The organism is Ruegeria sp. AK11, from assembly GCF_056541095.1.
Window position 1 is genome coordinate 340,551 of sequence record NZ_JBQFXU010000002.1, and the last position, 56,379, is coordinate 396,929.

51 protein-coding genes and 1 pseudogene (2 of these 52 running past the window's edge) are annotated in these 56,379 nt (G+C 59.5%); 26 read left to right on the plus strand and 26 right to left on the minus strand.

The window, feature by feature from the left end; genetic code table 11:
* Positions 1-698, minus strand: the 5' portion of a protein-coding gene (locus tag ACR0D9_RS09215; protein ID WP_480487819.1) for a LysR substrate-binding domain-containing protein. The gene continues 175 nt to the left of window position 1, outside the view; 698 of the gene's 873 nt are visible here — the first part of the coding sequence; it begins with the start codon at positions 696-698; its stop codon lies off the left edge, out of view.
* A 134-nt stretch (positions 699-832) separates the two neighbouring features.
* Between ACR0D9_RS09215 and ACR0D9_RS09220 the strand changes: the two genes are divergently transcribed.
* The 3 genes from ACR0D9_RS09220 (at position 833) to ACR0D9_RS09230 (ending at position 4,473) form a co-directional block, all read left to right on the plus strand.
* Positions 833-2,368 carry a trimethylamine methyltransferase family protein gene (locus ACR0D9_RS09220; protein WP_480482789.1) on the plus strand — a complete coding sequence of 512 codons (1,536 nt, stop codon included), beginning with the start codon at positions 833-835 and terminating at the stop codon, positions 2,366-2,368.
* 12 nt (positions 2,369-2,380) lie between these two features.
* Positions 2,381-3,472 carry an aminomethyl transferase family protein gene (locus tag ACR0D9_RS09225; RefSeq protein ID WP_480487815.1) on the plus strand — a complete coding sequence of 364 codons (1,092 nt, stop codon included), beginning with the start codon at positions 2,381-2,383 and terminating at the stop codon, positions 3,470-3,472.
* A 452-nt stretch (positions 3,473-3,924) separates the two neighbouring features.
* On the plus strand, positions 3,925-4,473 hold the full coding sequence (locus tag ACR0D9_RS09230; RefSeq protein WP_480482793.1) for a GTP-binding protein: 549 nt from the start codon (positions 3,925-3,927) through the stop codon (positions 4,471-4,473).
* Positions 4,474-5,515: 1,042 nt separating this feature from the next.
* Here ACR0D9_RS09230 and ACR0D9_RS09235 read toward each other — a convergent pair.
* A complete protein-coding gene (locus tag ACR0D9_RS09235) occupies positions 5,516-7,102 on the minus strand; it encodes an ABC transporter substrate-binding protein (protein ID WP_480487811.1) in 1,587 nt (528 codons plus the stop codon).
* A 38-nt stretch (positions 7,103-7,140) separates the two neighbouring features.
* A complete protein-coding gene (locus ACR0D9_RS09240; RefSeq protein ID WP_480482797.1) occupies positions 7,141-8,667 on the minus strand; it encodes a sulfatase family protein in 1,527 nt (508 codons plus the stop codon).
* Between the two features lie 97 nt (positions 8,668-8,764).
* Between ACR0D9_RS09240 and ACR0D9_RS09245 the strand changes: the two genes are divergently transcribed.
* Positions 8,765-9,670, plus strand: a complete 906-nt coding sequence (locus ACR0D9_RS09245) for a LysR family transcriptional regulator (protein ID WP_480538504.1) — start codon at positions 8,765-8,767, stop codon at positions 9,668-9,670.
* Between the two features lie 82 nt (positions 9,671-9,752).
* On the opposite strand, the pseudogene ACR0D9_RS09250 reads toward ACR0D9_RS09245, so the two are convergent.
* The 3 genes and pseudogenes from ACR0D9_RS09250 to nth form a co-directional block, all read right to left on the minus strand.
* Positions 9,753-9,851: pseudogene (locus ACR0D9_RS09250) on the minus strand (IS6 family transposase); the annotation flags it as partial.
* A 264-nt stretch (positions 9,852-10,115) separates the two neighbouring features.
* On the minus strand, positions 10,116-11,105 hold the full coding sequence (locus tag ACR0D9_RS09255) for an adenosine kinase (protein WP_480482801.1): 990 nt from the start codon (positions 11,103-11,105) through the stop codon (positions 10,116-10,118).
* Positions 11,102-11,746 (minus strand): endonuclease III, encoded by a 645-nt coding sequence (nth, locus tag ACR0D9_RS09260; protein WP_209505105.1) that lies wholly within the window; start codon positions 11,744-11,746, stop codon positions 11,102-11,104. The genes ACR0D9_RS09255 and nth overlap by 4 nt, the downstream gene beginning before the upstream one ends.
* Positions 11,747-11,863: 117 nt before the next feature.
* Between nth and ACR0D9_RS09265 the strand changes: the two genes are divergently transcribed.
* Together ACR0D9_RS09265 and ACR0D9_RS09270 are read left to right on the plus strand one after the other, a co-directional pair.
* Positions 11,864-12,715 carry a bifunctional helix-turn-helix domain-containing protein/methylated-DNA--[protein]-cysteine S-methyltransferase gene (locus ACR0D9_RS09265; RefSeq protein WP_480538506.1) on the plus strand — a complete coding sequence of 284 codons (852 nt, stop codon included), beginning with the start codon at positions 11,864-11,866 and terminating at the stop codon, positions 12,713-12,715.
* 177 nt (positions 12,716-12,892) lie between these two features.
* Complete coding sequence (locus ACR0D9_RS09270) at positions 12,893-13,327, plus strand: glyoxalase superfamily protein (RefSeq protein ID WP_480506517.1); 435 nt, start codon at positions 12,893-12,895, stop codon at positions 13,325-13,327.
* Between the two features lie 61 nt (positions 13,328-13,388).
* On the opposite strand, the gene ACR0D9_RS09275 is transcribed toward ACR0D9_RS09270, so the two are convergent.
* Positions 13,389-14,828 (minus strand): aldehyde dehydrogenase family protein, encoded by a 1,440-nt coding sequence (locus tag ACR0D9_RS09275; RefSeq protein WP_480538508.1) that lies wholly within the window; start codon positions 14,826-14,828, stop codon positions 13,389-13,391.
* A gap of 214 nt (positions 14,829-15,042) precedes the next feature.
* Here ACR0D9_RS09275 and ACR0D9_RS09280 point away from each other — a divergent pair, with 214 nt between their 5' ends.
* Positions 15,043-15,693: a peroxiredoxin gene (locus tag ACR0D9_RS09280; protein WP_480517988.1), complete on the plus strand. Its 651-nt coding sequence runs from the start codon at positions 15,043-15,045 to the stop codon at positions 15,691-15,693.
* A gap of 130 nt (positions 15,694-15,823) precedes the next feature.
* Here ACR0D9_RS09280 and ACR0D9_RS09285 read toward each other — a convergent pair whose 3' ends face one another.
* Complete coding sequence (locus ACR0D9_RS09285; RefSeq protein ID WP_480538510.1) at positions 15,824-16,513, minus strand: outer membrane protein; 690 nt, start codon at positions 16,511-16,513, stop codon at positions 15,824-15,826.
* A gap of 267 nt (positions 16,514-16,780) precedes the next feature.
* Here ACR0D9_RS09285 and ACR0D9_RS09290 point away from each other — a divergent pair, with 267 nt between their 5' ends.
* Complete coding sequence (locus ACR0D9_RS09290; protein ID WP_480482813.1) at positions 16,781-17,416, plus strand: DUF1326 domain-containing protein; 636 nt, start codon at positions 16,781-16,783, stop codon at positions 17,414-17,416.
* 12 nt (positions 17,417-17,428) lie between these two features.
* On the opposite strand, the gene ACR0D9_RS09295 is transcribed toward ACR0D9_RS09290, so the two are convergent.
* From ACR0D9_RS09295 to pnp, 3 genes are all read right to left on the minus strand, one after another.
* Positions 17,429-18,433, minus strand: coding sequence for a Hint domain-containing protein (locus ACR0D9_RS09295; RefSeq protein ID WP_480538511.1), 1,005 nt, complete (start codon positions 18,431-18,433; stop codon positions 17,429-17,431).
* Between the two features lie 421 nt (positions 18,434-18,854).
* Positions 18,855-20,078 (minus strand): AAA family ATPase, encoded by a 1,224-nt coding sequence (locus ACR0D9_RS09300; RefSeq protein ID WP_480538513.1) that lies wholly within the window; start codon positions 20,076-20,078, stop codon positions 18,855-18,857.
* A gap of 85 nt (positions 20,079-20,163) precedes the next feature.
* The gene (gene pnp, locus ACR0D9_RS09305) at positions 20,164-22,314 is read right to left on the minus strand and encodes a polyribonucleotide nucleotidyltransferase (protein ID WP_480538515.1); all 2,151 of its coding nucleotides are present in this window, start codon (positions 22,312-22,314) and stop codon (positions 20,164-20,166) included.
* A gap of 330 nt (positions 22,315-22,644) precedes the next feature.
* Here pnp and ACR0D9_RS09310 point away from each other — a divergent pair, with 330 nt between their 5' ends.
* Together ACR0D9_RS09310 and ACR0D9_RS09315 are read left to right on the plus strand one after the other, a co-directional pair.
* Positions 22,645-24,357, plus strand: coding sequence for an adenylate/guanylate cyclase domain-containing protein (locus tag ACR0D9_RS09310; RefSeq protein WP_480538517.1), 1,713 nt, complete (start codon positions 22,645-22,647; stop codon positions 24,355-24,357).
* Positions 24,358-24,518: 161 nt separating this feature from the next.
* Positions 24,519-25,418 (plus strand): hypothetical protein, encoded by a 900-nt coding sequence (locus ACR0D9_RS09315; RefSeq protein WP_480538518.1) that lies wholly within the window; start codon positions 24,519-24,521, stop codon positions 25,416-25,418.
* 88 nt (positions 25,419-25,506) lie between these two features.
* Here the strand turns inward: ACR0D9_RS09315 and rpsO are convergent, their stop codons facing one another.
* The 6 genes from rpsO to rbfA form a co-directional block, all read right to left on the minus strand.
* A complete protein-coding gene (gene rpsO / locus ACR0D9_RS09320) occupies positions 25,507-25,776 on the minus strand; it encodes a 30S ribosomal protein S15 (protein ID WP_170329634.1) in 270 nt (89 codons plus the stop codon).
* 144 nt (positions 25,777-25,920) lie between these two features.
* The gene (locus ACR0D9_RS09325; protein WP_480538520.1) at positions 25,921-26,955 is read right to left on the minus strand and encodes a calcium-binding protein; all 1,035 of its coding nucleotides are present in this window, start codon (positions 26,953-26,955) and stop codon (positions 25,921-25,923) included.
* A gap of 95 nt (positions 26,956-27,050) precedes the next feature.
* The gene (locus tag ACR0D9_RS09330; protein ID WP_480538522.1) at positions 27,051-27,554 is read right to left on the minus strand and encodes a DUF1643 domain-containing protein; all 504 of its coding nucleotides are present in this window, start codon (positions 27,552-27,554) and stop codon (positions 27,051-27,053) included.
* A 21-nt stretch (positions 27,555-27,575) separates the two neighbouring features.
* Positions 27,576-28,481, minus strand: a complete 906-nt coding sequence (gene truB, locus ACR0D9_RS09335; RefSeq protein ID WP_480538570.1) for a tRNA pseudouridine(55) synthase TruB — start codon at positions 28,479-28,481, stop codon at positions 27,576-27,578.
* Positions 28,482-28,535: 54 nt separating this feature from the next.
* Positions 28,536-29,279 carry a phosphodiester glycosidase family protein gene (locus ACR0D9_RS09340; protein ID WP_480482831.1) on the minus strand — a complete coding sequence of 248 codons (744 nt, stop codon included), beginning with the start codon at positions 29,277-29,279 and terminating at the stop codon, positions 28,536-28,538.
* The gene (rbfA, locus tag ACR0D9_RS09345) at positions 29,276-29,671 is read right to left on the minus strand and encodes a 30S ribosome-binding factor RbfA (RefSeq protein ID WP_209505090.1); all 396 of its coding nucleotides are present in this window, start codon (positions 29,669-29,671) and stop codon (positions 29,276-29,278) included. The genes ACR0D9_RS09340 and rbfA overlap by 4 nt, the downstream gene beginning before the upstream one ends.
* Before the next feature lie 92 nt (positions 29,672-29,763).
* Between rbfA and dapB the strand changes: the two genes are divergently transcribed.
* Positions 29,764-30,573, plus strand: coding sequence for a 4-hydroxy-tetrahydrodipicolinate reductase (gene dapB / locus ACR0D9_RS09350; RefSeq protein WP_480538523.1), 810 nt, complete (start codon positions 29,764-29,766; stop codon positions 30,571-30,573).
* A gap of 39 nt (positions 30,574-30,612) precedes the next feature.
* Complete coding sequence (locus tag ACR0D9_RS09355) at positions 30,613-31,296, plus strand: DUF2306 domain-containing protein (protein ID WP_480538525.1); 684 nt, start codon at positions 30,613-30,615, stop codon at positions 31,294-31,296.
* Here the strand turns inward: ACR0D9_RS09355 and ACR0D9_RS09360 are convergent.
* Genes ACR0D9_RS09360 through tmpA form a run of 3 tightly spaced genes read right to left on the minus strand, consistent with a single transcriptional unit; the run spans position 31,283 to position 33,671 of the window.
* A complete protein-coding gene (locus ACR0D9_RS09360) occupies positions 31,283-31,951 on the minus strand; it encodes an ureidoglycolate lyase (protein WP_267363508.1) in 669 nt (222 codons plus the stop codon). The two genes, ACR0D9_RS09355 and ACR0D9_RS09360, sit on opposite strands and share 14 nt — an antisense overlap.
* A complete protein-coding gene (gene tmpB / locus ACR0D9_RS09365) occupies positions 31,948-32,538 on the minus strand; it encodes a (R)-1-hydroxy-2-trimethylaminoethylphosphonate oxygenase (RefSeq protein ID WP_480538527.1) in 591 nt (196 codons plus the stop codon). Before tmpB ends, ACR0D9_RS09360 begins: the two co-directional genes overlap by 4 nt.
* A complete protein-coding gene (gene tmpA / locus ACR0D9_RS09370) occupies positions 32,535-33,671 on the minus strand; it encodes a 2-trimethylaminoethylphosphonate dioxygenase (RefSeq protein ID WP_480538528.1) in 1,137 nt (378 codons plus the stop codon). The genes tmpB and tmpA overlap by 4 nt, the downstream gene beginning before the upstream one ends.
* A 99-nt stretch (positions 33,672-33,770) precedes the next feature.
* Between tmpA and ACR0D9_RS09375 the strand changes: the two genes are divergently transcribed.
* The gene (locus ACR0D9_RS09375) at positions 33,771-34,625 is read left to right on the plus strand and encodes a LysR family transcriptional regulator (protein WP_480474239.1); all 855 of its coding nucleotides are present in this window, start codon (positions 33,771-33,773) and stop codon (positions 34,623-34,625) included.
* A 4-nt stretch (positions 34,626-34,629) separates the two neighbouring features.
* On the opposite strand, the gene ACR0D9_RS09380 is transcribed toward ACR0D9_RS09375, so the two are convergent.
* Positions 34,630-34,812: a DUF1674 domain-containing protein gene (locus tag ACR0D9_RS09380; protein WP_480538530.1), complete on the minus strand. Its 183-nt coding sequence runs from the start codon at positions 34,810-34,812 to the stop codon at positions 34,630-34,632.
* A gap of 88 nt (positions 34,813-34,900) precedes the next feature.
* Here ACR0D9_RS09380 and ACR0D9_RS09385 point away from each other — a divergent pair, with 88 nt between their 5' ends.
* The 7 genes from ACR0D9_RS09385 to ACR0D9_RS09415 all read left to right on the plus strand — a co-directional run bounded on the left by ACR0D9_RS09385 (position 34,901) and on the right by ACR0D9_RS09415 (position 43,373).
* Positions 34,901-36,160 carry an RsmB/NOP family class I SAM-dependent RNA methyltransferase gene (locus ACR0D9_RS09385; protein ID WP_480538532.1) on the plus strand — a complete coding sequence of 420 codons (1,260 nt, stop codon included), beginning with the start codon at positions 34,901-34,903 and terminating at the stop codon, positions 36,158-36,160.
* An 89-nt stretch (positions 36,161-36,249) separates the two neighbouring features.
* Entirely contained in the window at positions 36,250-37,989 is a 1,740-nt protein-coding gene (locus tag ACR0D9_RS09390; RefSeq protein ID WP_480538534.1) for a heparinase II/III family protein, read from the plus strand.
* A 22-nt stretch (positions 37,990-38,011) separates the two neighbouring features.
* A complete protein-coding gene (gene purH, locus ACR0D9_RS09395) occupies positions 38,012-39,601 on the plus strand; it encodes a bifunctional phosphoribosylaminoimidazolecarboxamide formyltransferase/IMP cyclohydrolase (protein ID WP_480538536.1) in 1,590 nt (529 codons plus the stop codon).
* The gene (lspA, locus tag ACR0D9_RS09400; RefSeq protein ID WP_267363500.1) at positions 39,601-40,077 is read left to right on the plus strand and encodes a signal peptidase II; all 477 of its coding nucleotides are present in this window, start codon (positions 39,601-39,603) and stop codon (positions 40,075-40,077) included. Before purH ends, lspA begins: the two co-directional genes overlap by 1 nt.
* 50 nt (positions 40,078-40,127) lie before the next feature.
* Positions 40,128-40,643: a DUF3035 domain-containing protein gene (locus tag ACR0D9_RS09405; RefSeq protein WP_480482853.1), complete on the plus strand. Its 516-nt coding sequence runs from the start codon at positions 40,128-40,130 to the stop codon at positions 40,641-40,643.
* 82 nt (positions 40,644-40,725) lie between these two features.
* The gene (locus ACR0D9_RS09410) at positions 40,726-42,066 is read left to right on the plus strand and encodes a M16 family metallopeptidase (protein ID WP_480487775.1); all 1,341 of its coding nucleotides are present in this window, start codon (positions 40,726-40,728) and stop codon (positions 42,064-42,066) included.
* On the plus strand, positions 42,063-43,373 hold the full coding sequence (locus tag ACR0D9_RS09415) for a M16 family metallopeptidase (protein ID WP_480538538.1): 1,311 nt from the start codon (positions 42,063-42,065) through the stop codon (positions 43,371-43,373). Before ACR0D9_RS09410 ends, ACR0D9_RS09415 begins: the two co-directional genes overlap by 4 nt.
* Before the next feature lie 22 nt (positions 43,374-43,395).
* Here ACR0D9_RS09415 and ACR0D9_RS09420 read toward each other — a convergent pair whose 3' ends face one another.
* From ACR0D9_RS09420 to deoC, 3 genes are all read right to left on the minus strand, one after another.
* On the minus strand, positions 43,396-44,205 hold the full coding sequence (locus tag ACR0D9_RS09420; protein ID WP_480538540.1) for an SDR family oxidoreductase: 810 nt from the start codon (positions 44,203-44,205) through the stop codon (positions 43,396-43,398).
* A gap of 224 nt (positions 44,206-44,429) precedes the next feature.
* Positions 44,430-46,763: an aldehyde dehydrogenase family protein gene (locus tag ACR0D9_RS09425; RefSeq protein WP_480538542.1), complete on the minus strand. Its 2,334-nt coding sequence runs from the start codon at positions 46,761-46,763 to the stop codon at positions 44,430-44,432.
* Positions 46,764-46,810: 47 nt separating this feature from the next.
* Positions 46,811-47,809: a deoxyribose-phosphate aldolase gene (gene deoC / locus ACR0D9_RS09430; RefSeq protein WP_480474226.1), complete on the minus strand. Its 999-nt coding sequence runs from the start codon at positions 47,807-47,809 to the stop codon at positions 46,811-46,813.
* A gap of 198 nt (positions 47,810-48,007) precedes the next feature.
* Here deoC and ACR0D9_RS09435 point away from each other — a divergent pair, with 198 nt between their 5' ends.
* From ACR0D9_RS09435 to ACR0D9_RS09460, 6 genes are all read left to right on the plus strand, one after another.
* The gene (locus ACR0D9_RS09435) at positions 48,008-48,961 is read left to right on the plus strand and encodes a metal ABC transporter solute-binding protein, Zn/Mn family (RefSeq protein WP_480538544.1); all 954 of its coding nucleotides are present in this window, start codon (positions 48,008-48,010) and stop codon (positions 48,959-48,961) included.
* 3 nt (positions 48,962-48,964) lie between these two features.
* On the plus strand, positions 48,965-49,768 hold the full coding sequence (locus ACR0D9_RS09440) for a metal ABC transporter ATP-binding protein (protein WP_480538545.1): 804 nt from the start codon (positions 48,965-48,967) through the stop codon (positions 49,766-49,768).
* A gap of 3 nt (positions 49,769-49,771) precedes the next feature.
* Positions 49,772-50,977, plus strand: a complete 1,206-nt coding sequence (locus ACR0D9_RS09445; protein WP_209505071.1) for a metal ABC transporter permease — start codon at positions 49,772-49,774, stop codon at positions 50,975-50,977.
* A complete protein-coding gene (locus tag ACR0D9_RS09450; protein ID WP_480538547.1) occupies positions 50,974-51,903 on the plus strand; it encodes a metal ABC transporter permease in 930 nt (309 codons plus the stop codon). Before ACR0D9_RS09445 ends, ACR0D9_RS09450 begins: the two co-directional genes overlap by 4 nt.
* Before the next feature lie 261 nt (positions 51,904-52,164).
* On the plus strand, positions 52,165-54,027 hold the full coding sequence (gene mutL / locus ACR0D9_RS09455; protein WP_480538549.1) for a DNA mismatch repair endonuclease MutL: 1,863 nt from the start codon (positions 52,165-52,167) through the stop codon (positions 54,025-54,027).
* A gap of 57 nt (positions 54,028-54,084) precedes the next feature.
* Entirely contained in the window at positions 54,085-55,314 is a 1,230-nt protein-coding gene (locus tag ACR0D9_RS09460) for a DNA recombination protein RmuC (protein ID WP_267363487.1), read from the plus strand.
* 63 nt (positions 55,315-55,377) lie between these two features.
* On the opposite strand, the gene ACR0D9_RS09465 is transcribed toward ACR0D9_RS09460, so the two are convergent.
* Positions 55,378-56,028, minus strand: coding sequence for a ChrR family anti-sigma-E factor (locus tag ACR0D9_RS09465; RefSeq protein ID WP_480538551.1), 651 nt, complete (start codon positions 56,026-56,028; stop codon positions 55,378-55,380).
* 10 nt (positions 56,029-56,038) lie between these two features.
* Positions 56,039-56,379, minus strand: partial view of a sigma-70 family RNA polymerase sigma factor gene (locus ACR0D9_RS09470; RefSeq protein WP_480538572.1) — the 3' portion only. The gene runs 316 nt beyond the window's last position; only the last 341 of its 657 coding nucleotides appear in the window; its start codon lies beyond the right edge, outside the window; the stop codon is at positions 56,039-56,041.

The window sequence follows — 56,379 nt, forward strand, 5'->3', positions numbered from 1 at the left end:
CCGTCGATGACGGCCTGAACTCGGACATTCGGGTCCGGCACGATCAACACATCCCGCCGTGATTGCGTGGGCAGATCTGCGGCGTTCAGCCAATCGGACCAGGCGGTGCTGTCATCGCGATCTCTAAGCAGGGTCAGATGCGGTATCGCGGCTTGCATGCCCAGCCTGTTGACCAGGTCTGCGACGGCCCGATTGCCCACTGGAAAGGGCGGCATGGACATGAACGGTGTCACGATGCCGTCTTTCCAGTTCCCGTTGCCCCATCGGATTGTCAGACCCACTCCCTGCAATTCATGTGCCGAGAATTCGATCATCGGCTGAATGCGAAGCTGCACATCAGGGTGGCTTTGCATGAAGGTCATCAGACGTGGCGACAGCCAGCGCGCCGCGAAATAGGTCGAAACACCAACTGTCAGAGAGAGGGTCGAGACCCCCTTCAAGACCTGAATTTCGGTTTCGATCTCTTCGTATCGGCTCTGGCAGATCGCCAATAGCTTCAACCCTTCTCCGGTCAGAGTGACGCCGCGCGGAGTGCGCTGGAACAGGCTCATCCCCAGATCGGCCTCAAGCGTTTTGATCTGATAGCTGATCGCGCCTTTCGTCATATTAAGTGCCACAGCCGCCATCGAAAAGCTGGAATGACGTGCGATCTCGGCAAAAAGCCTCAGCAGATCATGGTGATGAAAGCGGGCAGTCATAAAGATGAGTATAAATTATTTGTACGTAGCGGACAGAAAATTTCGATTTTCAAACATATTTTTAAACCCAAAAACTTCAATCAGTCTTACAAAGCGAAGAGATCGCGTTGGAACCTTTAAACGCAACATCAGGCATGTCAGCACCTCAGGGTCGCCGCAGCAGCGCGCGCAGGGGTCGTCTGTCCCGTCACAACGCGCCATGCGAGAGCCCGCCGTTCACTGGCCGCAAGATACCTGCATACGAATTGCTAGATGAAACGGCATTGGCCCGCATCGAAGATCAGGCCGACTGGATATTGGACAAGATCGGTGTCGAGTTCCGTGGGGACCAAACGGCGCTGGATCTCTTCGCAAAAGCGGGCGCGCGGGTCGAATTTGAACGTGTAAGGTTTGAGCCGGGCCATGTTCGCGCGCTGTGTGCCACGGCTCCGGCTGAGTTTCAGCTACATGCCCGCGATCCGGCCAAGACCGTGACACTTGGCGGCGACAAAGTTGTGCTGATGCCCGGATATGGCTCGCCGTTTGTCAGCGACCTGGCAAAGGGTCGGCGCTATGCGACGCTGGAGGATTTCCGCAATTTCGTGAAACTGGCCTATCTTGCGCCCACCATGCACCATTCGGGGGGCACGGTTGTCGAGCCGACAGATGTTCCGGTGAACAAGCGGCATCTGGACATGATGCTGGCGCATCTGACGCTGTCGACCAAGCCCTTCATGGGCTCTGTCACTGCACCTGAGCGCGCGCGCGACAGTATCGAAATGGCCCGCCTCGTCTTCGGCCGCGACGCCATGGAACACCACGCAGTGATGCAGGCCAATATCAACGCCAACTCGCCGCTGATCTATGATGACACCATGTCTTCGGCCCTGCGCATCTATGCAGAAGCCGGCCAATGCGTTTGTGTGTCGCCCGCGATTTTTGCCGGTGCCATGGGGCCACTTTCCCCGGCTGCGGTGGCGGCACAGACGCTGGCCGAAGCCATGGTTGGCATCGCTCTTGCGCAACTTGTGCGCCCCGGTTGTCCTGTGGTCTTCGGTTCGTTCCACTCGACAATGAATCTGCGCACCGGCGCGCTGACATTTGGCTCGCCCGAGGCGAACATGACCACCATGGCGCTTTCGCAACTGGGTCGAAGGCTGGGCGTGCCGGTGCGCTCTGGCGGGGGGCAGATCACCGCGTCCAACGCACCCGACGGGCAGGCGATGCAGGACAGCACCGGCGCGATGTGGTCCACGCTGCTCTCTGGTGCGCATCAGGTCTGGCATGCAGCGGGCTGGCTCGAGGGCGGGCTTGTGATGTCTTATGAGAAATTCATCATGGACCTCGATCATTGCGGTGCGATGCTGAAGCTCTTGCAAGGTTTCGATACCGATAACGAGGCCTTTGGCCGGGATGCCTACTATGAGACGGATCTGGGCGAGAACTTTCTGTCGACCAGTCACACCCTGCGCCACTACACGACGGCGAATTTTGAGCCACAGATATCTGACGCCGGCCCATTCGAGACCTGGTCTGAAAATGGCGCGCTGACCGCTGATCAACGCGCCACCTCGCGATGGCAAAAGATGTTGGACGACTATCAACAACCCGAAATGAAACCCGACATCCGAGTCGCGCTTGAGGACTTCGTATCCGAGCGCAAGGCACAGATGCCGGACGAATGGTACTAGAAAGGAACACCCATGACCGAAGAACTCAGCCGCACATCCGCCCTTGCTTCCCGCCACACGGCACTCGGCTCGGGGCTGGAGGATTGGAATGGGATGGGCACCGCCTGGACCTACAACACCGATCCGGGCGACGAACACGATGCGGTCCGCGAGCGCGCGGGCATGTTTGATATGTCACCCTTGAAAAAGGTCTTCGTGCGTGGTCCTCACGCTCAGGCGGTACTCGATCACCTGACTTCACGCGATCTGTCAAAGGTCAAACCGGGAAAGGCGGCCTATCTATGCGTTCTGACTGATCAGGGCGGGATCGCCGACGACGCGATCGTGTCAAACAACGGCGGCGACGAATGGATGATCGTGCATGGTTCGGGCGACACGATGGCGCTCTTGCAGGCTTCGGCGGAAGGGCGCGATGTTGAGGTGCAGTTCACCGATGATCTGCATGATCTGTCGGTTCAGGGACCTGCGTCGCTGGATATTCTAAACGCGCATACGGATATCGACCTGAGCACTCTGTCCTATTTCGAGCACGCGCCAGCAACGCTCTTCGGCCATTCTTGCCGCATCTCACGCACCGGATACTCTGGTGAACGCGGTTACGAGATTTTCGCGGGTGGCTCGGTGATCACCGACATCTGGGACAAACTGGTCGAGGCAGGTGTAATGCCCTGTTCCTTCACTGCGCTCGACAAGGTGCGCATCGAAGCGGGCCTGCTGTTCTACGGCTACGACATGACCGAGGACAACACCCCGTGGGAGGTTGGTCTGGGCTTCACGGTGAGCAGCACCAAGGGTGATTTCCGCGGCAAATCGGCGGTCATGGCGGCGAAAGGCGCTGAGAAGGTCAACAACGTTTGCCTCGACATCGACCACCCGGACATGGTCGAAGGCGGTGAAGCCCTGATGCTAGACGGTCGACGCGTCGGCACCATCAACAGCCCCTGCTATTCGCACCGGATGGGCAAATCTCTTGCCGTCGCCCATGTTCAGCCCGGACTTTCAATCGGGACCACGCTGAGCGTCTCGGCAAATGGTCTCAACACTAGCGCCGCAATTGTGTCCAAACCTATTTATGACCCCAACAAAACGCACACTCACGAATAGAATGGCATCGGCACCGGCCCAATCCTGCCGTTCGACCTTAGTTCTGAATTCTGCGGTTGCAGCCCGCTTTCCGGACATTCGCCGCAAGCGCGAACTCCGGGCCTCGTCGAACTCACAGATTGCGGACTTTGCTGCCATTGGCCGTTTTCAGTTGAAAGGCTGGTTTCGGATGTTCCGCTGGTCTTCTGTCGAAACTAAGAAGTCCGCCAGCGATCAGTAGCTTTGGGTTTGGCAGACCACAATGCGTGTGTGTGCAGTGAAAAAATCTTGTTCGAACGGGATTTCAACACCAAGCGTTTCCAGTGAGTTTTCTTGGCACACACGCAACATGTCCCGATCCATGTCTATTGTTCCATTGAAGATGGGATCACCTCGTGTCTCTGGTCTTGCAATTTCCCAGACGACGATTCCGTTCACAGCAATTCGGAATCCGGTTTGTTCACAAAGACCGCATGCTCCTCGCATTCTCGGACATGGTGATCCTGAACAAGGTTGACCTTGTGGAGCGCGAGACGGTCCAGAAAGTCCATGACTGGCTGGGATCGCGCTTCCGTCGCTACAGGCTGGTGGAAGCAGTCAACGCGGAGGTGCCACTCGATATCCTGCTCTCGGTCGGACGCTTTGCCGCCGAACAACTGGATGCGGAACCGTCAGAACACGCCCATGGCCCAGGCTGCGGTTGCCCCGAACATGAGCATCACCATAACCACGCGTCGAAGTTCTCGACCACGATGCTACGCTCGGATCTTCCCGTTAATCTCTCCGGCCTGCGAGACGCAATCAAGGGACTGCCCGGTGAGGTCTACCGGGTGAAAGGGTTTGTCTATAGCGAGGAAGACCCGGAGCACCGTATTGTCGTGCAAGTCGTCGGCAAGCGTATCGACATTGCCCGGGACGAGAAGTGGGGAACGCGCAAGCCGGAAACTCGTCTGGTCGCGATCGGTGCGCCCGGAGCCGTTTCGGAAGACACCTTGGGAAGAGTGTTCCTCGAAGTGGCATAAAGGAGACTACTCTTTCCGCGTTTACCTTGCCAAATACCGTCGAAAAGAGCGAACCGGACCTTCGTTGAGATCGCAGCGAATTCACACTTCCCGCCCCTTAACTGTAAACTCAAAGCAAAGCTTTTTAGTGAAGCGCAAAACATAGGGCCACCACCGAGATGGACCTGTCACGTTTTCGTGCCGCTCCAAGTGCTCGTTTAAGCCACTTTCCGTTCGAAGGCGACCGGGCTTTTCCAGCTCAGTGCTGAGTGCTTTCGACGCGGATTGTAGAACACATTGTTCAGCGTTTGTACCGGGAACTACGCCCCAACGCGACGAGTTCATCAGCGTCCACCATCAAATACACGGGGCCGAATGATGCGCGATGAAATGCATATCGAACACGATTGTCTGAAGTCAGCGCCAATGGGACAATTTAGGTCGTTTTGATAAGAGAGGGTTTCTGGCACATCGTTGCCACCAAGGAGTGGAGATGAGACAGAAACCCCGAGCCAAGCGGAGCCACGGCGAGAAAGATGCCAAAGACATCCGTTGGCAGTGGAGAAATATGAGCGGCGCAGCAGTGCCAAACCAACCGAGCAGGAGTTGGCCTGACTTCGTGATAAACAGTTGTCGCGGTGAGTATCTTCTCGCGCTTTTCGCGTATCGTTTTATTGACGCAACGTCGATTCAGTTGTTGTGGCCATTAAGAAGTTTACGCAAACTTAAGAAGCGATTTGATTTTTCGACTAGTCGCTCAAAAAGTGACGTCAGACGGCGTTTTCTTCCCCCTTTTGTGTCAGTTTGCAACTCTTACATGCGCTCAGTCGCTGCGGGTTGGCACTCACAGTAAGTGATCCTTGAGCCCTCCTTACCAGCGCGGATCGGATCAGACCCGCAGCGGCTCTATTCAAGTCGTAGTTCCTCTCGCCAGGGCATGGGATGCCAATCAATGCCCGACACGTGCCATTTCTTTTGAAACGCTGGTTCGAGTCGCAATTGAACAGGCGCAGTTCGGGATAAGAACTGCGCCTGTTCATGGTCAAACTCGAAAACCGCGCGTTTAAGCGGCGACCCACATCTTCAACGGTGCGCGGAAATCCATCAGGTCAAAGCCCTTGTGATCGTCAACCCAACCGCTGATCCGATCTGAAGTCGCACCGACAAAGTCGTTGAACATCGGACAGATCAGACCACCATCATCACGGATCAACGCTGAGGCTTCTGCGTACATTTCCTTGCGCTTCGCATCATCGAGTTCGGCGCGCGCTGCGATGACGATTTGATCGAAACGCTCGTTGAAGAACCGGGTGTCATTCCAATCCGCTGTGGACAAATATGCTGTGGACAGCATTTGGTCCTGAACCGGACGGCCACCCCAGTAACTGGTGCAGAAAGGTTGCTTGTTCCAAACTTCAGACCAGTAGCCGTCATTGGGCTCGCGCTTCACATCCAGCGTTATGCCCGCGGCAGCTGCGGACTGCTGGAACAACGCGGCCGCATCCAATGCGCCGGGGAACGAGTTCTCGGACGACCGAAGCGTGACCGGCCCGCTATGACCCGATTTCTTGAAGTGGAACGCCGCCTTGTCCGGGTCGTATTCGCGCTGTTCGAACCCAGTTGCGAGGGGATAAGAGCTGTTGATGGGTGTGTCATTGCCCACAGAGCCGTAGCCGAAGAGGATCTTGTCCACCATTTCCTGACGATTGATGGCGTATTTCAAGGCCATACGCAGATCATGGTTGTCGAACGGCGCGGTATTGACGTGCATGATAAACACGTAATGACCTGCGCCAGACGTAGAGCGCACCGTGATACCGGGCGCGCGGTCAACAAGACGTGCAGTACGGGGCGGCACACGGTCAATCATGTCGACCTGACCAGATTGCAGCGCCGCGACTCGTGCGGTGTTGTCGTTGATGACAATCACTTCGATCGTGCCGGCATGACCAATCGTGTCATCCCAATGGTTGGGGTTGTGTTCAGCCACGAAACGCACACCCATATCGGCGGCTTTCAAAACATAAGGACCGGTGCCAATTGCAGCAGCTGGGTCCTCTTTACCGCCGCCAGGCTGAATGACGAGGTGATAATCCGAAAGCAGATATGGAAGGTCCGCATTGGGCGCTTCCAGCTCGACAATGAACAGGTCGCCATCTGTTCGCATATTTGCGATACCGCGCAACAAGCCCAACGCCCCGGATTTGGTCTCTTCGTTCGAGTGTCGGTCGATGGTCTGTAGAACATCCTCGGCAGTGACGGGCTGACCGTTTGAGAAGGTGATGCCGTCTCGTATCTTGAACGTCCACGTTTTTGCGTCGGCAGAAGCCTCAAAGCTTTCTGCGACCTTTGGCTCAAGGCCGCCATCAGGTGCAAGCGTCAAGAGCGTCTCACCCCAAAGGCGGGCGACCATATTAGCGGTTGAGTTTGCGGCGGTCGCAGGATCAAGGCTGTCAGTTGTGCCGCCGCCCTGGATGCCAACGCGAATGGTGCCACCTTTTTGTGGACCAGCGGCTTTGACCGCTGACGACATCGCCAGATTGGCTGTTGCAGCAGCCAGCCCCAAGGCGGACGCCTTCCCAAGAAATTCACGGCGGGGCATTTTGCCAAGCGCTGCCTGTTTTGCCAGATATTTGATATGTTCGTTCATGGTGACTTCCCCGTTGTCGTTTGAGAGCTCAGATTTGATTAGTAGGTTGCAAGTGACACTCCGCCTGCATCCGCAGCTGGCGGAAAGTGTCGTGACAATTTTTCAATGATCTCGTCACGCGTGCTGCGGTATTCTTCTTTGAAGAAGAGATTGACGTGTTCACCCGGATCGTTGCGAAGATCGAACATCTCTCCCCAGTCTGCGTTTTGAGGATAGATTGTGACACGCCATTCGTCTGTCATTACCGTCTGGTTGTAAGTGTCCATGCGCGTGCGTGGGTGATATTCGGCAAAAAGCTCGCGACGCCCCGGGCCATCTGCCTGCGTCATCAGGTGAGCGAAAGAGACCCCTTCGGTCGGCTGATGCTCCAGCTCCAAAAAATCCTGCAGGGTCGCGCGCAGATCCAGATGACTTGTTGTCCCGTGACGTTCGCCAGGCTCGATCCCCGGACCTGCAGCGATCAGCGGTACGTGCAAAAGCGATCTGTAGGGGCTGGGGCCTTTTCGGATAAGCCCGTGATCACCCAACAACTCGCCATGATCCGAGGTGAAAATGACAACGGTGTCTTCAAGGAGACCCTGATGCTCCGCCTGTGCCATGATCCGCCCGACGCAAGCGTCAATCATCGAAATCATTCCATTGGTATATGCGATCGCACGGCGAATTGAATCGTCCGAGAAGTTCGATGTTGTCTGTAAAAAACCCTGTTCTCGCGGTGGCCCCGGATCGCGCAGGAAGTCCACATAGCTTTTACCTTTTTCCTCTTCATCGCCTTCGCGCAGGAAAGACGGCATCGCTGACAGCTCATCAGGCACATATGAGGGCATTGGCATGTCCGCCGGATCGTACATGTCGCACCATGGCGCAGGGGGGGAAAAAGGATGGTGCGGATCGGGAAAGGAAACAAACAGAAAGAACGGGTCTGACCCGTCATTTTCAGTCAGGAACTCGCAGGCCCGATCTGTGATCCAAGAGTTGTAATGCAAGTCGAAAGGGATGGCCGATTTCCAAACTTCGTCAATATCCCCACATTGCGGTTCAAGCGCGTTTTCCGGGAGATAGAGCTCGGCCGCTCCCGGCGCGACAGATTCCAGCCAACGGGCATAATGCCCACCCTTTGTGGCACTAACGGATTCTCCAATCAGAATGTCGACCGCGTCGAACCCGTAAAAGGGGCCGCACCATCCCTCACTTTCCGGTAAGTCCCAAAAGGCGTTTGAATCCGGCATAAGATGCTCTGGCCCGGCCAGAATAGGTTGGAAGTGGAATTTCCCAACCCCATGGGTCTTGTACCCCATGGCCTGAAAGTCATGGGTGATCAGTTTCAGATCCTCAGGCAGGGCAACCCCGTTGCGCGTCAGGCCGTGCGACCTTGCATACTGACCGCTGAACAAAGTGGACCGGCTTGGAGAGCAGATCTGGTGCGGTGTGAAATGCTTGGTAAAGACGGCGCCCCGCTGGGCCAGTGCGTCTATATTCGGTGTCCTGACATGCTTGTTTCCGGTGCAGCCCAGACTGTTCGCGCGTTGCTGGTCCGTCATAATCAAAATGACATTTTTCTTCATTCTTGGCGCTGCCCTCCGAAACAACGGGACAGTACCACAGCGCTTACATTTGAAATAATACTATCTGTTTCGACTGATATTTGTTAATCGAATACCTATGTTCACCCATAACCAACTCAACGTCTTCTCTGCGATCATGCAAACCGGGTCGGTTTCCGCTGCTGGTCGCAGGTTGAATCTGTCACAACCCAGCGTCAGCCGGCTTTTGTCGGATCTGGAGCGGGAGTTTGGCGTTCCTTTGTTTCGTCGCCGAAGTAAGGGTGTGACACCGCTCCCCGAAGCGGAAGAATTCTATCAAGAGGTTAAACGCAATTTTTCGGCCCTTGCGAACTTGAACGAGATCGCCTCTCAGATCGCTCGGAAGGATCGCGGGTCCTTGTCAATTGCCACAATAACCGCCGCCTCATTAGACCTCGTGCCTCAGGCCCTGAGACGGCTGAACATAACGGAAAAGAACATCCGGATCGATTGGCGGGTACGATCTTCAAACTGGATACTGGACTATGCCCGTTTCGGCGCGATGAGAACAGGCTTCGCCTATGTTTCGCGCTCTCTGAAGCAAATGAACGTCCTGTTTGAGGGAAGCTTACCACATATTTGTTTTGTTCCCGAAGGTCACCCTTTAGCCGCAGGTCAGGGGGCGCTGATACTGGAACAGATGGCGCCCTGTCAGATCATCGGGCTGCGCAACGAAGTTGAGAGTGCTTTGTCGCTAAGTGACTTGCTAGAGGGTGAGCGCCCACCGGTGACTGTCGAAACATCTTTAGCTGCACTTACTCTTAGCAAATCCTGCGGTGGGTTGCCTCTCGTGGATGCTTTTACGGTTTTTCATTGGTTGCAAGGGAACAAAGGACGGCCGCGGATCGTAGAGGGCCTTCCTCTCTATCGGTTTGCGGTCGTTGAACCAATTGGCATCAACGCTTCACAGATAGACAGGGATTTTCAGGATTGCCTGATCCAAGAGATCGAACGCGTTGTTTTGTGGACCAAACAACTCGGCTAAAAAACAAAGCGTTCATTGACGTTCAGACTTCTACGGATACACCGGCATTGCGGGACTGTTGCATGCGTTGATGGGTCCCGCTTTTGCCACCGACCAGGATATGCCTCTCGTCCACGCGCCAATCGACACTGGCACGCCGCACGTGTTTCTGGGTCCGCGTTGTGTGCTCCGGCGCAAACTTGGGGCAACGAAGACCAAAATCCAAGGCACTTGCGCGTAGACAGAGGTTAAAACAAGCAAACACCCTTAAGGGTGAGAATGATTGGACGCTCAAAAAGGCAGCACGCTTCTATGAGTGGCCAACCATAGTCCGAATGACTTCAAGCCAGTTGCGCCCCTTCACAAAACCACCGCGCGGACCGGATCACAAAGCAATACCCAGCCCGCAACATGCGGATTGGCCGTTTAGCCTTCGATAAAGGAGGAGTCTTTCAACAAAATGGGCTCAAAGCAGCCCTTCTTCCCGCAACAATTCCAGCATATCAGCCTCGGGTCTTGGGCCGATATGGCTGATGACCTCGCGGGCGCAGACGTTGCCGATCCTGGCGCAGGTCTCGTAATCGCGCCCTGTGGCCATTCCATACAGGAACCCCGCGGCGAACTGGTCACCGGCACCGGTTGCGTCTACCGGCACGATCCTCTTGACCGGCACGTCGATGCGCGCGCCTCCGTTCAGGACGGTCACGCCATCACCCGAGCGCGTGCAAACCACCAGCGGGCAAATCTCGGCGGTCTTGATCAGCGCCTCTTCCAGATCGTCGGTTTCAAACAGCGATTTGATTTCAGCCTCGTTGCCGATGACGAAATCCAGCTCATTCTCGATCAGCAGCAGGAAATCGACCCGGTGCCGTTCCACGCAAAACGGGTCGGAAATGGCGATCCCGGTCTTGCCGCCGCCCTTGTGGCAGGCGCGCGCGGCCTCAAGAAACGCGGCCTTTCCCTTTTCCTTGTCGAACAGATAGCCCTCAAGGAACATGATCTGGCTGCTTCCGGCGACCTCATCGGGCACGTCATGCGACGACAGTTCCGAGGAGATGCCCAGATAGGTGTTCATCGACCGCTCGCCATCGGGCGAGACAAAGATCATCGAGCGCGAGGTCGGCAATTCCCCGCCCGGAACCGGCGGGTTGACGAAATCGACGCCATCTTCGTTCATCGCATCCGCATAGAACCGGCCCAGCGCATCGTCATGCACCCGCCCGATAAAAGCAGCATCCAGCCCCAGTGCACCTGCGCCCGCAATCGTGTTGGCAACAGACCCGCCCGGTGTCTGTACCCGACCCTCCATCGAGGCATACAGCAGCTCGCCGCGCTCCTGCTCGATCAGCTGCATGATGCCTTTTTCAATGCCCATCAGTTCCAGGAAACTGTCATCGGCCTGCGAGATCACGTCCACAACGGCATTTCCGATACCGGTCAGCTGGTAGGTTTTCATAATGTCTTGTCCTCGAATTGACAGAGATCACGGATGATGCAGGTCGGGCATTGCGGCTTGCGCGCCTTGCAATGGTACCGGCCATGCAGGATCAGCCAGTGATGCGCATGGAGTTGAAAATCGGCGGGGATGTTGTCTTCGATGGCGCGCTCGACCGCGTCCACGTCCTTGCCGGGGCAGATGCCGGTGCGATTGCCGACGCGAAAGATGTGCGTGTCCACAGCCTGCGCCGGCTGCCGCCACCACATGTTCAGCACAACGTTGGCGGTCTTGCGTCCGACACCCGGCAGCGATTGCAGCGCTGCGCGGGAATTTGGGACTTCACCGCCATAGTCTTCGACCAGAATACGGCTCAGCTTGATGACGTTCTTGGCCTTCTGGCGGAACAGGCCGATGGTCTTGATATGCTCGATCAGGCCCTCCTCGCCCAGATCCAGCATCTTTTGCGGCGTATCGGCGATCTTGAACAACTCGCGCGTGGCCTTGTTGACCCCCGCATCGGTTGCCTGCGCCGACAGCGCCACGGCCACGACCAGCGTGTAGACATTCACATGCTCAAGCTCACCCTTGGGTTCGGGGTCGGCTTCCTGAAAGCGCGTAAAGATCTCGCGGATCGTATGATAGTCGAGTTGCTTTGCCATCCGGGCCTTAATGCCGCCCGAGGGGCCGCGACACAAGCCCAAAGCCAATGCGCAAGTTCCGGGTCGCGGCAGCGTGTCGCGCGCGCTATGGTTTGTGCCAGACAACGAGGTGCAACCATGAACGTCCAGACCCCCGAAAGCGGATACCACTATAACGTCATGCGCCGGGCAATCGACCTGATTGATCAGGGCGGTGAAACCCTCAGCCTCGATGAGTTGGCCCGCCAGATGGATATGAGCCCGGCGCATTTCCAGCGCCTGTTCTCGCGTTGGACTGGTGTGTCGCCAAAACGGTATCAGCAATACCTTACGCTGGGCCATGCAAAGGCGCTGCTGCGCGAACGGTTCACCACGCTTGAAACCGCCCATAATGTCGGCCTGTCCGGCAGTGGCCGCCTGCATGATCTGTTCCTGAAATGGGAATCCATGAGCCCCGGCGAATACGCCCGCAAGGGCACGGGTCTGACGATCTACTGGGGCTGGTTCGAATGCCCCTTTGGTCCCGCGCTGGTCATGGGCACCGACAAGGGGATCTGCGGCATCGCCTTCGGGGCCGAAACCGGAGAGAAGGCGGCGATGGAGGATATGGTCTCGCGCTGGCCCAACGCGGATTATGTCGAGGATACCATGCGTCTGCGCCCCTGGGTTCTCAGCGCATTCGGCACGGCCCGCGACCGGTCAGAGCCCACACCGCTCTACCTGATCGGCTCGCCCTTGCAGATCAAAGTGTGGGAGGCACTGATGCACATCCCGTCGGGGCAGGTCACCACCTATTCCGAGATCGCGCAGCGCGTGGGTTCGCCACAGGCCGTGCGCGCCGTGGGCACGGCGGTCGGGCGCAACCCGGTCAGCTGGCTGATCCCGTGTCACCGCGCCCTGCGCAAATCCGGGGGGTTGGGCGGCTATCACTGGGGTCTGCCGGTCAAACGGGCCATGCTGGCCTATGAGGCGGCACAGGCCGACGCCTGATTGACAGCAGGCCCGACCGCTGCCAAAAAGCACCGCAGGTTCGGGTCCCCTGCCGTTCGCGGCCATTGGCTTTGGTGAAACCCGGTTGAACAAACATCTGTTGCCCTTTCCCGGCGCGCGGATGGTAATGCGAACCCCGTCCTAAACTCGCGCCCGTTCAAGGAAACGAGGCAAAACATGACACTGTCACAAGACATCGCTCCGCTGGAGGAGCTGAAAGAGCAGGCCAAACGCCTGCGACGAAAACTGCGCGACACCGGCGTTCAGCTGTCGCACGGTCAGGCCCTGGAACTGGTGGCCCATCAACATGGGATGCGCGACTGGAACACATTGCACGCGATGGCGGGCAACCGGATTCGTTTGCGTGTGGGGGACCGGGTCGAAGGTCGCTACCTGGGCCAGCCGTTCACGGCGGAAATTCGTGGTCTGACCATGCTGGGGGACGGTGCGCACCGCCGGGTGACCCTACAGTTCGACACGCCTGTCGATGTGGTCCGGTTCGACAGTTTCTCGGCCTATCGCCAGCGCGTGACCGGCGAGATTGGTTGGGACGGTCGTTCCCGTCGCCATACGTCCGACGGGGAACCCCAGCTAGTGGTGCGGCCTGTCTGACATAATAAGGGCGAGGCAACCGCGTTGCCCCGCCCTCTCATCTTGCATTGCGCTGGGTGTATTATTCAGCCGCCCAGCCGCCGACGGATTTGACTTCCAGAAAGTCTTCCAGCCCCCAAACGCCACCTTCGCGCCCGTTGCCGGATTGCTTCATCCCACCAAACGGAGAGCCCGCGCTGCGCGACTGGCCGTTCATCTCGACCATGCCCGACCGCAGAACCCGCGCCATGCGGTTGGCGCGCGCCTTGTCCTGCGTCTGCACATAATTGGTCAGGCCATAAGGGGTGTCATTGGCGATCTCGATGGCCTCTTCCTCGGTGTCGAACGGGATCATGGTCAGGACGGGGCCAAAGATTTCCTCGCGCGCGATGGTCATCTGGTTGTTGGCATCGGCAAAGACCGTGGGGCGGACATAATAGCCCTTGTTCAGCCCCTCAGGGCGTCCGGTGCCGCCCGCGACCAGCCGCGCCCCTTCGTCGATACCTTTCTGGATCAGGTCCTGAATCTTGGTCCACTGAACCTCATTCACGACGGGTCCGATATGGCGGCCCTCTTCTGCGGCACTGCCCACCGTGACCTTGCTGGCGACCTCGGCGGCGATCTCAACAGCCTGATCATAGATCGGTCGCTGCACCAGCATCCGGCTGGGGGCGTTACAGCTTTGGCCGGTGTTGTTCATCATATGCAGCACGCCGCGTTTGACAGCCTTTTCATCGGCATCGGCAAAGACCACATTGGCGCCTTTGCCACCCAGCTCCAGATGCACTTTCTTGAGCGTTTCCGCCGCGTTCTTCGAAATCGCCGTACCCGCACGGGTCGAGCCGGTAAAGCTGACCATATCCACGTCGGGATGACCCGACAGCTGCGAGCCGACGCCCGCGCCATCGCCGTTTACCAGATTGAAGACACCGGGCGGGAACCCTGCCTCGTCCATCATCTCGGCAAAGATCATCGCGTTCAGCGGGCTTTGCTCGGAGGGTTTCAGAACCATCGTGCAGCCCGCAATCGCCGCTGCGCCGACCTTGAGCGTGACCTGGTTCATCGGCCAGTTCCAGGGCGTGATCAATGCGGCCACGCCAACCGCCTCATAGATGATCCGGTCATTCGGGGCGTGATCCCCCAGAGGGCGTTCAAACTGAAACGCCTTGGCCGCGCGGATGAAGTTCTGCAAATGCCATGTGCCTGCACCAACCTGCTGGCTGCGCGACATGTCAATCGGCGCGCCCATTTCCAGCGACATGGCCTGCGCCAGATCTTCCGCGCGGGTCTGGTAGATGTCGATCAGCTTCTCGACCAGTGCGATGCGGGCCTCTACCGGCGTTGCCATCCAGCCCGGCAGGGCGACCTTGGCGGCGGCAACTGCCGCATCCGTGTCGGCCTGCCCACCCAGTGAGATCACCGCGCACGGCTCCTCGGTCGAGGGGTTGATGACCTCGAAATCATTGGGTTGCGACGGCGCGACCCATTGACCATTGATATAGAAATTCCGCTTTTCGATCATCCTGAGCCCTCCTGTCGGTTCAGCTAGAATCCGGCTGTTCGCCGACACTCTGTCACCCAAGCGAAGAGGGGGCAATAGATAATTTGATCAAATTATTTTTCCAGTGAAACCGGCGAATTCCTTGGCCGCGACCACGATGAAAGGTTTAACCTTCGCACAAAGTGATTAGGTTTCAGGCAATCGACTCGGATTTTCAACAGGAAAGGAAGTAGCCATGGGTTTGCGCATCAACGATACGGTCCCGAACTTCACCGCAGAAACAGATCAGGGCACCATTCAGTTTCACGACTGGATTGGCGACAGCTGGGCCATTCTGTTCTCGCACCCCAAGGATTTCACGCCTGTCTGCACCACCGAATTCTCGGCCGTCGCGCAGCTGAACGACGAATGGGCCGCGCGCAACACCAAGGTGATCGGCGTGTCGGTTGACGGTGTTGAAGACCACAAGAAATGGAAGAAGGACATCGAGGAATACGGCAAGGCCAATCCCAGTTTCCCGATCATCGCTGATGACGGTCTGGCCGTGTCGAAAGCCTTCGACATGCTGCCTGCCGAAGCTTACCTGCCCGATGGCCGCACCCCGGCTGACAGCGCCACCGTGCGGTCGGTCTTTATCATCGGCCCTGACAAGCAGCTGAAACTGTCGATGACCTATCCGATGACCGTGGGCCGCAACTTTGCGGAAATCCTGCGCGCGCTGGACGGGTTGCAGATGTCGTCGAAGGGTGTCGCAACGCCTGCCAACTGGGTGCCGGGTGAAGACGTGATCATCCCGCCCTCAGTGTCGAACGAAGACGCCAAGGCCAAATTCGGCGCGTTCGAGACGATCTTTCCCTATCTGCGCAAGACCAAAGCGCCGTCTTAAGGCGGGTGCCGGGTCAGGGGGGCTGTCTGCCCCCCATCGTGCCTGCCGGCACGATTTCCCCCCGAGGATATTTGGGGCCAGATGAAGCAGGCGGGGGCAGGGTAACCGAAGGGAGACCTGCCCCTGGACCTCAGAACTTGTACCGAAGCCCGAAATTGACACTGAACGTATCCAGATCGTCTTCGACGGTGCCGGTCAACGCGCCGTTCGGGGCCAGTCGCCGGGACGAGACGTCAAAGGCGCGGGCATAGCGGGCGTCGACGGTAAAGGCGGTTGACGGGTTGATCTCGTAAGCCACACCGGCGATCAGCTGCGCGGCAAAGGCGGCGTCGCTGTCATCCAGCGCCACACCGGGCCCATAGGCAAAATCCAGATCCGAATAGGTGGCCCCCAGACCAAACCCGGCATAGGGCGTCAGCGCACCCGCCTGTTTGAAATCGAACAGCACATTGGCAAACAATGAGGTCTGAGTGACATCGCCCGAGATATTGCCCTCGGCCCCCGGCCCGTTGCCCGAGAAGTTCACACCATCCACGTCGCTGTCGCGGTAAGACAGCTCCAGCTCAATCCGCGTACCGAACCTGTCATTGGACCATTGCGGGATTTCCTTGCCAATGGCCACGCCCAGGCCGAACCCCGCGTCGAACTCCGTGTCGACGGATTGGGGCGTGCCGCCGATCGTGCCTGCGAAATCGCTGTCCTGCAGCTGACTGTACCCGACAAAACCCTGAACATAGGTGCCGTCGCCAAGGCTCTGCGCGGCAAGCGCCGTCGCGCTGGCGGCGAGGGCCGTTGAGGTAAGTAAAATGTGCTTGAACATGATTGTCTCCGTTGCTCCAAAACTCTGCTTGGCCTCGATGTGGGCGGGTTTGACGGAAAGGAAAGGCGCGGGGTTATCACTTCGTTTCACAGGTTTTTGGACGCGCGTGAGTGAATAGATCCGGGGCTGGGGCAGCGCTGTTCATCGGCTTCTTCGGGCCCCTCAGGTTCTGGTTCGCGCCGAATTGTGATAGGGTGCTTAGGGGCAAAACTCAGGCATGCGACCAATCACCTCGGGCTTTCGGACTGTTCAAAGCAGGAGAAGACCATGGCTTTTACAGATTGGTATGTTGAAGGAGAGAGTTTCGGGAACTGCAACTGCGGCTATGCCTGCCCCTGCCAGTTCGAAGAGTTGCCGACCCATGGCGATTGCCGGGGGTTCGAAGTGCTGGAGGTGACCAAAGGGCATTTCGGTGACACCGACCTCAGCGGGACCAAAGCCGCGCTGATCTATGCCTGGCCGGGGCCGATCTTTGAGGGCGGCGGCGAGATGCAGGTGATCGTTGATCCCGCAGCAACCCCGGCACAGCGCGACGCGCTGGAAAAGGTCTTTCACGGTGAAGAAACCGAAGAGATGGCGACGCATTGGTATGTGTTCAGGGCAATGTGCGAGACGGTTCATGACACGCTTTACCTGCCGATCGAATTCGAGATGGACCTCGAAGAACGCACGGCCAGCGTTACCGTTGGTGATGTTCTGAAATCCACCGGACAGCCGATTCAGGCCCCGCATGGCGGCGGCGCGCATCGGGTGCGCATCGATATCCCCGGCGGGATCGAGTTTTCCATTGCCGAGATTGGCAGCGCCTCGACCCGCTCTGATGCCGCGATAAAGCTGGACCTGAAGGACAGCTATGGCCAGTGGCATCTTCTGAAACATGGGCCCGGCGGGGTTGCTCACTGATCGGCACCCCTGTCAGGCGGCGTGCGCAGATGTGTTCGGGACCGATGACCAGCAGGGCAGCGTCAGATCCGCCTTCAGCACCCGAACCTCAAAGGGTTTCAGCACCGGCAACGCGGTTGACCCATAGCCACCGGCACCGCAGGCCAGATCCGGGAACAGGGTGAACAGCTCGCGCCTTGTGGCGGGAGCCATCGCGCCCAGTGTCGTGTCGCCGGGATAGAAGGATTCGGACCAGACCCCTTCGACATTCACCAACTCATGCCGGTCAAAAAGGATATGGACATACTCGACCCCTTGCGCGGGCAGCTCCTGAACGATTGTCCGCCCGTTGATCAGCCCCTTGGCCGGGGCCAGCATCGCGGTCTCGCAATGCATCAGCTCCATCATCGCCGAGGTGACGGCGATCCGGTGTTGTGGCGAGACGACCAGATCACGGTTGGGGCTGTTTGGCCCGAAACATCCCGCCATGATCCGAACCGGACAGAGATGAGGGTCCTGTTGCAACTCCTGCGCTGACAAGCGACGCCTGCCGACCCAGCGCACCGGGCGGATATGGCCCTTGGCAGTGACAACCGGGTCGCCGGGGTTCAGGGTTTCGACCCGGCGCAGCCCGGCGGGTGTCCGGATCAGGGACCCGGCGGTAAAGCACACGAAAGACGGCAGGGTCTGATAAGTAGTTGGCGCTGCCGTCCCGCCAAAGCTGGTCCCCGTGATCGTATCGTTCAGCTGCGCCTGACCCGAGGTGACGATGATGTAGCGCGGGTTCGAGAACTGAACCAGAATGAAGGTGACAGGCGCCCCGTTCACCGTTCCCGAATAGCTTTCGAAGGTGCTGAAATTCTGGCTTGTCCCGGAAAAACCGGGCAGGGCCGACAAATCAAGCTGCGCGCTGTCAGGGTCGGGATCCTGCAACAGGGCGTCATTGTCGGTGATATCAACGGAATAAGCGGCAGTAATATCGACGCTTCTATTGCTATAGGGGTCTGCGCTGATTTCGAAAACGGTTATCGAGGCCACGGTCGAAAAGCATCCCTGAATGCAACATGATCATCCTTATGGTTGAGTAAATACACGCATGAAGTGTTAATAATTGATTTACCAAGCCACGGGACGCCCGACACTCCTGACCGCGCGGACAAAAATAGCCCCGGTCGAAACCGGGGCCTTTCGCATTCAATCAGAGGGTGGGCAGATTACTCTGCGCTTTCCTCTTTAAGCAAAACCAACCTAGCCCCGGCATTTCACATATGCGGATATGTGGGTGGTAGAAGCGGAGGTTAGTGGAAGGTAGCGGAGGTTAGCGGAAGGTAGCGGAGGTTAGTGGAAGGTAGCGGAGGTTAGTGGAAGGTAGCGGAGGTTAGCGGAAGGTAGCGGAGGTTAGCGGAAGGTAGCGGAGGTTAGTGGAAGGTAGCGGAGGTTAGTGGACGGTAGTGAAACATTATTGCAAAACATTTTCAGAATGAGTGCTGGAAACGACAGTTATCCAAGTTGCAAAAGACCTTGTAGGTAACCGATAAAACCCTTTGCGCGCTTCATCAGCTAAGATAATCTCGCGCTTTTTTAAAGCCGCAAGAGCATTATCCACATTAGAAGCGGATACTTCACAGCCTTCAATAATTGACTTGCGTGCAACCCAACCGTCGCCGTGTTCAGCCATAAAATCCAAAACTCGTCTATAATCGTCAGACCAAATCTTTGAATAGTACATCTCGCTGAAGTACTTCGCACCGAGTTGATCTATCGCGCCGTTCTCTGCCGAAGCACCATGAAGTACATCTTTCAAATCAATCGCGTCATCCGTGTCGGTGTCAAAAGCACAGTAACAAAACTGCTGAAGGAAGTGTGGGTATCCTTCAGAAAGATCGCTCAACAGGTCAGTTGCTTCTTCATCAATTTTTGTTTTGCGTTCGTTTTCTTCATTTGCTCTAGCGATGCCTACACAGACTACATTCTTTCTCTCTTTCGGTTCAAGTGGTTGCATGGTCAAAACCTGAAAAACTCTAAGAGATGACTCGTGAGAATCCCGAAGCTTTTGAACAAGAATCGACTGACCAGCGAGCAAGAACAATACGTCGTTGCAACCTCGCTTCGCCAAGCGTTCCGTTACAATTTTTAAAAATTCTCCCAGGCCAGCTTCCACCGGAGGTGTGTCTGCCTCGTCCAGAAGCACTGCGATTCCGTCAAAGTTGCGTGTCTCCGAGATGTCGACGAAGAGGGAAACCAGATCATCAAGTGCTTCGTCGGGGTCGATCTCTTCCTCTTTTCCTCTATAGGCGACGCCCAATATTTCCCAATTGGAAAGAAACTCCCAAACCAGCTTTGCTTTTTCTTTAAGGTTCTCGTGCGAACGGAGCTTGGATTTTAGTTCACGTCCAATTTGCTTAACGATTCCACCCTGCGTTTGAACGCCTGCTAAATCGGTAGAAACAGTCAAGAAATTGAATTCTAAAGCTTCGACGTTGATCTCTCCGCGGGCTATTAGATCTGCATAATTCAATAATGATGATTTTCCTATGCCACGCTCGCCGGAAATGAGGAGGTGCTGAGGGTTGTTATTCTTTGTCTGAAAAAGAGCCTGTTCAATCGCCTCAATCTCATCGAACCGTCCAATGAACATTTCAGGAAAAGCGATCCCGAACGGTACAAACGGATTAAACTTCATGTTCACCTCAGAATTTGCTCTCAGAATACACAAAGGCTCCGGTAATTCCACCGGAGCCCCATAAAAATATCAAGTAAGAAGCAGATTACTCTGCGCTTTCCTCTTTCTTTTCTTTCTTCTCGGGAACGATCTCTTCCCCGGTTTCCTGATCGACCACTTTCATCGACAGGCGAACCTTGCCGCGATCGTCAAAGCCCAGCAGCTTGACCTTCACTTCCTGACCTTCCTTCAGAACATCCGACGGATGGTTCAGGCGGCGGTTTTCGATCTGGGACACGTGGACCAGACCGTCACGCTTACCAAAGAAGTTCACAAAGGCACCGAAATCGACAATCTTGACCACCTTGCCGGTATAGACCTGACCTTCTTCCGGCTCGGCCACGATCGACCAGATCATGTCATAGGCTTTCTTGATCGATTCCCCATCGGGCGATGCGATCTTGATGACGCCATCGTCGTTGATGTCGACCTTGGCACCCGAAACCTCGACGATCTCGCGGATGACCTTGCCGCCCGAACCGATCACTTCACGGATCTTGTCGGTCGGGATGTTCATGGTCTCGATGCGCGGTGCGTGGACCGAGAACTCGTTGGTCTCGGACAGGGCTTTGCCCATCTCGCCCAGGATGTGCATCCGGCCGTCCTTGGCCTGTGCCAGGGCGGTTTCCATGATCTGAGGCGTGATGCCCGCGACCTTGATGTCCATCTGAAGCGAGGTGATGCCGTTTGCAGTACCCGCAACCTTGAAGTCCATATCGCCCAGGTGGTCTTCGTCACCCAGGATGTCGGTCAGAACTGCGTAAGACCCGTCATCTTCCAGGATCAGACCCATGGCCACACCGGCAACCGGAGCTTTCAGCGGAACACCCGCATCCATCATCGACAACGACCCGCCGCAGACAGACGCCATCGAGCTGGAGCCGTTGGATTCAGTGATCTCGGACACCACGCGGATGGTATAGGGGAAGTCGGTCGGCGCAGGCAGAACCGCCTGCAGCGCGCGCCATGCCAGCTTGCCGTGACCGATTTCGCGACGGCCGGGCGAACCCACGCGGCCCACTTCACCAACCGAATAGGGGGGGAAGTTGTAATGCAGCAGGAAGTTCGATTTGAAGTTGCCGTGCAGCGCATCGATGAACTGCTCATCGTCGCCGGTGCCCAGCGTGGTCACGGCCAGCGCCTGGGTTTCACCGCGGGTGAACAGGGCAGAGCCGTGTGTGCGCGGCAGCAACGAGGTTTCGGCTTCGATGGCACGCACATCGGTGGTCGAACGACCGTCGATGCGCTTGCCGCCCTTGACGACGTCACCGCGCAGAATACCGGCTTCCAGCTTTTTCATCGCCGAGCCAAGGTTGGCGTCTTCCAGCTGTTCCTCGGTCAGCGCTTCCTTGATCGCTTCACGGGCAGAGGCAACAGCGGCGGTGCGCTCCTGCTTGTCGGTGATCGCGAACGCGGCGCGCATCTGCTCTTCACCGGCAGCCGAAACGGCGGCAAAAAGCTCCGAGTAATCGGGTGCGACGAATTCGAACGGCTCTTTCGCGGCGTCTTCGGCCAGCGAAATGATCAGGTCGATGACCGGCTGGATCTGCTCATGCGCAAAGGTCACGGCACCCAGCATTTCGGCCTCGGACAGCTCATAGGCTTCCGATTCCACCATCATCACGGCGTCTTTGGTACCGGCAACAACCAGATCCAGACGCTGTTCAGGGTTCAGGCGCAGGTCCTGCATGTCATCCACGGTCGGGTTCAGGACGTATTCGCCATCCACGAATCCAACGCGGGCACCGGCGATCGGGCCCATGAACGGCGCGCCGGAAATGGTCAGCGCAGCCGACGCGGCGATCATTGCAACGATGTCGGGATCATTGACCAGATCGTGGCTCAGCACGGTGCACATCACCAGCACTTCGTTTTTGAAACCGTCAACGAACAGCGGGCGGATCGGACGGTCGATCAGACGCGCGGTCAGCGTCTCTTTCTCGGTCGGGCGCGCTTCGCGCTTGAAGAAGCCACCCGGAACCTTACCGGCGGCGTAATATTTCTCTTGGTAATGTACGGTCAGCGGGAAAAAGTCCTGACCAGGTTTTTGGCTCTTGGCAAAGGTCACGTTGGCCATGACGCTGGTTTCGCCCAGCGTGGCAATCACGGTGCCGTCGGCCTGACGGGCAACCTTGCCGGTTTCCAGTGTCAGCGTTTCCTCGCCCCACTGCATCGATTTCTTCGTTACATCAAACATATGCGTATCCTAGAACGGAGCACTCCCGCCCCTGCGGGTCTCCGGTTTTGCATGGCGGCCCCATTGCCGCCGACCCCATTTATCTTCCGTTCGAGTGCCGGGGTCAGGGCACAACGTCTCAGATACCGCGCGCATACATGAGAATGCGTTGGAAGGAAAGCGAAACCGAAAAAGCTGGCCGGATCATGCTGAGGCAGGTCCTGACCTCTCGCAGCGCGTCGCAAGGCACAGGGGCCGCATGATGGCGCGCTGCGTGCCATTGCCCCCGTCCGGGAAATGGCCTGACAGAACCGGATCACTGCGCTAACCTCACTTTCATCGGGGGTGCGAATGAAAAGACGGCTTACGACAGTGCTGGCGGCTGACGTTGTCGGGTACTCAGCGCTTATGGATCAGGACCGGCAGGGTACACTTGCAGCGCTGAAATCGTTCCGTGACGACACGCTCACTGCCCTGCTGGAATCCCACAACGGCACATTGATCAAAAGCATGGGGGATGGCTGGATCGCTGAATTCCAGTCAACGTCCGACGCGTCGGATTTTGCGATTGCCCTGCAATCCTGCGACAAGCCCGAAGGGCTGCGGCTGCGCATCGGTATTCACACGGGCGAGGTCATTGCGGAAGGCGAAGACATCTTCGGTGATGGCATCAATGTCGCTGCCCGGCTCGAGGCTCTGGCCAAACCCGACCAGATCCTGATCTCGGACACGGCGCATCACAGCCTTGACCGGGGTGATGCGGGTCTGTTCGGCGGCGGCGGGCAGGCCGAGCTAAAGAACATCACGCGCCGCGTTGGTGTCTGGTGTTGGCCAAAGGGCTCAACCGCCAATCTTGCAACACCCGCCGACACCCGCCCGGGGATCGCCGTTCTGCCCTTCGACAACATGTCCGGCGACCCCGAGCAAGAGTTCTTTGCCGACGGTATAACCGAGGACATCATCACGGAACTGTCGCGCTTTCGCTGGCTGATGGTCGTGGCCCGCAACTCGTCCTTCATCTTCAAGGGAAAAACGACGGATATCCGCCAGGTCGGCCTGACGCTCGGGGTTCGGTATGTGCTGGAAGGATCCGTCCGCCGCGCGGGACAGCGTGTCCGGATCACCGGGCAGTTGATCGATGCGGAAAATGGCAGCCACCTGTGGGCCGATCGCTTTGACGGGGTGCTGGACGATATCTTCGAGCTTCAGGACAAGGTCACGCAAGAGGTCGTCACGGCGATCGAACCTTCGCTGCGCCAAGCCGAAACGAACCGATCCCGCGCCAAGCCGACCGAAAGCCTCGAAGCCTATGAACTCTATCTTCAGGCGCAGTCGCAATTTCATCTGCTGACAGATGACGCCAATCGCGAAGCCATCCGGCTGACAACGCTGGCGCTGGACCGCGACCCGGATTACGCCGCAGCCGCAGGGCTGCTGGCATGGCTGCATATTCAACGCCTTGTGCAGGGGCTCGATCCCATCGGCGAAGGGCCCAGGGCCGCCATCAGCGCGGCAGAACGCGTTCTCATGAGCGACCGCGCCGACGGCATTGCCATGGCTTATGCGGCGCATTCAATCTCGATGCTGGCCCGCGACTTGCCGCGCGCGCGGGCGGCGTTCAAACAGGCTCTGGCCGAAAACCCCAATGCTGCAAGTGTTCACATGCTCGCCTCTATCAACCTGTGCATGTTGAACCGGTCGGACGAGGCATTGGAACACGCAACACATGCCATTGAACTCAGCCCGAAAGACCCGATGCGCCATGCGGCGCATATCGCCCGGGCAAGTGCGCTTTTTCAGTTGCGCCGGTATGACGAGGCCGCCGCCGCCGCGCGTGACGCTCTGGCCGTTCGGTCAGGATTTGTCATGAGCCACCTGATGCTTGTTGCCGCCTTGGGCCAGATGTCGGATGCCGCAGCGGCGCAGGCGGCGATAAGCGACCTGCAAGCGCTGCGCCCCGATATCACCGCTTCCTCGGATCAGACCAGCCTGCCGGTCTTTACCGTTCCGGCCTGTGCGGAAAGCTGGCGCGAAGGGTGGAAAAAGGCCGGTCTTCCCGAATAACGGCTGGTCTACAGATACGCGTTCTGCTGCGGCCACGAAACTCCGCGCGCCCCGGCTGGCGACGTCCGGATGTTCAAGTGTGATGTTCACCACAGAGGGAATTTAAAACTCGTCTATTGTGCAGGCTTATTGTGTCAAAGTTAATGAAAGTAGGTTTACCCATGAAGCTCCATTCCGCCTCTGGCATTTCATTCAACCCTGATGTGTTCGACGAGTCATTCATCGAAATGCTCGACAAGCTCCCCGAGGACGCGGTCGAGGACATCGACCTTGATGCAGGCCCGAAGATGCCGCTGATGACAACCCCCGCCGCCGAACCAAGTGCGGCGGACGTGGCCGCGATCATGGAAAGCGCATGGCAAGAGCTTTATGCCTCAGACGAAGGGGCCGATATCCGGGCGCTACCGGCGGACCAGCAGGCGCAGATCAAGGCGCGGTTCCTGTCCCCCGACCCGATACCCGAGGCCGAAGCCGCCACGGTTCCCGTCGATGCCGCGCCGTTTTCGGTGCAGGAAACTGCAGACAGCCTGATCCTGATGCAGGGGGACACGCCGCTTTTGGGGGCACCGCTGGGCACCAGCAGGAAAAAGCGCAAGAAGGCCGCGCTGAACACCTTTATCGGGGCCGCCGCCAAGGCCTTTGCCGATATCATCACGATGGCCATGGCGGCACTGGGGGTTTATCAGGCGCTCGGAACCAAGACGGTCACGCGGGCCGGGGCCGGGATTGCCGTCAAATGCAGCGGACCGATCAGCCGCCACGCCGGTGCAATCGCCAAGGCCGGAACGGCGGGCAGCGATCTGGCCATGATGAAGGCCATGCTGGGCGTCGCCAAGGCGTCCGTCGGGTTCACCAAACTTGCGGGCATCGTTCTGACCGACATGAGCGGCCTTGAAAAAGCCGCCGCGATTGCCACCTGCGTCGGCGGCATGACACTGGCCGTCGCCTCGGCAAGCGGGTCGTTCTGGCTGTCGATGCTGGCGATGGTAACCGCAGTTGCGATGTTCGTGATCGACACCGCCTTGGCGGTCGATACCTACAAAAAGTGGCAGGCAATCTGACCCGAAATCAAAGACGCCCGCCAATTGGGCGGGCGTACAAATCTTACAAACCGGGGTTCAGAACCGGTACAAAACGTAACAAATACGTTTAGCGGCGGATGCCCAGCTTTTTGATCAGGTCCTGGTAACGCGCCTCTTCCTTGCCCTTCAGGTAGTCCAGCAGCTTACGGCGCTGAGCAACCATTTTCAGCAGACCACGACGACCGTGGTTGTCTTTCTTGTGGGTCTTGAAGTGCTCGGTCAGGGTGTTGATGCGCGAGGTCAGGATAGCAACCTGTACTTCAGGCGAACCGGTGTCGCCTTCTTTGGTTGCGAATTCTTGCATGACACGTGCTTTTTCAGCGGCAGTGATCGACATCGGGGTCTCCTTTGAAAGGTTAGAGTTGATGGCGCAGGCCGGGATGTCGTCCAGCACAGGCCCATGGAGAAAACCGCACCGATTCCGATGCGGATGGGCGCGTATAAGCGCATTTGACCCAAATGGCAAAGGGTTTCTGCGGGCTCAGACCATCTGCCCGTATTGTGCCAACTGCGCTTCGGTGATCAGCTGAATGTCAGCCGCTGTCATTCCTTCGGCACCATATACCTGCGCAACTTCCTGGCCATCTATGAAAACCCTTGTCAGGTTGGCGTTTTCGGCGTCGGCCTCAACCTCGATTGCCGGGTCGGTCTCATCCTCCCACGTCACCAGCAGCTTGTCTTCGCCGGGTTGAAACCCCATCACGGTCACCTGATCGTCGCCTGGGTTCAACACGATGTCATCGGCCCCGTCTCCGCCCGTTACCACGTCTTTGCCGCCTGCCAGAATGGTATCGTCACCCGCACCGCCGTTCAGGAAATCCCTTTCGGCGGCACCCTCTTCGATCCCGAAAACAAAGTCGTCTCCATCCCCGCCAAAGACGGTATCCTCACCTTCGCCCCCGTTCAGAACATCATCCCCGAACCCGCCCTGCAACGCATCATCCCCTGCGCCACCGTCCAGCCTGTCGTCGCCCTGACCGCCAAACAGTTCGTCCTCACCCGCACCGCCATCCAGTGTGTCGTCACCAAAGTGACCGTAAAGGGCGTCCTCCGCGTCATCTCCGAACAAGAGGTCGTCATCCGCCTCACCGTGCAGGATGTCATTTCCCTGCCCGCCCGATATCTCATCCGCGCCGTCGCCCCCGTGCAGAACGTCGTTGCCCTTGGCACCGCTTATCGTGTCGTCCCCGCCATAGCCGTTGATCTGATCGACACCGTCCTGCCCGGTAATCACGTCCGAACCATCGTCACCGGCAATCACGAGATCGCCTTCAAACTCCGAGATCACAGTCCCGGTGGAGGGTGCCTCGTCACTGTCCGGCGAAGGTTCGGTGTCGGTGCTTTCCGGATCTTCGACACCCTCGCCGATGACCAGAAACTCACCAGTATCAACCTCGGCTGATGGTTCACCTTCGGGGTTTTCATCCGGCGTGTCGTCCTCTTCGATCAGAAAATCGCTCATCGCGTAAGCAGCGCCGCCGATGGCGGCCAGTCCAAGCAATCCGGCCAGAAACATGGAACCCCTCCGAAAGCATGATGCTCCGAGGGTGGAATATCCCATATCGCCCGTCACAGGGTCAAAGGTAAACCTTTGAAATGGTTAACCCTTTGTCACCAGAACTCAGGCTGCTGCGTATAGGCGATATAAAGCGGATGTTTGGGGTGACCGTCCTTGGTCAGGCCCAGATGGAACAGCGATTGGCCGGTGCCGCGCAACAGGGTTTCCACCGCAGGGCCACGCTCCAGATGCGCGCCATGCGTGCCCCAGGCCGCGATGACCTGATCGGCCCATTGCACGCCGTCCAGAATGGCCGCGTCATTCTCGGGCCCGACCGGATCGGCGGCAGCCCGCATCTTGCGCGGGTCGGTGTCGCGCCACGCAAAGATGTTCGTGACCTGAAACGCCCCGAACCCCAACGCGCGTGCGCGCCGTTCACAGCGTTCCACCGTCGGATCGTTCTGCACCTCGGTCGCGGTTGACGGGTTCAGCATCACAAATAATGCCTTGCGCCCTTCAGGGTCCCAGATGCGGGTCAGGCTATAGCGGTATTTCTCGCAATCGGAATATATGGCGGTCGAGGGCGCGTCGCCCTTGGTGTGGGAACGGGTGATCATGCCCTTCGCCTAACACGACTCTCAGTCGACGAACACCCGGCTGGGGTGCAATTCACCGGATTTATAGATGCCCACGGCCACGGCCTTGCCGTCGAACGATGCCCAGGCCTCGTCGCCGTATTCCACGTCCCCAGCCAGCACCATGCCCGGATTGCCATTGCGCAGGCGGGTGGCGCCTTCGGGTGTGCATTTCAGTTCGGGTAGGTCGGACAGGCCGGTTTCCAGCGGGTGCAGATACTCGTCCAGGGCGGTTGTTTTCGCCATCTCGTCAATCTGTTCGATGCTCAACCCGTCCTCGGCCTCGAACGGGCCGGACCAGATGCGGCGCAGTTCCTTGACGTGGCCGTGGCACCCCAGCGCCTCGCCCAGATCGCGGGCAATCGAGCGGACATAGCCGCCTTTGCCGCAGGTCATTTCCAGCACCACATGGTCTTCGTCGGGGCGGTCGACAAGGATCAGTTCCTCGACCCAGAGGCGGCGGGCGGTCAGCTCCACATCTTCCCCATCGCGGGCCAGTTTATAGGCGCGTTGGCCGTCGATCTTAACCGCCGAGAATTTGGGCGGCACCTGCATGATGTCACCCAGAAACGGGGTCAGCGCCTGTTTGATATCGTCATCCGAGGGCCGCGCATCACTTTGCGCGATCACTTCGCCCTCGGCATCGTCCGTGTTGGTGGCCTGCCCCAGACGCACGGTAAAAGTATAGGCTTTCAAGGCATCGGTGATATAGGGAACGGTCTTGGTCGCCTCGCCCAAGGCAATTGCCAGAACGCCGGTCGCCTCGGGATCCAGCGTGCCCGCATGGCCCGCCTTTTTGGCATCCATCGCCCAACGCACCTTGTTGACCACGGCGGTCGAGGTCATGCCCGCGGGCTTGTCCACCACCAGCCAGCCGGAAATGTCGCGACCCTTGCGTTTGCGTCCCATCATGCACCTTGAATCTTGCTAAGGCGCGCGAGTTAACGGATCACTCTGCCGCTGTCAATTTGCGGGCGTTTCTTCGACGACGCCGACAATCGGCCCCAGCGAGAATCCCAGATCCGAGCGGTTGCTGGCCCGCTCATACATTCGCGAGATATTGCCGTCGAAAAACAGCGCGTTTGGCGTGCCAAGCACATCGCGGAACAGACGTCCGAACTCGTGGAAGGTGACATAATCTTCCGAGATCGCAAACACCGCCCGTGTACCATCGGAACTGGTGCCGACCCCATTGCGAACATAAAGCGAGGTCGAATCGGGCAGGAAACGCGGGTGCAGTTCTCCGTCGATCACCAGCATGGGACCGGATTGGGTGGCAAAGCGGCAGGTGGGCGCCTGATCCACGTATTCAAGCGTTTCAAACACATCTGCCCGGCCTTCGCGGATGCAGAACACGCCATTGGGCAGCAAACCGAAGTTGCCGGGGCCGGGGTTGGTGATCACACGCATCTGCTCCTGGCCGTCCTCGACATAATGGCCAACGGGTGAACGGTCGTCGTGGTACATGCCCGCGTTCATCGCAAAGGTCAGCCGTTCGCCTTCCGGGGCCAGCACTTCGTTGACCGCCGAAAAATGCCCCAATACCTGACCGTCTTCACCGTTCAGAAACAGCCGCAGATCTTCATTGGCGGCATCGACGTTGCAAACCGTATAACGTTTGTCCTCATGGGTCAGCTTTTCACAAGTGACCGCGCCTGCCTGCGCGGCCCAAAGAAGCGTCGCCAATGTGACAAACGTGCGGATCACTCGTCCAGATCGCGGCGCACCGCGTCCTGTTCGAACATGCGGCGGGTGTCGTCCAGACGGTCGAACGTGTCATCCAGCCGAAAGCGCAGATCGGGCGCGAATTTCAGGCCGACTTTCTTGCCGACCATGCGCCGCAGCTCACCCTTGTTGCGGGCCAGAAGTTCGATCACGTCCTCCTGCCCTCTGCCGCCAAGGGGCAGCACATAGGCGGTGGCGATCTTCAGATCGGGCGAGGTGCGCACCTCACCCACGGTGATCGACATGCGATTCAGGTCGGGGTCGTGGACATCTCCGCGCGCCAGAACTTCGGACAGGGTGCGGCGGATCAGTTCGCCGACACGCAGCTGCCGTTGGGACGGGCCGGGGCCATCGTGGAATTTGTTCTTTGCCATAAACCCCGATCTAAGCGCAAAGCAGGGCTTTGCCAAGCGGGCGCGAACCGGGTAGGAGGCTTTGAGCCGACTTAACGAAAAGGACCAGCGCAATGACCCATATTCCGGGGATCGTCATCACAGGGGCTTCGGGCCGTATGGGGCAGATGCTGATCAAGACCGTGACGGACAGCGATCAGGCCCGTCTGGTCGGCGTGGTCGAACGCAAGGACCATGACTGGATCGGTCAGGATGTGGGCGAGGCCATGGGCGGGCAGGCACTGGGCGTCACCGTCACCGACGATCCGCTGGAGGCCTTTGCGCAGGCGCAGGCAGTGATCGACTTCACCGCGCCCGAGGCGACACTGGAATTCGCTGCGCTGGCGGCGCAGGCGCGCTGTGTGCATGTGATCGGCACCACCGGCATGTCCGACGAACAGATCGCGGCACTGGAACCCGCGTCCCGCCATGCGGTGATCGTACGGGCCGGAAACATGAGCCTTGGCGTCAACCTTCTGGTGCAATTGACCAAAAAGGTCGCAGCCGCATTGGATGAGGATTTCGATATCGAGATCATCGAAGGTCACCACCGTCACAAGGTCGATGCACCTTCGGGCACGGCGCTGATGCTGGGCGAGGCCGCAGCCGAAGGGCGCGGCGTTGAGTTGTCGGACGTGTCCGACCGGGGTCGGGACGGCATCACCGGCGCGCGCAAGCGTGGAGATATCGGTTTTCACGCTATTCGCGGCGGCGACATCGTGGGGGAACATGATGTCCTGTTCGCCGCCCCCGGAGAACGCATCGTCCTGCGCCATTTGGCCACCGACCGCGCCATCTTTGCCCGCGGCGCGTTGAAAGCGGCGCTGTGGGGGCAGGGCAAATCCCCCGGTCAATATGACATGGTGGATGTGCTTGGGCTGTAAGCCATAGACGGGCTGCTCGACGGCGTTACACTCGGGCGTATGCGGAACCTGACATCACGTGTGATGACCGGATTGGTGCTGGTCCTGTTCTATCTGACCCTGCTGCCCTTCGTCGCGCAGGGGTTTGACATGATCGGCGTCGGGCTGTCTGAGAGCGCGGCACAAAAAAGCTACTTGTTTGCCTATGACCAGAGTGTCGCTAATGCGGCGATGATGTTGCATATCTTTGCCGGAACGGTGTTGGTGGCTCTTGTGCCGCTGCAACTGCTGAAAGGGCTTCGGCTGAAATACAATCGGTTTCACCGCGGCTTGGGTGTGGCTCTGATTGCGTCGGCTTTGATCACCGGACTGGCAGGAATGACCTATATCCCCCTGCGGGGAACGATCGGTGGACCGATGATGTCTGCAGCGTTTTTCTTGTATGGGCTCTGTCTGTTCACTGCAGCTCTGATGGTGGCGCGCATGGCTATAATCGCGGATCGTGCTGGCCATTGGGCGTGGGGTCTGCGGCTGTTCTGGCTGGCGCTGGGGTCGTGGCTCTACCGTGTGCATTATACGGTTTGGTATCTGTTGACCGGCGGGTTGGGGTCAGAGCCTGATTTCTCGGGCCCTTTCGATCAGGTTCAGAACTTCGCGTTCTTCGTACCGTACCTGCTGGCTACGCAGATTTGGATCGCGCGTAGCCGATCTGCTCATCGGGGGGCTCTGATCACAAATCCCTGATTTTGTCGGCGCGCAGCGGGCAGGCGAGGTAGACGCCAAATTCCTGACCGATATCAGCGCTGACGCGGGCGTGCACCGCACCCTGCCGATCGAGGAACCGCTGGTTGTCTTCAACTGGGAATATCCCCTCGTGCCAGATACCGGGATGGATATACAGCCCGCGCGAACCGTCGCACCAGAACGCCACCACCTTTTCCGGCGTCAGGTTGTCGCCGGGCAATGCAGCAGGAATGATGAAGGGCTTGTTGTCGAGTGGCCAGAACATCTGCCCGCCATCCGGGTGGTAGTTCATGTGCCACAGCAGCACCTGATCGCGGGGCGCTGTTTGGCGGCTTGTCTGTGCCTGCTGCGGATCGGTGGACCAGCCGAGGACATAGTGGCCATTGACCGCTTCGTTCTCGCCATAAAGTACGTCGCCCTTCCACTCACCACGAAAGGTGCCTTCGACCCAGCCGCCTTCGTCGCCGGTGCCTTCATCGATCGGCCGCCACCCCTGTTGTGGCCAGCGGGTGATCTCGATCTCGAACCCTTCGGGATCATCGACCAGACACCCATAGCCTTTGACCGAGGCGTCCGTCGCGCGGATCAGGGGAACCTCGTGCCAGGGCAACGACGGTTTGGTGCTGGCTTCAAAGATATATTCCGGGGCGTTCATGCGGCCTCCATGTGCTTGTCGACCATACGCTGCACCATCGGCGCAAAATGTGCAAAGTCAGGGGTTTCCATATCCGCGCGTTTTCCGGCCTCATCCAGATAGCGGACCTGAATGATCTCTTTCAGGTTCGGGTTGGTTTCGAATGCGGCAACTTCTTCGGCGCTCATCGGACCACCTTGCAGTTCCAACGTGTGAACCGATGCGGCGGACAGGCGATTGAAATACTCGGGTTTGGTGGCACAAAGATACCGCTTGGCCGCCACGTGATAGCGGCAGCAATCGGTGATGACCGAAGGGAAGAACTGCTCCAGTACCTCGGCGCCTGCGTCCTCATGGTGGCGGTCTTCGGTGTCATCCGGGTGGTAGGTGCCGAACTCGGATGTGAAATGGCCGATGTCGTGCAGCAAGGCGCCCACGATAATTTCCTCGGGCATCCCGTTCTGCTCGGCAATGGTTGCGCCTTGCAGCATGTGCTGGGCCATGGTGACAGGCTCGCCCAGATATTCTTCACCGCCGCGGCGCGCAAAGATGTCGCCGATGAAGGCAACGATATTGTCCCGGTTCAGGGTTGCGAAATCAGGTTTCATTCCGCCGCCTCCGGCTGCGCCATCTCCATCGCCGCCAGTGTGGACAGCAACCCGTCCTTGTCAGCGTAACATCCCTGCAACCAGCGCGACCCGGCCCCGGAATAGCCCAGCCGCGCGTGCAGGACGCGGGTGTTGTCGACGATAAAGCTTTCCCCCGGTTCCAGTTTGAACGACACGCCCATGGCCGGGTCGTCGATGATATCCCCCAATTGGCGATAGGCGGCGTAATAAGCCTCCATCTTGTCAAACGGCACATCCACAAAGGGGGCGGAAGAGCGGTTGTTGAAGCGGATGCCGATCAGCTCGCCATCCGGTGACAACTCGATCATCGGGCGGCGCGACCGCAGACAGACCCCGTCCGAGCCCTTGTATTCGAACCGCGCCGGATATCCGGCCAGCAGGGCAAAGCCTTCGGGGTTTGCGTAACGCAGTTTTTCGATGGCGCGGAAGCCGTCAACAACGATGGACTCCCCACCTTCAGCCGAGTTTTCCAGACAATAGAGGATTTGCAAGGTCGGCACCGGGTCGCGATAGGGGTTGTCGGTATGCGCCTGAAGGCCAAGCCCGGTATAGGCAAGGTTTGTCGGGTTCACCTCGGTCCGCACCTCGAAATAGGGGCCATAATTGGTTTCGCGGACATAGCCGAACAGGTCAGCGACCTTCAGCAGCGATTCAGGCTCGGTCGGGCCGCCGGTCAGCTTGGCAAAGCCGAACTCGGCCACAGCGGCCAGCCAATTGCGCTTGGCCGCCGGGCTGGCATGGACCTCGTTCCAATCGCCGCTGGGCGCGGCGATGCCACTTTCCCAGGTCGTGATGCCGGGGGCGATGCGACCCAGCGCAATGTCATGATCGCGGTCATAGCCGTTTTCGGCCAACCAGTCCGCCGGGAAGGTAACGGTTTTGCCCTCAGGCTGGAACGTGACTTGCAGGTCACCCGCGACCACCTCGACTGAACTGACCGAAATGTCGGCAGGAATATCGCCGATAGTAATCAGGCGCTGACCGTTGCCCGGTGCGCGGGTATCAGCGTCCAGCGCGTTGTCGCGCAGCCAGATGGCGTGGAAACGGGCCTTGGTCCCGGTATCAAACGCGACTGTAACAATCGAGGTGTCGTGGGTGGCGGTGCGCAGCATTGGGGGTCTCCTGTTCGGCGCGGGCTTTGGTTGAGCAGATACGCCGTTCGTGGCATTACGACAATTAATCCTTATTTCGGCTGAGGCTTGGAAAAACTAATGGCTAAGAATAAGACCGGATTACCGCCGCTGGATTGGTTGCGCGTGTTCGAAGCCGCCGGGCGGCTTGGCGGGTTCTCGGCCGCGGCGAAAGAGTTCGGGTTGACGCAGGCCGCTGTCAGCCAAAGGATCGGCAATCTTGAGGCGTGGCTGGGCCGGTCCCTGTTTGTGCGCGAGGCGCGCGGCGTGTCGCTGACGGTCGAAGGTGAAAGCTATCTGCCGCTCGTGCAGGACAGCCTGCTGGCGTTGGAACGCAACACTGAGGATCTGTTTGGAAAATCGCCACGCGAACTCAGGGTCGCCGGGTTGTCATCAAACATTCACGCCCTTGTTGTACCAGCCCTGCCTGTGTTCCGAAATCTGCGCCCCGAGGTGCGGGTGATGACCGACTCGGTTGCGCGCCGGTCGTCGCTGGACGAGGAACGCACCTGGCTGCAAATCCGCTATGGCAGGGGGGTGTGGGCCGGGCGCGACGCGGTATTGATCGCGCGCGAGGTGCTGGTGCCGATGGCCGCGCCGGGTGTTGAATGGGGTGCCCCCCTGATCGATCTGCGCGGTGAACGTCCGGGCTGGCGCGAGTGGGTCCGGAAATGCGGGCATGGAGAAGTCGCGCCATCACATGTCAGTTTCGATTCGATGGAACACGCCGTTTCGGCGGCAAGGCGCGGAATGGGGATCGTTCTGGGCTCGGTTCCGCTGGCGTCCGGTGACCTAAAGGATGGCCGGTTGCGCAGGTTAGAGCTGCCAGAGCTGCAAACCAAGGACGGGTATTGGCTGACATGGCCCGAAGATCGGGCGCAGTCCAGGAAACAGCGCGCCCTGATCGATGATTTTCTGAAGGCGCTGCGCGGCTGAGGGCCTAGAAATCGATGGCGATGCCTTTCTTTTCCCAATCACCGTAACGGGCGGGGTCCAGCCCATCGCGCCCGCCCAGTTCCTTGGGCATTTCCCTGGCTTCGGCCTTGGCTTTTTGGCGGCGTTCTTCCGCTTCGGCCAGCGCGCGTTGGGCGGCGGGGGGCAGGTCTTTGCGGTCGTCACTCATGACATCGGGTTCCTTTCCGTGCATAGCCTTGATATACGCCCGCGTCCGCTAATGGCAATGCGGGCACAGGTCACATGAAGGCGGTACCATGACAAACAGCGCGACAGCAGCACGGCGCAGCGCAATCTATCTGTTGGATCAGGTTCTGGGCGAAGGCCGCCTGTTGTCTGAATGCCTCGCTGCGGGCGCTTTGGATCGGTTGGGGCCAGAGGATCGTGCGCGTGCCCAGCGGCTGGCCTCGGAAACCCTGCGCGGGCTGGAGCGCGCCGACCGTCTGCTGGACAATCACCTGAACCGAACACCCGCCCTGACCGTACACAACGCGCTGCGGCTGGGCGCGGTCGAGCTGTGCAACGGGGAAGCTGCGCATGGGGTGGTGAACTCCATGGTTGAAATCATCAGCCGCTCGCGCAAGCACGGGCGTCTGAAAGGGCTGGTGAATGCCGTTTTGCGCAAGGTGGCGTCCGAGGGTCCCGAGGCATGGCCGAAAATGCGTGTCCCGCGCCTGCCGGTGTGGTTGCGAGAGCCTCTGATCGCGGCGTGGGGTTCCGAAGCGGTTGCCGGAATGGAACAGGCGCATTTCGCGGGCGCACCACTGGACCTTACACTGAAGCCGGGGGCAGAAGGCCCTCCGGGCGAAAAACTGCCCACCGGGTCTGTGCGTATTCTGGATGCGGGTCAGGTCTCGGCCTTGCCGGGATACAAGGCTGGGGATTGGTGGGTTCAGGACGCGGCAGCCGCGCTGCCGGTGCGTGTTCTGGCACCGAAGGCGGGCGAGAAGGTGTTGGACCTTTGCGCAGCTCCGGGCGGTAAAACCATGCAACTGGCCGCGGCGGGGGCGGATGTGACGGCGCTGGATGTATCCGCGGCGCGCACCGAACGCGTGTGCGAAAACCTCGCCCGGACCGGGTTGCAGGCAGAGGTCATCGTGGGTGACGCGCTGGACCATCAGGGCCAGTACGACGCAATTTTGCTGGACGCGCCCTGCTCGGCCACGGGTACGATCCGCAGGCATCCTGACTTGCCCTTTGCCAAGGATGGCTCGGAATTTGGCGGATTGATCGAATTGCAGACGCAGATGCTGGCCCATGCATGGACGCTGCTGAAACCCGGCGGGCGGCTGGTTTATTGCACCTGTTCGCTTTTGCCGGATGAGGGCGAGGTTCAGATCGAAGACGCGCTGGGCATGTATCCGGACATGCGTGTTGATCGCGAGGCACTAAAGCTCTCCGGCATCGAAGACAACTGGATCACCGAGGAAGGCGGCCTGCGTCTGCGGCCCGACTACTGGCCCGATCGCGGGGGTATGGACGGGTTCTATATCGCCTGCCTGAACAAATCCGCCTGAGTGCACGCTTTTCGATGACTTGACGATCGGCGCGGTCTATCGTTGGGTCTCAAGCGCCAGCAGAGCGCAAGGGGCAGAGTAACACGCGCATGTCAAATTCGGACACCATGGCCAGTCGGTGGATGCGGTTGCAGAACCGTTTCTACGCGCGTCTCAGCCAACGGCAAAAGGCCGCCACGGGGTTTGTTGCGCAGCCTCAGCCGCGCACCGTTGGTTCGTTTGCGCGCGGGCGGCAGCTGGTTGCGGGGAATCTCTTGTTCGCCGGCTATTTGGTCGAGGCAGACGATACAGCGTTGTGGGATGTCATTGCCCCCAGCGCTGGCTTTGACGAGGAACGCCATGGTTTTGCATGGCTGGATGATCTGGCCGCTGTCGGTGATATGCGCGCACGAGAAAAAGCGCAGCGCTGGGTCTGGGGCTGGATCGAGGCGCATGGCCGCGGGCAGGGCCCCGGCTGGGTACCTGACCTGACCGGGCGGCGGGTGATGCGCTGGATCAACCATGCACTCTTTCTGCTGCGCGGGGCAGATGAGAAGCAAAGCAAACTGTTCTTTCGGTCTTTGGCGCAGCAAACATGGTTCCTGTCCAAGCGCTGGCAGGCCGCGACACCCGGGTTGCCGCGTTTCGAGGCGCTGGCCGGTCTTGTGCAAGCCGGGTTGGCGCTGGAGGGGTTGGAGCAGATGGCCGATCCGGCCCTGCGGGCTTTGGCTGGCGAGTGTGACCGGCAAGTGGATGCGCAAGGCGGTATTCCAACACGCAACCCGGAAGAGCTGCTTGAAGTGTTCATGCTGCTCAGCTGGACGTCGGCGGCGCTCAGCGATCTTGGACGCGGTACACCTGTCGCGCAGGCCAAGGCGATCAAGCGGATTGCACCGACCTTGCGCAGTCTGCGCCATGCGGATGGCGCGCTGGCGCGGTTTCACGGCGGTGGGCGCGGGGTCGAAGGGCGGCTGGAACAGGCGCTTGCGCAAAGCGGCGTCAAGCACAAGGCGGCGACCGAACTGCCAATGGGCTATGCCCGCCTGTCCGCAGCACGCACCACGGTGATCGTGGATGCCAGCGCGCCGCCGTCCGGAGCGGCCTCATTCAACGCGCACGCATCCACGCTGGCGTTCGAGCTGACCTCGGGGCGTCGCCCTTTGATCGTGAATTGTGGATCGGGGGCCAGTTTCGGGTTGGATTGGCGCCGTGCCGGGCGTGCGACCCCATCTCACTCAACCCTGTGTCTGGACGGGTTCTCGAGCGCGCGGTTGGCCAACCCGTTGCCGGGCCGCGAAAGTCAGGCGCTGGTCGATGCGCCGCGGGACGTTCCGGTCGATTTTGAAGATGCGTTCGAAGGCATCCGTTTCATGGCTGGGCATGACGGATATGTCAAAGTCTTCGGGCTGACCCACGCGCGCACATTCGAATTGCGCTTTGACGGGCGTGAGCTGACGGTCGAGGATATTCTGCTGACCGCAACCGACAAGGCCAAGCGTCAGTTCGACAGGGCGATGGACGCCTCGGGCCTCAGGGGCGTTGGCTATGACATCCGTTTTCATCTGCATCCTGACGTTGATGCTGCGCTGGATCTGGGCGGGGCGGCAGTGTCGATGGCGCTCAAAAGCGGCGAGATCTGGGTTTTCCGCCATGATGGTGTGGGAAAATTATCTGTCGAACCAAGTGTTTACCTTGAAAAAGGACGTTTAAAGCCACGCGCGACAAAACAGATCGTTCTATCTGGCCGCGCAATGGAGTATGCGACGCGCATCCGGTGGACGCTGAGCAAGGCGCAGGATACAGCCTATGCCGTGCGCGATACGCACCGGGACGAGCCCAAGTTTGACTGACGCCAAAAGGACCTTTGGACCCATGACCGACCTTCACCCCGTGCGCCGCGCGTTGCTTTCCGTTTCCGACAAGACCGGGCTGATCGAGCTGGGCAAGGCGCTGTCCGAGCGCGGGATCGAACTGTTGTCGACCGGCGGCACAGCCAAGGCGCTGCGCGATGCAGGGCTTGAGGTGCGCGATGTCAGCGAAATTACCGGGTTCCCCGAGATGATGGATGGCCGGGTCAAGACGCTGCACCCGATGGTGCATGGCGGGTTGCTTGCGCTGCGCGACAATGACACCCACGTCGCTGCGATGGAGGAACATGGCATCGGTGCCATCGACCTGCTGGTCGTGAACCTCTACCCATTCGAGGCAACCGTCGCCAAGGGCGCGGGTTATGACGAATGTATCGAGAATATCGACATCGGTGGCCCGGCGATGATCCGCGCGGCCTCAAAAAACCATGCCTTCGTGAACGTGGTGGTGGATGTCGAGGATTATTCCTCCCTGCTGGATCAGCTGGAAGAAAACTATGGCAAGACATCCTATGGCTTCCGCCAGTGGCTGGCGCAAAAGGCCTATGCCCGAACAGCGGCCTATGACGCTGCCGTGTCGAACTGGATGGCCGATGCGCTGCAACTGGAGGCCCCAACGCGCCGCGCATTTGCTGGCGAGTTGAAGCAGACCCTGCGGTATGGTGAAAACAGCCACCAGCAGGCAGCGTTCTACACGGACGGCACCAACCGCCCCGGCGTCGCCACCGCCGTACAGCATCAGGGCAAGGAACTGAGCTATAACAACATCAACGACACGGACGCGGCCTTTGAGCTGGTGGCCGAGTTTGATCCGGCGAAAGGCGCGGCTTGCGCCATCATCAAACACGCCAACCCTTGCGGTGTAGCCACAGGTTCAACCCTTCTTGAGGCGTACAAGGCGGCATTTGACTGCGACCGCACCTCGGCTTTTGGTGGCATTGTTGCGCTGAACCAGTCGCTGGATGAAGAAACAGCGCAAGAGATTACGGGCATCTTCACCGAGGTTGTAATCGCCCCCGGTGCTTCGGACGAGGCCAAGGCGATTTTTGCCGCCAAGAAAAACCTGCGCCTGCTTACGACCGAGGCGCTGCCGGATGTAACCGAAGGTGGCAAAACCGTCCGTCAGGTGGCCGGCGGGCTGTTGGTGCAGGACAAGGATAACGGCTTTGTCGGCATGGACGACCTCAAGGTCGTGACCAAGAAAGCCCCGACCGACGCGCAGATGCATGACCTGTTGTTCGCGTGGAAAGTGGCCAAGCACGTCAAATCCAACGCCATCGTCTACGTCAAGGATGGCGCGACCGTGGGTGTTGGCGCGGGGCAGATGAGCCGTGTGGATTCGGCTCTGATCGCGGCCAAGAAAGCCGAACGTATGGCTGAAGCACTGGGCTTGCCGCAGCCGCTGACCATCGGTTCTGCCGTGGCATCGGATGCGTTTTTCCCCTTCCCCGACGGGTTGATGGAAGCCGCCGAAGCGGGCGCGACCTGCGTCATTCAGCCGGGCGGGTCCATGCGCGACGATGAAGTGATCGCCGCAGCCGATGAGGCCGGTCTGGCGATGGTCTTCACCGGCATGCGTCATTTCCGTCACTGATGCGGTCACGCCTGCTTCTCTGGGCGGCCTTGGCCGCCTTCGCGATCGACCAGATCAGCAAATATCTGGTCGTTCACGTCCTGCGCGTGGCTGAACGGCCCGACGGTATCGATGTTCTGCCACCGCTGCTGGTGTTCAAATACGGCGAGAATCGGGGCATCAATTTCGGCCTGTTTCAGGGCGACTCTGAGGCTGCGCGCTGGTTTTTGATCGGTGTGTCCGTGGTGATCTGCATCGGTGTGCTTGTCTGGCTTGGTCGTTCGACGCGTTCGAAATTCATGTTGTTCTGTGGCGGCCTGCTGATCGGCGGAGCGCTTGGGAATGTGGTCGACCGGCTTCTTTATGGGTTTGTTCTGGATTTCCTGAACATGTCCTGCTGTGGCATCAACAACCCGTTTGTGTTCAACTTGGCGGATGTGTTCATATTCGCCGGAGCGCTGGGGCTGGTTTTGTTTGACGGCAAAAAGCCCTCGTGACGCGCGGAATGATATGCGATAAAAGCGCCTGAAACAGGCTGGAGACACCAATGCGGATGCCGCGCGCCATATTTGTTCTGACAGTTGCCGCTGCGGTTGCGGCATGTTCGAATCCCGGACTGCGGGATCTGGCGCCTCCGGGACAGGGTCCGGATGAGTTTTCGGTATTGCCGGTCAAGCCGCTGACCCAGCCTCAGGATTACGCGTTCCTGCCGGCACCGACGCCGGGTGGTGGAAATCTGACAGACCCGACCCCTCAGGCCGATGCGGTGATCGCGCTGGGCGGTAATGCCGCCGCCCTGAACCCCAATGCCGGTGTGCCGTCGTCGGATGCAGCGCTTGTGACGGCGTCCAGCCGTTATGGCGTGCCAGCCGATGCACGGCAAGTGGTCGAAGCCGAGGATGCCGCGTTCCGCAAACGCCGGGGCCGCTGGACCGGTCTGCGCCTGTTCCCCGTCGACCGCTATAATCAGGTCTACGAACGCCAGTCGATCGATCCGTATTCGGAAACCGATGCCGCCCGCCGGGCCGGGGTCGAAACCCCGACCTCGCCCCCGAATGAATAATTCTTAACTTTCCGTCATCGGGCTTGAACCCGGGCCGCACCACCGTAGTTTGAATACTATAAAACGAAACGGAGGATGCCCCATGGTTCGGGCCCTGGCCTTGTCGGCTGCCCTGATCGCCACCACCCCGGCTTTTGCCGGGGGCGGGAAAGAAGCGGTCACCACATTCACTTTGGACAACGGCATGAATGTCGTCGTGGTCGAAGACCATCGCGCGCCTGTCGTGCAGCACATGGTCTGGTACCGCGCCGGATCGGCGGATGAGCCGATCGGATCGTCGGGTGTCGCGCATTTTCTTGAACACCTGTTGTTCAAGGGCACAGATACTTTGGCGCCAGGTGAGTTCTCGGCTACCGTCGCGGCCAATGGCGGCAACGATAACGCGTTCACCTCGTATGATTACACTGCCTATTTCCAGCGCGTCGCCGCCGACCGGCTTGAGTTGATGATGCGCATGGAATCGGACCGTATGCGGAACATACGCCTGAGCGATGAGGATATCGTGACCGAGCGCGATGTGATCCTTGAGGAACGCAACCAGCGCACCGAAAACAACCCGCGCGCCCTGTTCGGCGAACAGATGAGCGCGGCACAATACCTCAATCACCGTTATGGCGTGCCGATCATCGGCTGGAAGCACGAGATGGAAGAACTGGAACTGGAAGACGCGCTGTCTTTCTACCAGACCCACTACGCGCCCAATAACGCCATTCTGGTTGTCACCGGAGACGTTGATCCCGCCGAGGTTCGCACTCTGGCCGATCAGTATTACGGTGTGATTCCCGCCAATGCGGATTTGCCGGAACGGGTCCGGTCGCAGGAACCCCCGCAAACCGCCGAACGTCGTCTGACTTTCAAGGACCCTCGCGTGGCGCAGCCCTACATCCAGCGCAGTTACCTGGCGCCGGAACGCGATCCGGGCGATCAGGAAAAGGCGGCAGCCCTGTTTCTGTTGGCGGAACTTCTAGGGGGCAGCACGACCTCTTACCTGAACGAAAAGCTGCAATTTGATCAGAAAATGGCTGTTTATACCGGGGCGTTCTACCGTGACGTGTCGCTGGATGACACAACATTCGATCTGCTGGTCGTTCCCGCCGAAGGGGTTTCCCTGCAAGAGGCCGAAGATGCCATGGACCAGGCCGTGGCCGATTTCATTGCCGAAGGTGTCGACGAGGACGATCTGAACCGCATCAAGATGCAGTTGCGGGCCGCGCAGACCTATGCGCGCGACAATGTGGACGGGATCGGCAACCGCTATGGGCGCGCCCTGACCAGCGGCCTGACAATACAGGACGTGCAGGCATGGCCTGATATTCTTCAGGCTGTGACCGGCGACGAAATCATCGCCGCCGCCCGCGATGTTCTGCAACCCGAGGCGTCGGTCACCGGCTGGCTGATGCGCGATGATGAGGTAACGCAATGAAACGGTTTCTCGCAACGCTGATTGCCTGTCTGGTTGCTCTGCCTGCCTTGGCCGAGATCGAGATTGAAGAAGTGACCTCACCCGGCGGGATCACCGCATGGCTGGTCGAGGATCACTCGATCCCTTTCACCGCGCTCGAGCTGCGCTTTCGTGGCGGTACGTCGCTGGACGACCCGGACAAGCGCGGCGCCGTCTATCTGATGAGCGGGCTGATCGAGGAAGGGTCCGGTGAAATGGACGCGCGGACCTATGCGCGCGAGCTTGAGGCGCTGGCCGCATCGTTCCGCTATAACGCCGGTGACGACACGGTTTCGATTTCCGCACGTTTTCTGACCGAAAACCGGGATGAGGTTGCCGACCTGCTGCGTGAGACGATTCACGAACCACGCTTTGATCAGGACGCGGTTGACCGTGTGCGCGCACAAATCCTGTCCGGGCTGCGATCAGATCAGACCGACCCGAACGAGATTGCAGGCCGCAGCTTTGCCCAGATGGCCTATGGCGATCACCCTTATGGTTCCGAAGGCAAGGGCACGATCGAAAGCGTCTCGGCGCTGACACGGGATGATGTGGTAACGGCGTATGAAAGCGTTTTTGCCAAGGATCGTCTTTATGTGGGGGCCGTCGGCGATATCACGGCCGAAGAACTGGGCGCATTGCTTGACACATTGCTCGCCGACCTGCCGGAAACGGGCAAGCCCATCCCGGGCAAGGCCAACGTGACCATCCCCGGCGGGATCAGTGTTGTCGAGTTTGACACCCCGCAATCCGTGGCGCTGTTTGGCCATGCCGGAATAGATCGGGACGATCCTGATTTCTTTGCCGCCTATATCCTGAACCACATCCTGGGCGGTGGCGGGTTCGAAAGCCGTCTGATGCAGGAGGTGCGCGAAAAGCGTGGCCTGACCTATGGGGTTGGAACCTATCTTGTGCCCAAGGATCTGGCCTCGGTTTACCTGGGGTCGGTGTCATCGGCCAATGACCGCATTGCCGAGGCGATAGAGGTTATTCGCAACGAATGGGCGCATGCTGCCACCGAAGGGGTGACGCAGAAGGAACTGGACGATGCCAAGACCTATCTGACTGGCGCTTATCCGCTGCGCTTTGATGGCAACGGGCAGATTGCCGGGATCATGGTGGGGATGCAGATGGAAGGATTGCCCATCGATTATATCGCCACCCGCAATGACAAGGTGAACGCGGTCACACTGGAAGACGTGAACCGCGTTGCATCCGAACTGTTGGACCCGGACGGCCTGCATTTCACTGTTGTTGGAAAGCCGGTTGGGCTGGAAACTACCAACTGAACTGCAAGGGGTGAGTTGCGGCTCACCCCTTTTTCATACTCCGCAGCATATCGCCCATCATCTGGCCGAACTTGCCCGATCCGCGCTGATAAAGTGCCCCATCCACGGCCAGAACCGTGCCGCTGATATAGCTGGCCAGATCCGAGCTGAGGAACAGGCAGGCGTTGGCCACGTCCTGCGGCTGGCCCCAGCGGCCCAACGGCACGTCGCGGCGCAGTTCTTCGTGGGCGTTTTTGGTGGGCGCAAGGCGTTTCGCACCCTCGGTGCCTTCGATGAACCCCGGCACAACCGAATTCACCCTGATCCCTTCGACACCCCATTCCATCGACAGCGTGCGGGTGATCTGATCCACCCCCGCCTTGGCGGCGCAAACATGCGACTGGCCTTCGTACGGCAGGTAGGACTGCGGGGCCGAGATATTGATGATGCTGGCACCGGGGCGTTTGAGGAACGGATACGCCCCCTTCATCACGTGGATCGTGCCCATCAGGTCGATATCGATCACGGTCTTGAACGCGTTGACCGACATCTCGGACGCCAGCGCCGGGAAGTTGCCCGCCGCGCCCGAGATCAGCACATCGAAATCCCCAAAGGCGTCATGGAATTGCTTCAGTCCCGCCGCCACAGCGTCGGCATCACGCACATCAAACGCAGCCCCAATCGCATCCTGTGCGCCTGCGGCTTTCAGCGCGGCGATGGTGTCATCGACCTTTTCCCGCGACCGGCTGGCCACGGCCAGTTTGGCACCCGAGGCCGCAAAAGCCTCGGCAATGCCGCGATTGATACCGCTGGTTCCGCCAATCACGATGACGGTTTGTCCTGAAAAATCCATGTAACGCCCTTTATCTTTGATCTACTGGGTGAGCGCCATTCTCTTGACTGAGTTCGTTGCGCATCTCCTCAATCATCGGAAGCACAAGAGTTTCGCGATTTGCGAGTAAGAATACCAAGCACGCAAATGCGCCGACCAAAGAAAAAATCACCAAACGAGCGATAGAAGTCCGATTGGTTTTCTCAGTCGGTAGTACCAAAGTAAACGCTCCCTTGGCGGGAGCCCTACTCGCCGTAGGGCACCCAGATGTTTTTCACTTCTGTTGCAGCCTGAAGGAAGCGGCGGGAATGGTCCATGCTCCAGTCAAATGCCGTCGCGTTATTGACCCAGGTCCGCTTCAGGTTCCCGGCTGAAACGACCTCGATCTCTTTCGACAGGTCGGTGGACGAAAACGACCAGACCGCGTCGACATTCAGATGCGAGGCCAGCGGTTTCGCCAGTTCCGCATGGCTGCCCGTCAGGATGTTGACCACACCGGCAGGGACGTCCGAAGTCTCAAGGATCTGGTAGAAATCCGTCGCCGCCAGCGGGTAGGGCTCAGAAGCCACCAGAACCGTCCGGTTGCCCATCGCAATCGCAGGCGCCATGGCCGAGACCAGACCCAGCAGCGGTGCCTCATCCGCGCAAAGCGCACCGATCACGCCAACGGGTTCCTTCATGGCGATGGCCACGCCCCGGATCGGAACACCATGGACCTGGCCGTCATACTTATCGGCCCAGGCGGCGGCAGTGAACAGGCGTTGGATCGAAGCCTCGACTTCTTTCGCGCCGTCTTTCCTGCCGGTCATGGCGTCGATCCGCGCCGCGAATTCACCGGCGCGGGCCGAGAGGTTTTCGCCGATGTAATACAGGATCTGGGCCCGCAGATGGCCGGTGGTTCTGGACCAGCTTTTGGCACCTGCCGCAGCCTCGACCGCGTTGCGCACGTCCTTGCGGTTGGCAAGACCCACATGGCCCAGCAGGCCGGACTTGCCCCAAACCGGTTTCGAATAACCACCATCGGGTCGCGCCTGCTTGCCGCCGACATACAACTTGGCAGTGCGGTCAATCGGGTCGACCGGTGCCCCTTCGCCCATGGCTGCCTCGACCTTTGCCAGCGGCTTGGCCTTACCCTTGGGTCTGGTATAGGCGGTCAGCCCTTCCCAACCACCTTCGCGGCCAAAGCCGCTTTCGCGGACCCCGCCGAACCCGGCAGCAGCGTCAAACAGATTGGTGGCATTCACCCAGACGACGCCCGCAACCAGCTTGGGCGCGATATCCAGCGCAAGGTTCACATTCTCGGTCCAGACGGTCGCCGCCAGACCATACCGGGTGTTGTTGGCCAGCTCGACGGCCTCTTCTGGTGTGCGGAAAGTCGAAGACACCAGCACCGGACCAAAGATCTCTTCCTGCATCAACGGGTCCGAGGTCTCGAGCCCCGAGATCAGTGTCGGCGGGTAGTAGCAGCCGTTTGCGGGAAGATCGCAGGCAGCTTGATGCACATGGCCCGCTGTGTTGCTTTCGACCATTCCTTTGATGGTCTGCAACTGAACCGGGTCCACAACCGCGCCCACGTCGATACATTTGTCCAGCGGATTGCCGACGCGCAGCGTGTCCATCCGGGCGCGCAGCTTGTCGTGGAAACGGTCGGCGATGCCTTCCTGCACCAGCAGGCGCGAACCTGCACAGCAGACCTGACCCTGATTGAACCAGATCGCATCCACCAGCCCTTCGATGGCCGAGTCGATATCGGCGTCATCAAACACGATGTACGCGGATTTGCCACCCAGCTCCAATGTCAGTTCCTTACCAGATCCGGCAGTGGCCTCACGGATGCGGCGGCCCACAACAGTCGAGCCGGTAAAGGCAATCTTGTCCACGTCCGAGGCCACGATCATCTCGCCCACGGCACCGTCTCCGGTGACGATGTTGACGACACCTTTCGGCAGACCGGCCTGTGTGCAGATATCGGCAAACAACAGCGCCGTCAGCGAGGTATACTCAGCGGGTTTCAGAACCACCGTATTTCCCATTGCCAGCGCAGGCGCGATCTTCCACGCCAACATCAGCAGGGGGAAGTTCCACGGAATGATCTGACCGCACACACCCAACGCTTCAGCGTCGGGCAGCTCGCTTTCCATCAGCTGCGCCATACCGGCGTGGTAATAGAAATGCCGCTGCGCCAGCGGAATATCGATGTCGCGCGATTCCCGGATCGGTTTGCCGTTGTCGAGGCTTTCCAGCACCGCAAACAGACGCGAATGCTTTTGCAGCAGTCGCGCAATTGCATAGAGATACCGCGCACGGCCCGCGCCGCCCAGTTTCTCCCATTTCGGCTGAGCCTTGCGCGCGGCGGCAACAGCGGCGTCCACGTCGGCCTGCCTGGCCTGCGTCAGCTTGGCCAGAACCTCCCCGGTCGCAGGGTTGCGGCTGTCAAACCCTTTGCCCGGCTTGGTGAAAGCACCGTCGATATAGTGTCCGAACTTGTCGCCCTGATCGACCAGCCAGGCCAGCACCTCGGCGGCGCTTTCGGGGGCGGGGCCGTATTCCATGGTCTCAAAAATCTCTTTGACTGTCATGACTTCATCTTTTCCCAAATACTCACTGTCCAGACATATCCGCGGGCTCAGCCCATCGAGTGTCTGTAACCAGCCGAGTAAGCCCCGGTGACATAGTGTTCCAACTGCCGCTCGATATCGCCCAGTAACGATGAGGCGCCAAAGCGGAACAGATCCGGTTCCAGCCAGCGGTCACCCAGCTCGTCCTTGATCAGCGACAGATAAACCAGCGCGTCCTTGGCTTTCGAAATACCACCTGCAGGCTTGTAGCCGACCCGATATCCGGTGCGGTCATAGTAATCGCGGATCGCGCGGATCATCACCAGCGACACGGGCAGGGTGGCGTTGACGCTTTCCTTGCCGGTCGAGGTCTTGATGAAATCCGCCCCGGCCATCATGCACACCAGCGAGGCGCGCGCAACATTGCGCAGGCTGCCCAATTCTCCGGTCGCAAGAATGGCTTTGACATGGGCATCGCCACAAGCCACGCGGAACGCCTTCATCTCATCATACAGGGCCTGCCAGTCCCCCGACAGCACGTGACGGCGCGAGATTACGATGTCGATTTCCTCGGCCCCGGCCTTCACGCTTTCCTCGATCTCGGCCACGCGCAGATGGAACGGGGACAGGCCGGCGGGAAAGCCGGTGGACACGGCAGCGACCGGAATGCCAGTGCCTTTCAGGGCGTCCACGGCGGTTTCGATCATGTCGTGATAGACACAAACCGCCCCGGTCGTGATCGGCGGCATGTCCAGCGCCTGAAGGACTGAAGGCGCAACCGGCTGACGGGCCTTTGCACACAGGCGGCGCACACGGCCCACCGTATCATCGCCCGACAGCGTGGTTAGGTCGATCATCGTGATGGCTTTCAGCAGCCACGCAGCCTGATATTCCTTCTTGACCGAACGGCGGCCCGGCAATGTGGCCGCACGGCGTTCAATCGCGGAAGTATTGGCCTGAACGGCGCGCACCCAGTCCAGATCCAGTTCCATTCCGGGGTTCCGGGGTTCGGTCACTTGCGGCAGATGCGCGGTGCGCACGGGGCTTTCTGAGCTCTGCGTATCCATGGTTACGTCCTTTGGGAGGTTTGCGACAAAATCGCACGGGTGGCCCGGGAATGGAAGGTGTTCCGGCGCAATGATCGAATATTTTTGACCATTTGGACAAATAACAGAGGTTTTCTTGCGAATAATTCTCATTAGCGTTGACTTAGTTGCGAATGGTTCTCATATTTGATCCAACACGTATCCAAATCGAGGTTGGAAATGATTCGTCGGCATTGCCTTGCATTTTTGGCTCTGGCCCTTTCGGTGCCAGCTATGGCGTTTGCCGGTGCACCGCTGAAAGTGGTGGCCACGACGGGCATGATTGCAGATGCAGCGCGTCAGGTCGGCGGTGATCTGGTTGAGGTCAGAGGGCTTATGGGCCCCGGCGTTGATCCCCATGCCTATCGCCAGACGCGCAGCGATATCGTGGCGATGACTCGGACAGATCTGGTTCTGTGGCACGGCCTGTATCTCGAAGCGCAAATGGAAGACTTCTTTCATGATCTCGAGCGGAAACGGACCGTCATTGCGGTTGCAGAGGGCGTAGATAAGTCCATGCTGCGTGCGCATGATGATTATGCCGACAAGTATGATCCGCATGTCTGGATGACACCCGCGCTGTGGCGCGAGGTTGTTCTGGAAGTGCAGCGTGCGCTGACGGAGGCACGCCCCGAAGCAGCAGAGGTTTTTGCCGCGAACGCACAAGCCCATCTGGCGGACATAGATCGTCTGACGGCCTATGCCGAGGAAACCCTGTCTTCGGTACCGGATCACAACAAGGTTCTGGTCACCGCCCACGACGCCTTTGGCTATTTCGGTGAAAGTTTCGGGTTCGAGGTTCTGGGCATTCAGGGCATCTCGACCCAATCCGAGGCGGGCCTGAACCGGATCGGAGAGTTGGTTGACCTGTTGGTTGATCGCCGGATCACGGCGGTCTTCGTCGAAAGCTCGGTTTCTGACCGGTCGATCCGCGCGCTGATCGAAGGGGCCGCAGCCAAAGGGCACGAGGTGAAGGTCGGGGGCGAGTTGTTCTCGGACGCCATGGGCGAGGATGGCACTTACGAAGGCACTTATATCGGGATGCTGGATCACAATATCACCGTCATCGCAGGCGCATTGGGCGGGGATGTTCCCGATCGCGGCATGAACGGAATACTGTCAGCGGGGTTCTGAAAGATGCTGGGGCTGATCAGCAACGAAGGTGTGACGATCCAGGAACAAAATCTGGATAACAGCCCTCTGGCTGTGCGGGGCCTGACGGTTTCCTACGGGCAGAAGCCAGCGGTCTTTTCGGTTGATATGACGGTTGAGCCCGGCGCGATGACCGCCATTATCGGGCCAAACGGCGCTGGAAAGTCAACGCTGCTCAAGGCGGCGCTTGGCATCGTTACGCCTTTGTCGGGGCAGGTGACCGTATTTGGTCAGCCGCTGAATTCGCAACGCGCACGTGTTGCCTATGTTCCCCAGCGTGCCAGTGTGGACTGGGATTTCCCGACACGTGTGATCGACGTGGTTCTGATGGGTCTGTCGCGTGAACTGGGCCTGTTGGGCCGCTTGCGCGCGCGCCACAAGGCCCGTGCGATGGATTGCCTGAACCGTGTGGGAATGCGCGATTTCGCGGATCGCCAGATTGGCCAGCTGTCCGGTGGCCAGCAACAGCGTGTGTTTCTGGCGCGTGCTCTGGCTCAGGATGCTGATCTGTACCTGCTGGACGAGCCGTTTGCCGGTGTCGACGCCGCCACCGAAAAAGCCATCATCGCGGTGCTGAAATCCCTGAAAGAGGCCGGTAAGACAGTGGTTGTCGTGCATCACGATCTGGCCACCGTGACCGACTATTTCGACCACGTTTTCCTGATCAATACCCGCAAGGTGGCCGAGGGGCCGGTGGCCGAGGCGTTCACGGCGGATTCGCTGCAATCGGCCTATGGTGGCAGGTTGGCGACGGCACAGATCGATCAGATTTCACGCGCGCTGGGATAGTTCATGCTTTGGGATGCTCTGACCCTTCAGCTAGGCTATAACGCCACGCTGGTTGCCATCGGTGCGACATTGCTTGGCGTGTCGGCGGGCGTGACAGGGACATTCCTATTTCTGCGCAAGCGTGCTCTGGTCAGCGACGCCATCAGCCATGCAACCCTGCCGGGCGTCTGTATCGCTTTCATGGTGCTGGTCGCGCTGGGCGGGGACGGGCGCAACCTGCCGGGCCTTTTGGTGGGGTCCGCTATTTCTGCCTGGGTTGGTCTGTTGTGCATGAATTGGCTGACACGGCGCACCCGCCTGGCCGAGGACGCCGCGATCGGTGCGGTCCTGTCCGTGTTCTTCGGCTTTGGGATCGTGCTGCTGACGGTCATCCAAACCATGGGGGTTGGCCGCCAGGCCGGGCTGGAAGGTTTCCTGTTGGGCTCGACCGCCGGAATGCTGTGGGCCGATGCGGTGATCATCGCACTTGGTGGTGCCTTGACCTTGGCTCTGGTGCTGATCATCCGCCGTCCGATGACCCTTGTCGCATTCGATCCCGAATACGCAGCGGCGCGCGGGTTGCCGGTGCATCGTATCGACCTGGCCATGATGGGGCTGGTCATGGCCGTGACCGTGGTCGGTCTGAAAATCGTCGGCCTGATTCTGATCGTGGCGTTGCTGATCATTCCGGCGGTGACCGCCCGGTTCTGGTCTGACCGCTCGGAACGCGTTGTTCTGCTGGCCGGGTTGGCAGGTGGTCTGGCCGGATATATCGGCGCTGCCATATCCGCATCTGCGCCCAATCTTCCAACCGGCCCGATCATCGTACTGGTCAGCTTTGCCTTTTTCCTTGCATCCCTCTTCTTCGCCCCGATGCGCGGCGTTCTGGCGGCGGTGCTGCGGCATCTGCGGTTTCAGCGCCGGGTGCATATTCGTCAGGGACTTCTGGCGCTGGCACAAGGGCAGAAGATCTATGAACCCCTGACCCTGCGTTTGCTGCGGCGTGCCGGGCTGGTCCGGGCGGATGGCGTGGCGACGGACACCGGCAAGGCCCGCGCGGCCAAGGCCCTGCGGGATGAAAAGCGATGGGAAATCGTGCGCGCCGATCAGGCGCACGAGGCGACAGCTGCGCTATATGACGGATTGCGCGATATCGAAACCGTTCTGACACGCGACCAGATTGATGAGATCGACCGCCAGATTGGCGGACCGCAGGGGATACCGGCATGAGTGGTGAAGAATTCGTTCCGCTGTCTCTGACACCGCTGCTGATCGGAACATTCGCAGCCATCGCCTGTGCCTTGCCCGGCAACTTTCTTGTGTTGCGAAAACAGGCTCTGATCGGCGATGCGATCAGCCATGTGGTTCTGCCGGGTATCGTTGTTGCGTTTCTGTTGACCGGGGCCATATCCACCTGGCCGATGATGTTGGGTGCGGCAGGGGCCGCGGTTCTGGCCGTGGTCCTGATCGAGGCCATTCGCCGATTGGGGCAGATCGAACCCGGGGCTGCCATGGGCGTGGTCTTTACCACCATGTTCGCGGCAGGCGTCCTGCTGCTTGAGCAGACGGATACGTCAACCGTGCATCTGGATGTGGAACATGCGCTTTACGGCAATCTCGAAAGCCTGATCTGGCTGGACGCGACCGGGTGGTCTTCGTTGCTGGACGCTCAGGCCCTTGCCGGATTGCCCCCGGAACTGCCCCGTATTGCGCTGACACTGGTGGGTGTGATGCTGTTTACATGGCTGTTCTGGCGGCCGCTGAAAATTTCCACCTTTGACGAAGGTTTCGCCCGCACGATTGGTATTCGCACGGGGCTTCTGGGCATGGCGCTCGTCATTACTGCGTCTATCGCGGCGGTTGCCGCTTTTGACGCTGTGGGCTCGATCATCGTGATCGCGATGTTTATCTGCCCTCCGGCAGCTGCGCGGATGCTGACCAACCGGCTTGAGGCGCAGATTGGCTGGAGTGTCGTGATCGCCGTAACCTCTGCCGTGACGGGGTATGTGCTGGCAGGCTACGGGCCCCTGTGGCTGGGCGCGGCGGATGCGGTCAGTGCGGCAGGGATGATCGCAACGATGTCCGGGCTGATCCTGGCGCTGGCGGCCATGTTTGGCCCATGCCGCACACGCATTGGTGTTCAGACGTCAGCCTGAGACGGCATTTTCCTGCCGCAGATGCCCATGCGTCATCGGCCAAACTCTGCCCAGATGCCGTTAAGGTTAATCTTAAGCAGATTTTTGGGAAGTCTCGTGCTAGAGGCTGCCCATTGATTAGCTGAACACACCACTCACTCTGGTAGGCCCGGATGGTACGGAATGGGGATTCATTCACGGCCATCCGGGCGCCCCTTTCCGATCAGAAGACATGCTCAAACCGGTGGCAGAATCGTGCGCGGTTGTGCTAGGTCTAGGGGTATGGCGCAGACAAACCCCAATATCAGCGAAAATCGCCCCGTGATCAGACAGCTTGACGATGCTGCCATCAACCGTATTGCGGCGGGTGAAGTGGTGGAACGCCCGGCCTCGGCGGTCAAGGAACTGGTCGAGAATGCGCTTGATGCTGGGGCCACGCGTATAGCCGTCGAAATCGCCGACGGGGGAAAGACACTGATCCGCGTGACCGACGATGGGTGCGGCATCCCGGCCCAAGATTTGCCGCTTGCCCTGTCGCGCCATGCCACATCAAAGATTGATGGATCGGATCTGCTGAATATCCACACCTTCGGATTTCGAGGCGAAGCCCTGCCCTCGTTGGGGGCTGTCGGACGCTTGACCATAACCAGCCGAGTGCCGGGTCTGGATGCGGCGCAGATCCATGTTGCAGGTGGCAAGACGGGGTCGGTCAAGCCTGCCGCCCTGCGCGCGGGTACGGTGGTCGAGCTGCGCGATCTGTTCTTCGCCACCCCCGCCCGGCTGAAATTCATGCGCACCGACCGGGCCGAGGCACAGGCGATCACGGACATGGTGAAACGGCTGGCGATGGCCGAACCATCCGTCACATTTACCCTGCGCGATGTCTCGGGCGGTGGCGAAGGCCGTGTGATCTTCCGCGCGGATCGCGAGAATGGCGACCTGTTTGACGCCCTGCACGCCCGTCTTGCCCGTGTGATCGGGCGCGAGTTTGCCGAGAATGCGCTGCGGATCGATGCCACGCGCGACGGTCTCAGGCTTTTTGGCTATGCGGCCCTGCCGACCTATTCCCGTGGCGCTGCGGTGGCGCAGTACCTTTTTGTCAACGGGCGTCCCGTGCGGGACAAGATGCTGACCGGTGCTTTGCGGGCGGCTTATTTCGATTTCCTCAGCCGGGACCGTCACCCGGCGGCGGCATTGTTCATCGACTGCGACCCGACATTGGTTGACGTGAACGTTCATCCCGCCAAGTCCGAGGTCCGGTTCCGCGATCCCGGCGTTGCACGCGGGCTTATCGTATCCAGCCTGCGCCACGCTTTGGCCGAGGCAGGGCATCGTGCGTCATCGACCGTGGCCAATGCGACCCTGGGTGCGATGCGACCGGAACCCGCGCAGTCTGCACCAGCGCGGGTCTATCAGATGGATCGCCCGTCGCCCGCAGCGCGCCAGGCCGCGTACCGGGCGCAGGCTCCGGGTTTTGCGGAACTGGCGCATGATTACAGCGGCAGCATTGTCGATCCGACCCCGGTTGCACCCGTATCACAGGGTCAGGAGCCTGATGCGCAAAACCTTCCGCTGGGCGCTGCGCGCGGGCAGGTGCATGAAAACTACATCATCGCCCAGACTGCCGATGGAATGGTGATCGTTGATCAGCACGCCGCGCATGAACGGCTGGTCTATGAAAAGCTGAAAACACAGATGGCCGAGACAGGCGTCGCGGCACAGGCGCTTTTGATCCCCGAGATTGTTGAGTTGTCCGAAGGTGACTGCGCCCGCCTGATGGCTGTCTGTGATGATCTGTCCCGTTTGGGGCTGACCATCGAACCCTTTGGCGGAGGCGCCATTGCCGTGCGCGAAACCCCGGCCATTCTGGGCGAGGTCGATGCGCGCGCGATGATCCTGGATATCCTCGACGAACTGGCCGATCAGGGCGAAACCCAGATGGTGCAGGCAAGGATCGAGGCGATCCTCAGCCGGGTTGCCTGCCACGGCTCGGTCCGGTCCGGCCGCCGGATGCGGGCCGAGGAAATGAACGCCCTGCTGCGCGAGATGGAGGCGACGCCGCATTCCGGCCAGTGCAATCACGGGCGACCCACATATGTGGAACTGAAGCTAAGCGATATCGAACGCCTGTTCGGGCGCAGTTGATTTGGTGTCAAACAGGCCTTAAGAAGATAGAAACAAAACGAGAACATACTGAACCCCATGATCCAGATTGCAGGTATTGAAATAGCGCTGAATGATCCCGTGATTCTGGTTGCGGGCGGAACAGTCGCGCTGATCCTGCTGCTGCTGTTCCTGTCGTTGCGCGCTGCCAATCGCTCGGCCCGGATGGCGGAACCGCTGGCGCGGCAGTTGGCGCTTCTGGGTCAGCATGTGCAGCAGCTGGGGCAGGGGCAGGAACAGTTGCGCGGCGGCTTGCAGCATGTCTCGGACACGCAGGCCAACGCGCAGGTACAGGTGATCCAGACGGTCGAGGCACGCTTGTCCTCGGTTCAGCAGCAGATGAATGACCGGCTGGCGGACAACGCGATGAAATCGGCGCGCGCGCTGGCCGAAATGCAGGAACGGATGAAGGAAACCCTGCACGGTTCGTCAAAGCAGACGGCGACATCACTGACGCAGTTGCAGGAACGTCTGGCCGCCATCGACAAGGCGCAGGACAATATCACGAAACTGTCGGGCGATGTTCTCAGCCTTCAGGATATCCTGTCAAACAAGCAGCGGCGCGGGATGTTTGGTGAGATTCAGCTGAACGATATCGTGTCCAAGGCACTGCCCGCAGACAGCTATTCGCTGCAAGCCACCTTGTCGAACGGCAGGCGTGCAGATTGCCTCGTGCATCTGCCAAACCCGCCCGGCCCGATCGTGATTGACGCGAAATTCCCGCTTGAGGATTTCGAGGCACTTGCCGCCGCGCAGAGCAAGGCAGATGTTGAAAGATGCCTGCGGGCTTTTGGCGCTGCCGTGAAAGTGCATATCAAGGCGATTTCCGAGAAATACATCCTCGACGGGGAAACCGCTGACGGTGCCCTGATGTTCGTCCCGTCCGAAGCGATCTATGCCGAGCTGCACGCCCGCCTGCCCGATGTGGTGCGCGAAGGGTTTGCCGCAAGGGTCTGGATCGTCTCGCCCACCACCTGTATGGCCACGCTGAACACGATGCGGGCGATCCTGAAAGATGCGCGCATGCGTGAACAGGCCGGTGCGATCCGCAAAGAACTAGGATTGCTGCACAAGGACGTGGACCGTCTGGGCGACCGCGTTTCAAACCTCGACCGTCACTTCGGGCAGGCGGCCAAGGATATCTCGGAGATCAAGATCAGTGCCGAAAAGGCCGGCCGCCGGGCGCAGCGGCTGGATAATTTCGACTTCGAAGAAATCGCGCCCGATACTGAAACAGAGGTTGTGCCACTGGCACGTCACGAAGGCTGAACATCCTGTTGAAGAACTGAACCGGCACCGGGCCGGTTCTGATGGACCAGTGCCTGCAAGCGTTCAGATACGCAGAAAGGGCTGGAAAAGGCGCGGCATCAGCTTGTTGAATTTCAGCGGCGCATCCGTAACCGCCAGGCATATGCAGTCTTCCGAGATATCCGCGACAGGTGTGTGTTCCAGATCCTCGTCAGCGATTTCAACATCGCCACGGGCAAAATGGTCAACCTCGTCCGAGAAAGCCCCTTGCAGAACCATTGTCAGCTCCATGCCGTTGTGGCCATGATCCGGCACGGCAGCACCGGCCGGAATGAAAAGCAAGCGGGCGGTGGCGTCTTTGGTGGTCGGCAGGATCGCCTGTTTGACGCCCATACCTATCGACCTCCAGCGGATGTCCTTGACTGTTCCGCCCACGTAATCCTGCAACGGGGCCGGCAGAACTGCACATCCCGGGCGAACGGGCTTGGGCGCCGGAGCACCTTGGGAGATCAAAGCCATCGTGGCCGCCAGTGAAGTTTCACTCATGCAGACACCCTCACTCTGCTCGTCCAGAACATGCCCGCCAACGGCGTCATAGCTTTCTGCGCGCGCGCGGCAGTGGTCGCACAGGGACAGATGCGTGGCGACCATCAGATCGAAGGCTTCGGGCAGACCGCCTGCGGCATAGGCCATCAGCAGGTCATCTGTCAGGTGATGTTTGATCAACTTGCTCATCTTACTCATCTCAGTTCATCGCGTGGCGCAAGCGGTCCAGCGCCAGCCGTATGCGTGATTTGATCGTTCCCAGCGGCAACCCGGTTTGTGACGCAATTTCCCGGTGACTCAGGTCGCCGAAATATGCCTTCTCAATCAGGTCCCGCTGTGCATCCGGCAACGCTTTCAAGGCAGTGCGCAGTTGCGCAGTTTCCTGTTGCAGCGCGATGACGTCATCCTGATCAGGCTCAGCCTCGGGCCCCCAACCCAGATCTTCGGGTTCAGGGCGGCGTTGCTTGCGCAGCACGTCAATGCGCTTGTTCCGAGCGATGGTGAACACCCATGTGGCCACGGTGGCACGCGTCGGGTCGA

Excerpts from the sequence above, each read along its gene's own strand:
- nth (WP_209505105.1), bottom strand. The coding sequence starts at position 11,746 with ATGGCAAAGCAACTCGACTATCATACGATCCGCGAGATCTTTACGCGC.
- ACR0D9_RS09310 (WP_480538517.1), top strand. The coding sequence starts at position 22,645 with ATGAAAAGACGGCTTACGACAGTGCTGGCGGCTGACGTTGTCGGGTAC.
- ACR0D9_RS09330 (WP_480538522.1), bottom strand. The coding sequence starts at position 27,554 with ATGATCACCCGTTCCCACACCAAGGGCGACGCGCCCTCGACCGCCATA.
- ACR0D9_RS09290 (WP_480482813.1), top strand. The coding sequence starts at position 16,781 with ATGGCTTTTACAGATTGGTATGTTGAAGGAGAGAGTTTCGGGAACTGC.
- truB (WP_480538570.1), bottom strand. The coding sequence starts at position 28,481 with ATGGGACGCAAACGCAAGGGTCGCGACATTTCCGGCTGGCTGGTGGTG.
- ACR0D9_RS09265 (WP_480538506.1), top strand. The coding sequence starts at position 11,864 with ATGAACGTCCAGACCCCCGAAAGCGGATACCACTATAACGTCATGCGC.
- purH (WP_480538536.1), top strand. The coding sequence starts at position 38,012 with ATGACCGACCTTCACCCCGTGCGCCGCGCGTTGCTTTCCGTTTCCGAC.
- ACR0D9_RS09285 (WP_480538510.1), bottom strand. The coding sequence starts at position 16,513 with ATGTTCAAGCACATTTTACTTACCTCAACGGCCCTCGCCGCCAGCGCG.
- ACR0D9_RS09280 (WP_480517988.1), top strand. The coding sequence starts at position 15,043 with ATGGGTTTGCGCATCAACGATACGGTCCCGAACTTCACCGCAGAAACA.
- ACR0D9_RS09380 (WP_480538530.1), bottom strand. The coding sequence starts at position 34,812 with ATGAGTGACGACCGCAAAGACCTGCCCCCCGCCGCCCAACGCGCGCTG.
- ACR0D9_RS09355 (WP_480538525.1), top strand. The coding sequence starts at position 30,613 with ATGCGGAACCTGACATCACGTGTGATGACCGGATTGGTGCTGGTCCTG.
- ACR0D9_RS09465 (WP_480538551.1), bottom strand. The coding sequence starts at position 56,028 with ATGAGCAAGTTGATCAAACATCACCTGACAGATGACCTGCTGATGGCC.
- tmpB (WP_480538527.1), bottom strand. The coding sequence starts at position 32,538 with ATGAAACCTGATTTCGCAACCCTGAACCGGGACAATATCGTTGCCTTC.
- ACR0D9_RS09375 (WP_480474239.1), top strand. The coding sequence starts at position 33,771 with ATGGCTAAGAATAAGACCGGATTACCGCCGCTGGATTGGTTGCGCGTG.
- ACR0D9_RS09385 (WP_480538532.1), top strand. The coding sequence starts at position 34,901 with ATGACAAACAGCGCGACAGCAGCACGGCGCAGCGCAATCTATCTGTTG.
- ACR0D9_RS09315 (WP_480538518.1), top strand. The coding sequence starts at position 24,519 with ATGAAGCTCCATTCCGCCTCTGGCATTTCATTCAACCCTGATGTGTTC.
- ACR0D9_RS09460 (WP_267363487.1), top strand. The coding sequence starts at position 54,085 with ATGATCCAGATTGCAGGTATTGAAATAGCGCTGAATGATCCCGTGATT.
- ACR0D9_RS09410 (WP_480487775.1), top strand. The coding sequence starts at position 40,726 with ATGGTTCGGGCCCTGGCCTTGTCGGCTGCCCTGATCGCCACCACCCCG.
- ACR0D9_RS09440 (WP_480538545.1), top strand. The coding sequence starts at position 48,965 with ATGCTGGGGCTGATCAGCAACGAAGGTGTGACGATCCAGGAACAAAAT.
- ACR0D9_RS09270 (WP_480506517.1), top strand. The coding sequence starts at position 12,893 with ATGACACTGTCACAAGACATCGCTCCGCTGGAGGAGCTGAAAGAGCAG.
- ACR0D9_RS09420 (WP_480538540.1), bottom strand. The coding sequence starts at position 44,205 with ATGGATTTTTCAGGACAAACCGTCATCGTGATTGGCGGAACCAGCGGT.
- ACR0D9_RS09360 (WP_267363508.1), bottom strand. The coding sequence starts at position 31,951 with ATGAACGCCCCGGAATATATCTTTGAAGCCAGCACCAAACCGTCGTTG.
- ACR0D9_RS09235 (WP_480487811.1), bottom strand. The coding sequence starts at position 7,102 with ATGAACGAACATATCAAATATCTGGCAAAACAGGCAGCGCTTGGCAAA.
- ACR0D9_RS09405 (WP_480482853.1), top strand. The coding sequence starts at position 40,128 with ATGCGGATGCCGCGCGCCATATTTGTTCTGACAGTTGCCGCTGCGGTT.
- ACR0D9_RS09425 (WP_480538542.1), bottom strand. The coding sequence starts at position 46,763 with ATGACAGTCAAAGAGATTTTTGAGACCATGGAATACGGCCCCGCCCCC.
- ACR0D9_RS09225 (WP_480487815.1), top strand. The coding sequence starts at position 2,381 with ATGACCGAAGAACTCAGCCGCACATCCGCCCTTGCTTCCCGCCACACG.
- ACR0D9_RS09435 (WP_480538544.1), top strand. The coding sequence starts at position 48,008 with ATGATTCGTCGGCATTGCCTTGCATTTTTGGCTCTGGCCCTTTCGGTG.
- ACR0D9_RS09230 (WP_480482793.1), top strand. The coding sequence starts at position 3,925 with ATGCTCCTCGCATTCTCGGACATGGTGATCCTGAACAAGGTTGACCTT.
- ACR0D9_RS09445 (WP_209505071.1), top strand. The coding sequence starts at position 49,772 with ATGCTTTGGGATGCTCTGACCCTTCAGCTAGGCTATAACGCCACGCTG.
- ACR0D9_RS09300 (WP_480538513.1), bottom strand. The coding sequence starts at position 20,078 with ATGAAGTTTAATCCGTTTGTACCGTTCGGGATCGCTTTTCCTGAAATG.
- ACR0D9_RS09450 (WP_480538547.1), top strand. The coding sequence starts at position 50,974 with ATGAGTGGTGAAGAATTCGTTCCGCTGTCTCTGACACCGCTGCTGATC.
- deoC (WP_480474226.1), bottom strand. The coding sequence starts at position 47,809 with ATGGATACGCAGAGCTCAGAAAGCCCCGTGCGCACCGCGCATCTGCCG.
- tmpA (WP_480538528.1), bottom strand. The coding sequence starts at position 33,671 with ATGCTGCGCACCGCCACCCACGACACCTCGATTGTTACAGTCGCGTTT.
- ACR0D9_RS09255 (WP_480482801.1), bottom strand. The coding sequence starts at position 11,105 with ATGAAAACCTACCAGCTGACCGGTATCGGAAATGCCGTTGTGGACGTG.
- ACR0D9_RS09390 (WP_480538534.1), top strand. The coding sequence starts at position 36,250 with ATGTCAAATTCGGACACCATGGCCAGTCGGTGGATGCGGTTGCAGAAC.
- ACR0D9_RS09240 (WP_480482797.1), bottom strand. The coding sequence starts at position 8,667 with ATGAAGAAAAATGTCATTTTGATTATGACGGACCAGCAACGCGCGAAC.
- ACR0D9_RS09245 (WP_480538504.1), top strand. The coding sequence starts at position 8,765 with ATGTTCACCCATAACCAACTCAACGTCTTCTCTGCGATCATGCAAACC.
- ACR0D9_RS09415 (WP_480538538.1), top strand. The coding sequence starts at position 42,063 with ATGAAACGGTTTCTCGCAACGCTGATTGCCTGTCTGGTTGCTCTGCCT.
- dapB (WP_480538523.1), top strand. The coding sequence starts at position 29,764 with ATGACCCATATTCCGGGGATCGTCATCACAGGGGCTTCGGGCCGTATG.
- rbfA (WP_209505090.1), bottom strand. The coding sequence starts at position 29,671 with ATGGCAAAGAACAAATTCCACGATGGCCCCGGCCCGTCCCAACGGCAG.
- pnp (WP_480538515.1), bottom strand. The coding sequence starts at position 22,314 with ATGTTTGATGTAACGAAGAAATCGATGCAGTGGGGCGAGGAAACGCTG.
- rpsO (WP_170329634.1), bottom strand. The coding sequence starts at position 25,776 with ATGTCGATCACTGCCGCTGAAAAAGCACGTGTCATGCAAGAATTCGCA.
- lspA (WP_267363500.1), top strand. The coding sequence starts at position 39,601 with ATGCGGTCACGCCTGCTTCTCTGGGCGGCCTTGGCCGCCTTCGCGATC.
- ACR0D9_RS09220 (WP_480482789.1), top strand. The coding sequence starts at position 833 with ATGTCAGCACCTCAGGGTCGCCGCAGCAGCGCGCGCAGGGGTCGTCTG.
- mutL (WP_480538549.1), top strand. The coding sequence starts at position 52,165 with ATGGCGCAGACAAACCCCAATATCAGCGAAAATCGCCCCGTGATCAGA.
- ACR0D9_RS09325 (WP_480538520.1), bottom strand. The coding sequence starts at position 26,955 with ATGTTTCTGGCCGGATTGCTTGGACTGGCCGCCATCGGCGGCGCTGCT.
- ACR0D9_RS09275 (WP_480538508.1), bottom strand. The coding sequence starts at position 14,828 with ATGATCGAAAAGCGGAATTTCTATATCAATGGTCAATGGGTCGCGCCG.